Consider the following 49,692-nt stretch of genomic DNA (forward strand, 5'->3'; position numbering starts at 1 on the left):
GCCTGCCTTTCGACTTCCCGGACGACGTCAAGAAGGAAGCCGCCAAGATCGACACGACGGTCACCTTGGAAGAAGGGCGCCGCGATTACCGCGACCGCCAGCTCATCACCATCGACAGTGAAGATGCCAAGGACCTGGACGATGCCATCGACGTCGTCCGCCTGCCCAACGGCCATTTCCGACTGGGCGTCTACATCGCCGACGTCAGCTACTACGTCCGCCCGGGATCGGCCATCGACCAGGAAGCATATAACCGCGGCACCAGCGTCTACCTTGTCGACCGGGTCATCCCCATGCTGCCGACGGTCCTGTCCAACGGCATCTGCAGCCTCAACGCCAATGAAGACCGTTACTCCATGACCTGCGTCATGGAAATCGACGAAGAAGGCAAGGTCCTCAAGGCCGACATCGGCCCGGCCGTCATCCGCGTCAAACGGCGCTGCAACTACGTCGAAATCCGCAAGGCCCTCCTGGAAGGCATCGTGCCTGACGACTTGCAGCCCTTCATGCCCATGCTCCACGAACTGCGGGCCTTGTCGACGATCCTCAAGAACATGCGCCTCCGCCGCGGGGCCATCGACTTCGATTTCCCTGAATACAAAGTCATCCTTGATCCGGACGGCGTACCGCTGCGTCTGGAAAAACGGGAACGGACCATTGCCGAACAGATCGTCGAAGAAAGCATGCTCATTGCCAATGAAACCGTAGCCTGCTATCTCCGGGACAGCGAAAACCCGTCGGTCTACCGTATCCACGAACTGCCCGAACCGGAACGGCTGGATATGATGCGCACCGTCCTGTCGAGTTTCAACCTGCCCATGCCCGATACGGAATCGGTCAAGCCGGCAGACTTCCAGAAGCTCCTGGAAATGACCAAGGGCACCGATGAAGCCGCCGTCGTCCAGACCATCGCTCTGCGCTCTATGCAGCAGGCCCGCTATTCGACGACTAATGCCGGCCACTTCGGCCTGGCTTCGGAATGTTATACTCATTTCACGTCGCCTATCCGCCGCTACCCGGACCTCATGGTCCACCGTCTGATCCGCCAGTACCAGCGCCGGGGCAAGCTGACCGAGGAAGAATCGCAGCAGTCCCTGTCGTACCATACCATCGCCGCCGACCAGGCCAGCTCGCGCGAACGCATTGCCGTCGAAGCCGAACGGGAAACAGACGACCTCAAGAAGTGCCAGTACATGCTGCCCTTCATCGGTCAGCCTTTTGAAGCGCACATTACGGGCATTACGTCTTTCGGCCTCTTCGTGGGCCTGGAAAACGGCATCGAAGGCCTGGTCCACATTTCCCTGCTCACTGACGACGACTACGAATTCGACGAAGCGTCGTACACCCTGCGCGGCCAGCACGGCGGCAAGGTCTACCGCTTAGGCGATGCCATGGAAGTCACCCTGGCTCAGGTCAATGTGGAAAAATGCGAAATCGACTTCGTCCCGGGCCGCTACGAATCGCTGGAAGACGTGCAGCAGCTCATGGCGGCCAGTGCCGAACGGCGCCATAAACGGAAACACAGCGATAAGAAGGACACCGACACCAAGCACAACTGGTTCGCCGGAGCCATCGGCAAGAAGGGCAAGAAAGACAAGAAGGATAAGAAAGGCTGCAAGGACAAGAAATCCGGCCGCAAAGCCGCGTGCAAGGGCAAGGGCAGCAAGAGCCGCCGCGGCAAAAAGAAGAAGAAATAGGAGGAATTCGTTTTGGCAACGTCACCGACAAAGGGTGTGAAATATATTTCGGACAACCGCAAGGCCCGTCACGATTATTTTATCCATGAAACGTATGAAGCCGGCATTGCCCTGACGGGGACGGAAGTCAAGTCCCTGCGCCAGGGCAAGGTCAATCTGAAGGACAGCTTCTGCCGCATCGAGAACGGCGAAGTCTTCCTCCTGGGCATGCACATCAGTCCCTATGATCAGGGCAACCGCTTCAACCACGATCCCCTGCGGACGCGCAAGCTCTTGCTCCATAAATATGAAATCATCAAGCTCCTGGGCAAGATCCAGGAAAAAGGCTATACCCTCATCCCGCTCAACCTCTATTTCAAGAAGGGGAAGGTCAAAGTGACCGTCGCCCTGGTAACAGGGAAGAAGCTCTACGACAAGCGGCAGGCCCTGGCCGAAAAAGAAGCCAAGCGCGACATCGAACGCCGCATGAAGAGCCGTAACTACTAATCAGGAGGAGAAGTATCTATGAATTCAGAAGACCCAAAAATCCTTTCGGATCACGAACGGGATAGTTTCCGCGGCCAGACCATCGATGAAGATGGGACGGTCCAAGACCAGAAGTCCCTCTATGAAGAACGGCTGCGTCAGCAACAGGAAGCGCATCATGGCATCCACATCGTCACGTCCGGCCTTTCGTGGCGTGTCAAACTGGCCCTGGGCTTCATCGTCTTCTGCATCGTCGCCGTCATCATCGGCGCCCTGGGCTTTATCATCATGGCCATGCCCTATCTCTTGGGCATCTTCGTCATCTACTGTATCTACAGCATCGTCAGCTCCCTGTTGCATCGGTGAGTGGGCGTAGGGAGGTTCTATGAAAGAAAATATCGTCATCATCGACGGCAGCAGTCTGCTCTATCGGGCATTTTATGCCATCCCGCATCTCACCGATGCCCAGGGGCACCCGACGAATGCCGTCTATGGTTTTTTGAATATGTTATTGAAATTGTACGGAGAACTGGACCCGCAGTACGTTGCCGTCGCCTTCGACAAGAGCAAGCACACCTTCCGCAACGACTTGTTCGACGGCTACAAGGCTACGCGCAAGCCCACACCGGATGACCTGCGGCCCCAGTTCGCCCTGATCCGCGAAGTCCTGGCCTGCCTGGGCATCTGCGTCCTCGAACAGGAAGGCTACGAAGGGGACGACATCATCGGCACCCTGGCCCGCCGCACGGCAGCCGATGGCTATGCCGTCGCTGTCGTCACCGGTGACCGCGACGCCCTGCAGCTGGTCACGGACGACGTGACGGTCTATCTGACCAAGAAGGGCATCACCAACATGCTGGCCGTTACGCCGGCCGTCATGGAAGCCGAATACGGTTATACGCCGGCCCAGGTCATCGACATGAAGGCCCTCATGGGCGATACGGCCGATAATATCCCCGGCGTCCCCGGCGTCGGCGAAAAGACGGCGCTCAAGCTCATCAGCCAGTTCGGCAGCGTCCACGGCGTCTACGAACACCTGGACGAAGTGAAGGGCAAGAAGCTGCAGGAAAAACTGGCCGACAACAAGGACAAGGCCGTCTTGTCCAAGGACCTGGCCACTATCCGCTGTGACGTGCCCCTCGATTACACCATGGACATGTTCCAGCCCCAGCCGCGCCAGGAAGACGTGGCCCAGCTCTTCCGCAGCCTGGGCTTCCGCAATCTTCTGGAACGCTTTGCCGCCTTCGACCGCTTCTCTCATCTGGCAGACGCCGCGGCACCGGCAGCGGCCGTCCAGGTCATGGACGCACCGGGCGCGGCCAGCCTGAAAGGGAAGACCGTCGCCGTCGCCGCCCGCTATGACGGCAGCCAGCCCATCCCGGCTGTGACGGCCCTGGCCATGGCCGTCGATGATGGCGCCTTCGTCGTTCCCGAAAGCGATTACGACGCCTATCTCGCCGTCCTGACCGAAGCGGCAGCCGTCGTCACCGATGACGGCAAGGACCTGACCAAGGTCGTATCCCGCGTCGCTCCGGGCCGCCTGCCCTTGAAGGACATCATCCTGGCAGCCTATCTCCTCGACCCGACGCGGACGTCCTATGGCCTGACGTATATTTCCGAAACCTTCGACGTCAGCCTGGACGAAGGCACAGAAGACGACGGACAGAAGCTGGCCTGCGATGCCGCTTTTGCCCTCCAGGTCTGGCCCAAAGCGGCAGCTGAATTGGATAAGGCATCCCTGACACAGCTCTACGATACCATCGAAGAACCGCTCATCCATACGCTGGCCGTCATGGAAATGAACGGCTTCACTGTCGATACGGACCGCCTCATGACCATGAAGAGCGAATTGTCCCGCCAGGCTGATGCCCTGGAAGAAGCCATTTACGACGACGCCGGCGAGACCTTCAACATCAATTCGCCGAAACAGCTCGGCGTCATCCTCTTCGAGAAGTTGCAGCTGCCGGTCATCAAGAAGACCAAGACGGGCTATTCGACGGACAGTTCCGTCCTCGACGCCCTGCGCGACAAGCATCCCATGATCGACAAGATTCTGCACTTCCGGGCCTTGAAGAAACTCATTTCCACTTATCTCGATGGCCTGGAACCGCTCATCGTGCCGGAAACGGGGCGCATCTATACCCATTTCAACCAGATGGTCACGTCGACGGGACGTCTGAGCAGTTCCGACCCGAATCTGCAGAATATCCCCATCCGGACCGAACAGGGCCGCAAGATACGCTCCCTCTTCGTGCCCGGCGAAGGCTATGACTACATCGTCTCTGGCGACTATTCGCAGATCGAATTGCGCCTCCTGGCTCACTTGTCCCAGGACCCGACTATGATCGACGGCTTCAAGAAGGGCCAGGACATCCACCGCCGGACGGCGTCGGAAGTCTTCGGCATCCCCCTGGACGAGGTCACGCCGGAAGAACGGTCCCATGCCAAGGCCGTCAACTTCGGCATCATCTATGGCATCAGCGACTTCGGCCTGGCCCGGAATATCTCCATTTCCCGCCAAAAAGCCAAGGAATACATCGATTCGTATTTTGCCCGCTACAACACGGTCCACGACTACATGAACGGCCTCATCGCCTCGGCCAAGGAATCGGGCATGGCCGTCACCATGTTCGGCCGCCGCCGGGCGTTGCCGGAAATCAACAGCAAGAACTTCACGCGCCGGTCCTTTGCCGAACGGACGGCCATGAACACGCCTATCCAGGGCAGCGCCGCCGATATCATCAAGCTGGCCATGAACGCTGTCCAGGACGAATTGGAAAAACGCCATCTGAAGAGCCAGCTTCTGGTCCAGGTCCATGACGAACTGGTCCTGGAAGTCCCGGCCGGGGAAAAGGACGAAGTGGAACAGCTCCTCAAGGATACAATGGAACACATTGTCGATTTATCCGTGCCCCTCGTCGTCGACATCCACAGCGGCGTCAACTGGGAAGAAGCGAAGTAGGTGAGACCATGCCAGAATTACCGGAAGTAGAAACGATACGGGCCTTCCTCGACGAGCGTGTCCGGGGAAAGGCCATTACGGCCGTTGAAATAGGCCTGCCCAGGCTCATCAAGAATACGACGGCAGACCGTTTTGCAGCCGCCTTGACCGGCCAGACCCTGGAAGGCGTGGAACGCCGCGGCAAGTACCTCTTTGTCCGCTGCCGCGGTCCCTGGTCCTTTCTGGTCCATCTGCGCATGACAGGCAGCCTGCTCTATGAAGAAAAGCCCGGCCAGTATGCTGGCCGGGCCATTCATCTTATTTTTACGCTCAGCGAAGGGCGCCTCCTCTACCGCGATATCCGCACCCTGGGCTGCCTGTGGCTCGTGCCGTCAGAGGGGGCGACAGGCGTCAAAGGTTACGACAACCTGGGACCGGACGCCATCAGTCCGGACTTCACGACGGAGCGGCTCTATGACCTCCTCAAGGGCTGCCACCGGCCGGTGAAGATGCTCCTCCTGGACCAGACCAAAGTGGCCGGTTTGGGCAACATCTACGTCGACGAAGCCCTGTTCCGGGCGGGCATCCGGCCCATGCGCCACAGCGATACAGTGACCCAAAAAGAAGCGGCCCGCCTTCATGAAGCCATCGTCGCCGTCCTCCAGGAAGGCCTGGAACACGGCGGCACGACAATCCGCAACTTCATCAGCAGCAACGGCAAAGAAGGGCAGAACCAGGAAAACCTCCGCGTCTACGGCCGCGAAGGCACGCCCTGCACCGTCTGCGGCACGACCATCGAATACACCAAACTGAACGGCCGCGGCACCCACTACTGCCCGAAGTGCCAATCGTAGGGGCCGCCTAAAAGGCGGCCCGCAGGTCGCAGGTCGCCGGCCGCCCGCCAATCATAGGGGCGCCCAAGCCTCCCTTCATAGGGGAGGTGGCCCGCAGGGCCGGAGAGGTTAAGCAGGAGCCGTCCCAAAGGAGGAGTACTATGTACGGATTGAGTGTCAGACAGTGGCGGCAGATCTTTGCTATTTTGTCCCGCTATGGCAACCGGATCGATTGGGTGAAACTCTTCGGGTCGCGGGCTCGTGGCGATTATAAGCCTGTTTCCGATGTGGATTTGGCCATTGCCAGTACGGAAAATCTGGTGACGCCGCTGCAGCTCGATTTCGACCAGAGCCAGCTGCCCTTTACTTTTGATCTCATTGATTACCGGCGTCAGCCGAATCAGAAATTGAAAGATGCCATCGACAGGGAAGGGAAACTGCTCTGGGCTGTCGACGGCAAAGGAGAATGGATGATGACGAAAGAACAATTACGGCTGAAGTGGGAAGACTACCACAAAGCCCTGAACCGCCTGGAAATTGCCCTGACCAAGACTTTGGACGAAGACGACCTCTATCTCGATGCAACCATCCAGCGTTTTGAATTTACCTTTGAACTGGCCTGGAAACTGATGAAGGCCGTCCTGGACTATGAAGGCATCGAAGCGACCAGCCCACGCAGCAGTATCCGCGAAGCCTGGAAACAACATCTCATCGGCGATGCGGAAAAATGGCTGGACATGCAGGTCAAACGCAACCTTTCTTTTCATACCTATAATGAAGAAACGGCACAGGACATCTACCGCCACATCAAAGAAGACTACATCGGCCTGCTGCAGGTGCTGGATCAGGAAGTACGTTCGAGACTTGATATTTGACCTTACTAACAACGTAAAAGGGCTTATTGCACGGAGAATCGTGCATAAGCCCTTTTGCTGTATGCAAAAATATCATAGCTTTATGGTCATATTCTTTAAATTTATGGTAAAAGACGATAATTATGGGGAACTGAGATGTGGAAAATGTCAGACAGGAGATGGGCAGCTTCTTCTTTTCCAGAAATGGGAAGACGCTTTTCTACTTTGCCATTTCGATACACTTTCATTTCATCTTTTACGATAGTCAAATCGGCATCCTGGGTAAACAGGCTGATTTTCATGTATTTATTGAACCGGGAATCGGGATGTTGGTCACAATAGAAAGAGGGCATGATAAAATCGTCATCGATCTGCGGTTCATCGGTAAAACCATAGATCGGTTTCCATGAATGCGGATTGGTTGTCTGGGGGATTCACTATTGACGCCAACATCAGTGAGCCAGGGGATACTGTCTATGGTAACTATCAGGACCCGGTGACGCCGCATCTGGACAATACCGGGCTCGTCCATAAAACGGCCTGCCCGCTGTTCAACGTGATAGCCAAGTGTCGTGAGCAGTAGAAGAAACAGCCCTTGCAGTTCAAAGCAATATCCGCCCCGTCGATGAAGAATCATTTTTTTATAGAGGTCTTCTGAATCCATGGATGTTGAAATGCCATTCATAGGGTCCAGATTTTCATAAGGAATGGATAAAAGATGATGGATTTGGAGTTCCTTCAAGCCGTCTATATCGGTTGCCTTCGGTGGAGATACCAGATGGATCCGTTGGAGATAGTTTGCGAGTTCTTGCGAGGATAATTTGTGATGAGTGACATCCATGACAGGTTCCTCCCTTTTTTGATTCATGGGATATGAATTTTATCCTGGATCTTCAAACATGACTTTTGTCTAAAAAATAGTATACCATACTCTGGGAAATGTGCCAATGCAATAACAATCCATACAATGTCGCCAGGTTGCATTATGGTATTTGTAGCAAGATACAAAAGATATGTAAAAAAAGTTTTGCCGAACTGGATTTTGATGCTGCAAAAAGAGATGTCGCTCCTTTTTTGGCAAACACATAGCTCTTTGAAGTACTGAGTTTTTTCAAGCGATTACAGAAAAGTTAAAGATAGATTCATCTGCTATCAAGCCAGAGTAAATTAAATAAATAACAAAACGACCCCCTAATCGTTAGAGTTTTGGTCTAACAATTGGGGGTCGGTATACTTTTCAGCTGCTTAAAGCAGTTTTGATTTTACCATTGAATCCCGTTGCCATAGTATTCGCTGGGAGCATTGCTGGTCTGGACATTCAGAATGACAGGCATGTTTACCTGACCTTTGATCCAATCATGCAGACGCAGCGCGTCATCGGCACTAAGGGGAGTTCTGACGGTAACTTCGGCCATGAAACGGTCGTAGCCAAATGTACTGTCTTTCGTATCGTTATCTCGATGCAAGGCTGTTAGCGTGCCACCCCGGACAGACTGGATTTCCGGGAATAATAAAGGAGCCTGGCTGTTTAGAATCTGGATGACCTGCTGGTCTGCTGCAGCACGTTCGTAAGCTGGGTAATATTTACTGGTCAGCATCTTGTACGAAGCTTCTTTTTCGGCTTTGCCTTGTTTTTCTATACGTGAATTGATTAATCGCTGCACTTCCTCAGTGTTCAGATTCCTGTTTCCCTGGATAATAGAAAGAGATATGCCTTGAAGACGTGGATAGTTATTTATGTTCGATTTAAGCTGGTCTATTTGTTCTTCCGTCAGGACAGCCCCGACAAGATCAATTGTCAAGGTCTTATCTTTTAGTGTGTAAGAAACGACACTAGTTTTTTCAAAATTCATGTTTGTTTCTATAAAAGATTTGACCTGGACTTCCTGGAGCGCATCTTTTACCGTTAGATGAGCCATATAGATGCTTGGAATCGTAATTAATAGGCCGAGGATAACTAAAATGAGACGCTGTTTGCGAAAATGAGCTTCAGCGACATTGCCGTGAGGCGGGACTTTCAGAATCTTAAATACCAAGAACGAAGACAAGGCAATGAAAAAGGCATTGATGAAGAACAGGTACAAGGCACCCAGGAAAAACGTGTGGTTCCCGGAGGCCAGCCCATAGCCGGCCGTACAGAGGGGCGGCATCAGTGCCGTGGCGATGGCGACGCCGGGGATGACATTGCTCTTTTCTTTCCGCGTGTTCCCGACCGCACCGGCAATCCCGCCGCATAAGGCGACGAGGACATCCCAGATTGTCGGGGTAGTCCGGGCCAGGATTTCATCTGTCGGCGAGGTAAACGGCGAAAGGAGAAAATAAATCGAAGCTGTCAGCACGGCCAGGCCGACCTGGAAGGATAATTTGATGAGGGATTTGCGGATAAAAGGGACGTCATATGCGGCCATTCCGTAGCCCGTCGCTACGATACCGCCCATCAGCGGGGAAATGAGCATGGCGCCGATGATGACGGCGACGCTGTTCAAGTTCAGGCCGATGCAGGCGATCATGATGGCCATGACTAAGACGATCAAGTTCGTGCCTTCGATGGTGGCGTCGGATAAGATGCGCTGATTGATGACTTCCATCGGGGCCGAGTCGCCTTTCAAATCGATTAAGTTATTCCAGCGGTTCATGATTTTCCTCCTTGTCCGGGATGTACTTTATCTGTCAGGTATAAGTCGTGTTTGCCGGCTGCCAGCATCTTGACATATCGTTCATATTGACGGAGGACGTCGGTGATCAATTCATCTTTCTGCATATATTTGATGCTGTATCCGCGTCGGCCGTCGGCAAAATAACAAATGGGTTCATAATTTTCCTCTTCCGTAATGGTCGGGAAGGACAGGGAGCCGACGACAGTATCGGATACGTCATTGGCCCGGTAGCGGATGCCATAAATGAAATTGCGGAGGCTCCCGCTTTCGACAATCAATTCCCGGCAGGCCGTCTGACTATCATCACTGCCCTGGATGTGGACGGAAATTCCATTCCGCAGAAATTCCTGGCGCAGTTCCTGGAAAGCCGGGTCGACGGTCTGTTTGAGGAACTGCTGGAAATCGTCCAAGGTCCCGACGGATACGATTTTTTTCAGCCGGTCCTGCCAATGGGAGCCATCCCAGTAGACGGTACTTTCTGACAATTTTCTGCTGAAATAGGCGTTATCGATCGTCAAGCCCCGGAGCAGGCAGAACACCATCAGGATCATGATGACGGCAAAGGGCAGGGCGATGATGACGGTCATCGTCTGCAGGGCTTGGAGGCCGCCGGAATAGAGCAGGGCGATGGACAGCAGGGCAAGCAGGGTTCCCCATAAGACAGTCTGCCACTTGGGAAACGTATTCTTCCCTTGCGAGGCGATGCTGTTGATGACGAAAATCCCCGAGTCAGCCGAAGTGATAAAGAAAATGACGATGACCAGCAGGGCAATCAGTGAGGTGACCAGGGCCAGGGGGAATTGGTCCAGGAACAGGAATAAGAGCTTTTCCGTTTCCGCGGCGGCCTGGGTCAGGATGCCACCGGTCTGGCCGTCGACCCAGATGGCCCCGTTGCCGAACACGGTCATCCAGAAGATATTGAACAGGGTAGGGACCAGGAGGACGCAGACGACAAATTCGCGTATCGTGCGGCCTTTGGAAATCTTAGCGATGAAGAGACCGACGAAGGGCGCCCAGGAAATCCACCAGGCCCAATAGGTGATGGTCCAGTTCGTGAACCATTCTTCTTTGGTGCTTTCGTAGGCGAAAGTGCGGAAAGACAGTTCGATGATGTGTGTCAGATAGTAGCCTACGTTTTCTGTGAAGGCCGACAAGAGATATACCGTCGGGCCGGCGAAGAGGATGAACAGGAGCAGGGCGATGGCCAGGATCAGATTTCCCTGGCTCATGTAACGGATCCCCTTACTTACGCCGGAAATGGCCGACAAGATGGCCAGGCCGACGGTGATGACAATCAAGAGGACGATGTGGGAAAAAGAGGCTGTCGAAAAAATGCCGACAGCACTCAGGCCGGCGTTGAGCTGCATGGCTCCGAAGCCCAGCGTCGTCGTCAGACCGAAAATCGTCGCACAGAGGGCGACGATATCGATCAGGTTGCCCCAGAAACCGTTCAGTCTATGCTTCAGGAGGGGATAAAAACCGGAACGCAGGGTTACGGGAAGCTGATAGCGGAATCCGAAATAGGCCAGGGCCAGGCCGATGATACCGTAAATCGCCCAGGCATGGATTCCCCAATGGAACAGGGTGTTCAGCATGGCTTCCTTCGTTTGGACCAGTGATGAAGCCGACCCGTGCAAGGGGGCCGATAAGTGGGAAATCGGTTCGGCTACACCAAAGAACATCAGGCCAATGCCCATACCGGCTGAAAACAGCATGCACAGCCAGGAAAAAAAGGAAAATTCTGGTTTTTCATCTTCGTTTCCCAAGCGGATGTCACCGAGTTTTCCCAGGCATAAGATGACCAGGAAGAGGAAAAAGAAGGCGACACAAAGAATGTATACCCAGCTGAATGAACTGAATATATATTCTTTTACAATACTTAAAATTGTATCTGTCCGGTCGGGAAAGAAGATACAGCTTATGATGACGATCCCAATGAATAAGATACTGGGCAGGACAATACTTGCCTGCAAGTTGTTTTTTGGAATTTTCAAAGAAAAACCACCTTTCCAAAATAAAAATGAAAGATATGAACAAATTAATTGTATTATATAAATTGTATCATATCGAAAAGTACGTGACAAATGGAAGGAATCATTGACTTTTTCCATGGCTTATGTCATTCTTAGTAAGTCAGACTATGTATTGATTGGGGGAAAACTATGATTTTGAATGGATTGATGGCGGTCTCCGATGCTTTGTGGGGGACGCCGATGATTGTCGTGCTGGTCAGTATGGGCTTGTATTTGAGTATCCGTTTTCATTTTTACTATAATTTCCGGCACATCGGGTTTCATTTCCGCAATACTTTTGGCAAGATGTTCCAGCACCATGGCAGCGGCCAGGGGTCGGTATCGGGGTTCGCCGCAGCTTGTACGGCCATGGCCAATACGATAGGCGTCGGCAATATCGGCGGCGTGGCGACGGCCATCGTTTCCGGCGGTCCCGGCGCCGTCTTCTGGATGTGGGTCTCGGGCTGTCTCGGCATGTCGACGAAGGCCTGCGAAATCATTTTGGGCCAGCGCTTCCGCGTCAAGTATTCTGAATCCATGGATGAATACATGTGCGACCGGTCCTTTGTCATGCGCAACGCCCTGGGCTGGCGGAAAGGGGCTTTCCTGTTGGCCATTGCCTGTTTTACCCTGGGTCCCTGGACGTGCAGCGTCCAGACGGAATCCGTCGTAGGCGCCCTGCGGGAAGCCTTCGGCATCGACCCGCTCTGGTCAGCCGCTTTTCTGGGCCTCACCTGTTTCGTCACCATCTTCGGCGGCTTGCGGCGCATTTCGGCCGTCATGGAACGGGTCGTGCCCATCATGGCCCTGCTCTACATCCTCGGCGGCCTGGCCATCCTCGTCCAGCATCTGCCGCAGGTACCGGAGACGCTGGAATTGATCGTCCGTCAATGATTTCTGGTTCCGTTTCCTGCCGGCGCAGGAACGAGGGGAAAATCCGCCTGTCGTCGCTTATGGGACGGTGCCTGTGAAAGGGGAAAGAAAATGAAAAGTACATTGAAACAGATTTTGGACCGCGAGGGCATCCTGGTCCTCGACGGCTCCATGGGGACAGCTTTGGAAAATCTCGGGGCCGATTTGAACAACAAACTGTGGACGGCCCGCGTCCTGGCCGCTCTGTCTGGCCAGTGCCGGCCCGTACGGGGCTTATTTGGCCGATGGGTCCGAATATAAGGGCCATTACGGCGTCAGTGCCGATACGCTGCGGGACTTCCATCGCCGCCGGGCGGAACTCCTGTGGCAGGCCGGTGCCGACGTCCTGCTCTTTGAAACAGAACCGTCCCTGATGGAAGCGGAAGTCGAAGCGCAGATCGCCGAAGAACTGGGCGCCCCCTATTGGATCAGCTTTTCCTGCTGCGACGGCCGCCACAACTGCGAAGGCCAGCTCCTGGCCGATTGTGCCCGCCAGCTGGCCCGTAACTATCCGCACCTGCAGGCCATCGGTGTCAACTGCACGAAGCCGGAATACATTGCCAGCCTCATCGGCGAATTGAAAAGGGCATCGGACCTTCCGATCATCGTCTACCCGAACAGTGGCGAAGAATACGACCCGCAGACCAAGACCTGGCACGGCGTCGGGACGGACCGCCGTTTCGGCGATTATGCCCTGGATTACATGAAAGCAGGTGCCGTCGCCGTCGGCGGCTGCTGTACGACCGTAGCCGACCACATCCGCCAAGTCGTCGCCGCCCGCAGGACGTATACGGGAAAATAATCGTTTATCGTACAGTGTTTGTAGTTTTCAGCAGATAGTACATACTCTTTGGAAAGGGATTGTCGCACGAGGGCAGACGCCTTCATGTGGCAGTCCTTCTTTTTGAACCTATCATATTGACAATCATCTATATCACTTGTATAATCTATGACATAGACAAAAATCTATGTGATGGAGGCGGAGGATATGTGGCTTTTTATCCAGAACCAGGTTTTAGGGATGCAGTGGCTGAATGAGGTCGTTGCGGCAATTTTACAATATGCCGGTGTCGATGTACAGAGCCGGGTCGGCGGCAGTTTGCAGTTTTTCTTTTATGATGTCGTGAAGATTACCGTACTGTTATGCGTATTGATCTTTCTTATTTCTTATATCCAGAGTTACTTCCCACCGGAACGGAGCCGGAAAATCATGGGACGGTTCCGCGGTATCTGGGCGAATATCATGGGGGCTTTGCTGGGGACGGTGACGCCGTTCTGCTCTTGTTCGTCCATTCCGCTGTTCATGGGATTTACCAGTGCCGGCCTCCCCCTGGGCGTTACTTTTTCTTTTTTGATTTCGTCACCTATGGTCGATTTAGGCAGCCTGGTATTGCTCATCAGTATCTTTGGCTATCGCATTGCCGTGGCCTATGTGGTTTTTGGCCTGATCATCGCCGTTATCGGCGGTTCCGTCATAGAACGCCTGCACATGGAGGCGGAAATTGAAGATTTCATCCGTCAGGCTCCGGCTGTCAGTGAAGCGGAGATTCCACAATTGACAAGGCGCGACCGTTTGGACTATGCGAAAGAACAGATGACCAGTACGTTCCGCAAGGTCTTTCCCTATATCCTGATTGGCGTTGGAATCGGTGCGTTGATCCATAATTGGATTCCTGAGCAGTGGGTCGAAGACGTTCTGGGGCGCCAGAATCCGCTTGGCGTAATCCTGGCCACCCTGGTAGGGGCACCGATGTATGCCGATATCTTTGGCTCTATCCCCATTGCCGAAGCCTTGCTGGGGAAGGGGGCGCAGTTAGGCGCCGTATTGAGCTTCATGATGGCCGTGACGACGCTGAGTCTGCCTTCGCTTATCTTGCTGCGAAAAGCCATCAAGCCGAAATTGTTAGGCGTCTTTATCCTGACTTGCGTCATCGGAATCATCTTGGTCGGCTACAGTTTCAACGCCCTTCAGGGATTTCTATTGTGAGGTGATTCAATGAATGCCGTAGATGTATCCTTATTATGTAAAGCCTTGGGGGATGCGAACCGCCTGCAGATTGTCCAATTGTTGACGCAGGGGGAAATGTGTGCCTGCAAGCTGCTGGAGTATTTTCAAATCACCCAGCCTACCTTATCTCATCATATGAAGGTGTTGACTGAATGCGGTCTGGTGACTAGCCGGAAAGAATGGAAGAATACCTATTACTCCCTGAATTGCCAGACCTTGACGGCTTTCCGCACCTTTATAGATACTTTAAAGTGTACGCACACTGGCTGCGTACCGGGCAAAGCCTGCCAGCCATCAGCGCAGGCCGACAAAGAATAGGAGTTGATCATATGGTAATCAAAGTATTAGGCAGTGGCTGTAGCAAATGTGAATCCCTCCTGGCTGCTGCGAAAGAAGCCGTACAGCATTTGGGGATTGACGCCGAAGTCCAATATGTCACGGACTTTGCCCAGATCGCCCGCTATGGCATCATGAGTACGCCGGCACTGGTCGTCGATGATAAAGTCGTTTCGACAGGCCGGGCCCTCAAAGCGGACCAGGTCGAAGCATACCTGAAGTAAGGGGATTATACTGCAAAAAAAGGCGCTGTCTTCATGCGACAGCACCTTTTTCTGCACTTCCTAGAACCACGTGCGCACGATGAACCAGGACAGGGCCAGGATGACGAAGGAGCAGGTGATGGCGCTGACCATGGGGCGGACGCCTTCTTTGGCGATGACTGAGAAGTTGACGTTCAGGCCCAGGGCGGCCATGGCCATGCCCAGGATGAGGTAAGCTATCTTGACCAGCATGGGGACGGCCAATCCGATGGCGGGGATATAGGAGCCGATGGCACTGGCTGCGATGAAGCCGCCCATGAACCAGGGGATGGGGACTTTGAATTTCTGATCCCTATCCTGGGACTGACGGCGCTGGCGCCAGGCTTCGACGATGCCCAGGATGATGGCAACCGGAGCCAGGAGCAGGACGCGGGATAATTTGGCGATGATGGCGCTGTCTGTCCCGACCGGGCCGGCACTGCCGCCGGCGGCGACGGCGTGGGCGATTTCATGGAGACTCAGGCCGGCCATGACGCCGAACTGGCTGTCCGTAAAGCCCAGGATGGGCTGGGCGAAGACTTCGATGAGTGTAAAGACCGTGCCCAGGATGGCTACGATGGCGACGGCCAGGACGGACTGGTCGGCCTTGGCCTTGAGGGCGCCGGACACGCCCATGACGGCGGCGGCGCCGCAGATGCTGCAGCCACAGGCCGTGAGCAGGGCCAGGGTGTGATCGACGCGCAGGAAACGGGCGGCGGCGTAATTGAGGGGAATCATGATGGCGACGACAAAGACTGCCGCTTCCAGACTTTGCAGACCGGCGCTGACCAGGACGATGAGATTCAGCTTGAACCCCAGGAAGATGATGCCGGCCCGGAGGAATTTGTTGGCAATGAAGCCCGTACTTTCCCGGGCTGCCAGGGTGACGGGACGGCAGACCTGGATGACCATGCCCAATAGCAGGGCCAGGACGAGATGGCCGATGAGGGAAAAGCCCGGCAGGGCTGCCAGGGATTGGCCGGCCAGGGAACAGGCCAGGGTCAGGACGACACCGAGCAGGGCGTGGCGCCAGTCGATCATAGTGGATAAATGCATGATGAAGTCACTCCTATACTGATATTTGAGATGACTCCAGTATAATCTGTCTCTTTCAATAAGTAAAATACTAGGATATAATATAAATCATAAGTATTTACCTATGAAATGAGGAGGAGAAGTCCATGACCTTGCGCCATTTCCGCATTTTCCTGGCTGTCTGCGAGCGGCTGAGCATGACCGAAGCGGCCCGCCAGCTCCACATCAGCCAGCCGTCAGTCACCCAGGCCATCCATGAAATGGAAAACCATTACGGCATATTGTTATTCGAACGCCTGGGTCGTCATATTTACCTGACCGCTGCCGGCGAGAACTTGAAACAGTATGCCTATCAGATTTTATCGCTCTGCCAGCAGGCTGAAGACAGCCTGACGGCCATGCAGCATCAGCTGCCAATCCGCCTGGGCGTCAGCATCACCATTGGCGACATCTTCCTGGTCGAACTCCTGACGCATTGCCGTCAGATACATCCTGAATGGGACATCCTGTCGGCTATCCACAATACGGAGGAACTGGAACAGCTCCTGATGGAAGATAAACTGGACCTGGCCCTTGTCGAAGGACGAGTCCATTCGCCATACCTCGTATCCCGGCCCATCCTTACGGATTATCTGACCCTCATCGCTTCGCCGAACAGCGAATGGAGCCGTAAGGCCATTACAGCGCCGCAGGACCTGGACGACCTGCCCGTCTTCGTCCGCGAACAGGGAAGCGGCACGCGGGACCTCTTTGAGCGCGTCCTGGAAGACCACCACCTGACCTGCCGCATCATCGGCGTCTACAATAACTCCGAAGCCATCAAGAAAGCCGTCATGGCCAACTTAGGCGTATCCGTCCTGTCCCGCCGCCTGGTTCAAAACGAAATCGAAACGGGCCGCCTCGTCGAACTCCCTTTGCCGGGCCTCGAATTCAAGCGCCATTTCCGCCTAGTACATCACAAAAACAAATACCTGATACAGCCCATGCAGGACCTCATATCCATCTGCTGCCACAGTGATGAATGGCTGTGATGGAACCTAAAAATGACCGCCATCTGTCTGCCGACGGAGCGGTCATTTTTGATTGATTTATTTCTTTTCCCGTGTGCTTTCGCCGACGATGTACGGCGGGCGGCCTTTGCTTTCGTTATAGATGCGGCCGACGTATTCGCCGAGGATGCCCATGAAGGTGAACTGGACGCCGCCGATGAAGAGGATGAGGGAGATGAGGGACGGATAGCCTGGGACGTCTTCGCCGAAGAGTAGGGTGCGCAGGACGATGAAGACGAGATAGATGGCGGCGACGATGGCCAGGAAACAGCCGGTAAAGGCGGCGATGCGCAAAGGCGCCGTCGTGAAGCTGGTAATGCCGTCGATGGCCAGGTTGAAGAGCTTCCAGTAGTTCCACTTGGTCTTGCCCGCAGCCCGGGGCGGCCGGTCAAAGAGGATTTCTTTCTTCTCGAAGCCAATCCAGCTGAACAGGCCCTTGGTATAGCGCTGACATTCGCGCAGGCTGCACAGGGCCTTGACGCAGCGCCTGTCGAGCAGGCGGAAGTCGCCGACGTCTTCCTGGACCGGGACGGGGGACAATTTCTTGAGCAGGCGGTAATAGACATGGCTCGACCACTTCTTGAAAAACGTTTCCCCTTCGCGGCGCCGGCGGCGGGCCGAGACGTCGCGGTAGCCTTTTTCCCACCAGGCGATCATGTCCGGCAGGAGTTCCGGCGGGTCCTGGAGGTCGGCGTCCATGATGACCAGGGCGTCGCCTTCGGCGTAGTCCATGCCGGCCAGCATGGCTGCTTCCTTGCCGAAGTTGCGCGACAGGGATACGTAGGCCACGCGCTTATCTTTTTCGTGGAGCTGGCGCAGGATGGGCAGGGTCTGGTCGCGGCTGCCGTCGTTGACGAAGATGAAGGTAAAGGCGTAGTCTGGCAGGGCGTCGATGACGGCGCACGTCCGCTGATAGAACTGGGGCAGGACGGCTTCTTCGTTATAACAGGGGACGAGGATGTCGATTTGCTTCATCGTTTGTCACCTCCGGCGGCGGCCCGGTTCAGGAGGACCGTATAGTCTTCGACGTCGAGGCGCTGGGCCGGAACCGTTCCCAAAACGCGCAGGGCTTCGTCGCGGTATTTCGGCTGGACGACGACGATAGCCGGCTGGTCGCTGTTCCAGAGGTCATACAAGTCCTGGCTGCCGTAGTACATGTTCGTCTGGTCCGTATGATGGATGCCGAATTCCAGCTCGCCCATGAAGTTGCCGGCGGCGATGGGACGATCCAGATAGTAGACCAGGCCTGGCATGAACGAGCCATACATGATGATCGGCGTGCTGTCCGGGACGTTCAGGGACCGGATGTCCTGGCTGACTGTATAGGCCGTCTGATGGTCGTGAATCTGGCCCTGGATCTGATGGGCGCCGAGGCCGAAGCCATAGGCCATGCAGCTGAGGATGACCAGGACCGAGAGGAAGTCCTTCTTGCGATGCCAGACCCAGGCCGCTGCCAGGGTGCCGACGAAGAGCGAGGCGATGAGCAGGCCGCCGTGGGTCAGGAAGTCGGCGACGGTCAGGAAATCGGTGTGCATGAGGTAGGCGATGCCCGCTGCCGTGAACAGCAGGCAGAGGATGGCATTTATGAGAAAACTGTGGCCGAGCCAGCGCCCTTCCTGACGGCACCGTTCGATGGACGCGGCCAGGAGGACCGACAAGGGCAGCCAGCAGGGCAGGATGTACGTCGGCAGTTTCGAGTCGGAAATACTGTAGAAGACGTAAATCAGGCCGGCCCAGAGGGCGAGCAGCAGCAGGTCCCTCTTATGCCGCAGGGAACCGGGCTTGCGGAAAATCCCGTCTTTGCTGAAGAACGTCGCCACGAAGCCCGTCCAGGGCATGAGGCCGGCGATGAGGACCGGGACGAAGTAGTACCAGGGATGGAAGCGTTCGTGCATCTTGGTGGCGAAGCGCAGAAAGTGTTCGCGGATGAAGAAGAAATAGAAGAAGTCCGGATTCTTCTGGCAGACCAGGTAGTACCAGGGCACGGCGATGACCAGGAAGAGGATGATGCCCGGCAGGTAGAAGAGTTTGAGGAAGAGGCGCGGCCGCTTGCTCAGCAGGGCATACCAGAAGAGGATGCCAAAGGGGAAGACGATGGCGATGAGGCCTTTCGTGAGCATGCCGAAACCCATGGCAGCGTAGAAGACGAGCAGGTATTTCTTGTTTTCCGTCCGTTCAAAGACGTAGAACGAGACCAGGCAGGCATCGATGAAAAAGGTCAGGGCCATGTCCATGACGCCGATAGAGGCGACGATGAGCTGCAGTGCCGACGTAGCCACGATGACGGCAGCCAGGAGCCCTGTGCGCTGGTTGTACATGGTCTTGGCCAGCCAGAAGGCCAGGAAGACGTTACCAAGGCCCGTCAGGGCCGGCAGGATGCGGCCCGTGAATTCACGGATGCCAAAGAGCTCCATGGACAGGGCCGTGACCCAGTATTGGAAAATAGGCTTCTCGAAATAGGGCATGTAATCGAAGTGGGGCGTGATGTAGTCGCCGGACAGGACCATTTCCATGGCGACCCGGTGATAGCGTCCTTCGTCGAGGTCGATGAGATGATACGACCCGATGTGGGCCAGGTACAAAAAGGCCGCAGCGGCGATGAACAGGCCCATCAGAAAGCGCCGGTGGCGGCGAAGTGCGTCAGTCATAAAATACCTCCTATATATGTGCGTTACTATATAGTATACAGGAAGATTATAAATAAATCATAAAAGAAATGACAATTTCCTGTGTTTTCATATTTCTGTGACATATGTCATTTTTACCTTAATGCGTCAGGGACAGGCGCGGCCGTCTGGGTTTGACGATGAGCAGGACGCCGCCCAGGACCAGGAGAATGCCCAGGGCTGTATGCCAGGTGAAGGCTTCGCCCAGGACGAGGATACCGCTGACGACGCCGACGACGGGGACGACCAGTATGGCGACGCCGGCCTTGCCGGCTTCCATGTGGGCGAGGATATAATTCCATAAGAAGAAGCCGACAGCTGCAGCCAGGATACCGTTATAGAGCAGACAGGCGGCAGCTGTTGTTGTCCAGTGGATGGAAGGCTGTGGGACAATCAGGGCGACGATGAAGAGCAGGAGCGAGCCGACGACCATCTGCCAGGCCGAGTACTGCAGGGGCGGACTGTCCTGGAGGTGCCGTTTCAGGATGATGCCCGATGCGGCCCAGGCGGCGGCCCCGGCGAGGACGATGGAGACGGCTGTCATATTGCCCAGGTCATGGATGTCCATGAGGACGAAGAGGCCGGCGATGCAGATGGCTATGCCGGCTATTTTCCGGAGCGTCAGCCTTTCTTTGAGGAAGAGCTGGGCCAGAATGGCCATCCACACGGGCATGGTGTAGTTCAACACGGAGACGACGCCGGCTGTCAGCGAATACATGCCGATCTGCATGCAGACATTGTTGACGGCAATCTGCAAGATGCCCGTAGCGGCGATCCACTTCCAGTACTTCCGTTCCGGGACGGGAATACGGCGCCAGGCGCAGACCGAGAGCATGACGGCGGCGCCGATGAGGAAGCGGAAGGCCACGAACAGGACGGGCGGGAAATAAGCATTGGCCGTCTTCATGACGACCCAGTTGAAACCCCAGATGGCATATAATAGAAATAGAGCGCGCATCATAGGAAAACACCTTCTTTTTTAGAAATTGGTTAGCAACCTTATTTTATCGGACGGGAGAGGAGAAATCAAGGCAGCGGCCCGTCCGGCAGGGCATGGACAGACAGGCCGGGAACGGCTATAATGGAAGAAAAGATTTACAGGAGGAGCGATTCTTATGTTACATATTGGCCTGACCGGCGGCATTGCCTCCGGCAAAAGTACTGTCGTCACCATGCTGCGCGAATTGGGGGCAGGTATCGTCGACTGCGACGTCATTGCCCACGACGTCGTCGAACCCGGTTCAGAAGGACTTGCGGCCGTCGCTGCGGCTTTTGGGCCGAAGACGCTCTTAGCCGACGAATCCATGGACCGGGCCTACATCGGCAGCGTCGTCTTTGGCGATAAGGCGAAGAAAGCGCAGCTCGAAGCCATTTTATTCCCCCTCATCCATGCCGGCATCGACGGGGAAATCAAAAAAATCGAAGAAAATAAAAAAAATCCTGTCATTTTCCTTGACATGCCCCTGCTTTATGAGGTAAAATACGATTCGTACGTTGACGAAACGTGGCTGGTGTACGTCGATCCGGTAACGCAGCTTACGCGGCTGATGAAGCGGAACGGCTATCCCGAAAGTGAAGCACTGGCACGGATTCATGCACAGCTTCCTATCGACGACAAACGGTCTTTGGCACAGGTCATCATCGACAATACCGGCTCTCCGGAAGAGACGCAGAAACAGGTACTCGTCGCATGGCAGGCCTTGATGGACCGCATCAAAGGGTAGGGAGAAGACGTTGAGAAAAAGAGCAAGCACCAAAGGGAAAATCATCATAGCGGCATTATTGATATGTCTGTCCGCATCGTACTTTTATTCTTGGAAAGATGATGTCATGCGGAAGTTCGTATACCCTCTCCAGTACGATTACCTGGTTCGGCAGTATGCCTACGAAGACAAAGTCGACCCCGCCCTGGTGGCGTCCGTCATCTTAGTGGAAAGCAAGTTTGACGAACGAGCTGCTTCCCAGCCCGGTGCCCATGGCCTCATGCAGGTCATGCCCGACACGGCACAATGGATTGCCGATGAGATGGGGATGACCGACTACACGCCTGAAAAACTCAATGACGTCCGTACAAACATCAGGTTGGGAACCTGGTATCTGGCCTACTTATTGAAGGAATACGACGGGAATCAAGTACTGGCCTTGGCTGCGTATAATGCCGGCCGGGGACATGTCGACTCGTGGATCCAGAAATATGGCTGGACGAAAAATTTTCAAGAAATTGAAAAAATCCCCTTTTCAGAAACGCGAGAATATGTTAGAATAGTCTTGCTGAACGAAAAGCATTACAAACAGCTTTACGATTTCTGAGTTATGCGGTTGTGGCGGAATGGCAGACGCGCTGTCTTCAGGCGGCAGTGATCTTCGATCGTGCGGGTTCAACTCCCGCCAACCGCACCATTTTTACTATGGATGCTACATTGATTGAAACACTCAAACAATGGAATATCACAACTGTTCTCCCACTTTCAGTGGGAGATTTTCAGTTATTGGAAGAATATCGCATGATCGAGAAAGACGGCAAGCCCGTCGAGTACCGCTTGTTCACCTATGAGAATCACGTCAACGGCTGGACCGTGCGGGCTATCTTGAATCCCGAATCGGAAGAATTCTCTATCCGGACGGATATCGGCATGCTGGAATTCGCCCTCATCGAATTCATCACCGATTCCTTCGACCTCTTCCGGTCCATGGTCGAAGAGCGCCTGGCCCGTATCATCCACGACGATTACGTCGAACGGAGCCGCAATTTCAGCGTCATCCTCAAGAACAAGGGCGTCCCTGACGTCGCATGGGATGAGTTCCTGCCCGACAGCTATCAGGGCTTCCGGCGCCTGGTCAAGCCCAACGATGCCGTGCGCATCATCAACGGGTCCTACATGATCCTGGCTTATTACGACGCAGCCACGCGCAGCGGCCTGTCCCTGATGTACAACGTCCTGCGCGACGATTTCTTTGCTGAACGGCGGGTGCAGAACTTCCCGCACCTGGTCCACGACTTCGATACGTCGTCTTTGAAGGAGCTGGAGAAAGCCTTGCGGAAACGCCTCCTGCCCGTCCTCGACGAAATCGCGGCTGACCGGGACAAATCATTGTCAGAATGAGCAGACAGTGGTATACTAAAAGTAATTTAGATGTTTAGATGCGAAGAGTGGGTGAAAGCCCACTCTTAACTTTTACCTGTAGGAAATTTTGAAGATAAGCTGGTGAATACGATGAGACGTGAACACATTGAAGATTTGATTGCCAAGGAAGTAGAACAGATTATCGAAGGGACTGACCTGGAACTGGTCGACGTCGAATACGTGCGCGAACGGAACTGGTACCTGCGCGTATTCATTGATAAAGAAGGTGGTGTCGACCTGGAAGACTGCCAGGCCGTCAGCGAGAAGCTGAGCAAGGTCCTCGACGAAAAGGACCCGATCAGCGACAACTATCTCCTGGAAGTATCGTCGCCGGGACTGGACCGCATCCTCAAGAAGGACAAGGACTTCGTCCGCTATGCTGGCCGGTCCGTAGACATCCATTTCTTTAAGGCCCGCGACGGCGTCAAGGACCTGACGGCAGATCTCGTCGAAAAGACAGCTGACGGGCATCTCATCGTCCAGGTCGATGGCCGTGAAGATAAGATTGACATGAAAGAAATATCGCAAGTCCGTTTGCATATTGATTTTTAGTGGAGGTTATTAACGTGAATAAAGAATTGCTCAATGCTATTGCTTACTTATCCAAAGAGAAAGGCGTATCTCCGGATGTCATCTGTGACTCCCTGGAAGCCGTCCTGATCACGGCTTACAAGAAGGAACCCGATGCCAATCCGACGGCTGAAGTCGAACTGAACCGCTCGACGGGCGACTATGCCATCAAGGCTGCCAAGACCGTCGTCGACGAAGTCGAAGACCCGCATACGGAAATCTCTCTTGATAAGGCCCGCCTCATTGATGTCAATTACGAAGTCGGCGACGTCGTCAACGTCGATGTCACGCCGGACAATTTCGGCCGCATCGCCGCCCAGGCTGCCAAACAGGTCATGATCCAGCGCCTGCGCGAAGCGGAACGCAACATCGTCTATGATGAATTCTCGGACCGCACGGACGACATCATCACGGGCATCATCCAGCGCATCGAGAACCGCAACGTCTACGTCGACCTGGGCAAGGCTGAAGCCATCCTGCCGGCATCGGAACAGATCCCGTCGGAAACGTACAGCGTCGGCCAGCGCATCAAGTGCTATGTCGTCGAAGTCCGCAAGACGACGAAAGGCGCCCAGATCCTCGTATCCCGGACCCATCCGGGCCTCTTGAAGCGCCTCTTTGAACTGGAAGTACCGGAAATCTACGAAGGCGTCGTCGAACTGAAATCCGTCGCCCGCGAACCGGGCCGCCGTTCTAAGATTGCCGTCTATTCCCGCGATGCCAATGTCGATTCCGTCGGTGCCTGCGTCGGCCCGAAAGGCTCGCGCGTCCAGAACATCGTCTCGGAATTGCAGAACGAAAAGATCGACATCGTCAAATGGGATGAAGACCCGGCGGTCTACATCGCCAACGCCCTCAGCCCGGCTCAGGTCATTTCGGTCACGGTCGATGAAGACGAAAAATCGTCGAGCGTCGTCGTACCGGATTACCAGCTGTCCCTGGCCATCGGCAAGGCCGGCCAGAATGCCCGCCTGGCTGCGAAACTGACCAACTGGAAGATCGACATCAAGAGCGAAAGCCAGGCTGCCGAACTGGCTGCCCAGGCAGAAGCTCCGCAGGACAGTGAACCGGCCGATGACATCGACATCCTCAGCGACCTGGCCATGCCGGCAGCTGACGAAGGTACAGCCGATACGGAAGGAGAATAAGCCATGAAGACCCGAAAGACTCCCATGCGCGTCTGTGCCGGCTGTCAGGAACAGAAGAGCAAGAAGGAAATGATCCGCGTCGTCCGCACGCCGGAAGGCGCTGTCGAGATCGACAAGACCGGCAAGAAGTCCGGCCGCGGCGTCTATCTCTGTCTGAACAGCGAATGCCTGGAAAAAGCCTACAAGGAACATCGCCTGGAACGGTCCCTGAAGACCAAAGTGTCCAGCGAAATCTATGAACAGCTGAGGAAGGAACTGCTGTGAGCGACAAGGTCCTGAATCTCCTCGGCCTTGCCTGCCGGGCTGGCAAGACCGTCTGCGGTGATGGAGCCGCACAGAAAACATTGAAGCGCCGGCGCGTCCCGCTCTTATTCCTGGCCTCCGACGGCGGCAGCGATAACGTCGAGAAATATCGCCGCCTGGCGGAGCGGAAAGGGATCACCGTCGTTGATACATATACGAAAAATGAATTAGGCAGTGCCGTCGGCAAAGCCCAGAGCGTCATCATCCTCATTGATGACAAAGGCTTCGCCGGGGCCATAGAGAAAGTGAAGCGTGATGAATAGAAGGGGGTAACTAGATGACGAAACGAGTATACGAAGCCGCAAAAGAATACGGCGTTCCCGCAAAGACAGTAATCAAGACGCTGGCAGATCATCACATCAAAGCCGGTAATTTCACCGGTATTGACGCCAATATGAAGTCCATCCTCGATGCATCCTTCAAAAAGGGTGCCAAAGGGGAAGCACAGCGTGGACATAAACAGGAAAATAAACAGACAGGGGAAGGAACTAGCCGAAAAGTGAACGAAACGAGCCGACAGAACAAAAACAAAAAACAGGGCAATACGCCGAAACAGAATAACCAAAATCAGGACAAGAAACGCCAGAACCAGGGCAATACGCCGAAACAGAATAACCAGAATCAGGACAAGAAACGCCAGAACCAGGGCAATGGGCAGAACCAGCCGAACCGCGGTGCCAAAGCCGCTCAGGGCCAGAACCAGGGCAGCCGTCCGCAGAACCATAAAGGCGGCAATAACGGCGGCCAGAGCAGCCAGGGCCAGCAGGGCGACAACAAGCGCACCAAGTATTTTGGTCATTCCCAGGGCGGCAATGACAACCGCAGTGGCAACAAGAACAAGCGCGGCGGCCAGAATAACCGCAATAACAACAAGAATAACGGCGGCAACCGTCCCCATACGCTGTTGTCCAATGTCCTGAACAAAGGCAAGCACAACAAGAACAAGCGCAACCAGAAGCATCAGGCACCGGTAGCGCAGGAAGCTCCGAAGAAGAAGAAGAATTATCCGACGGCTATCGAACTGCCGGAAACAATCATCGTCAAGGATTTTGCCGAACGCCTGGGCCGCGATGTCGGCGAAGTCATGAAGAAGCTCCTCATGGGCGGCATCATGGCGACAATCAACCAGGAACTGGATTTCGATACGGCCTCCCTCGTTGCCGATGAATTCGGCGTCACCGTTACCAAGGAAGCACCGCCGGAAGACCCGACGGAAATCGAAGAAATCATCGACCCGCCGGAAACCCTCAAGACCCGTCCGCCTGTCGTCACCATCATGGGCCACGTCGACCACGGCAAGACGAGCCTCCTCGACGCCATCCGTCAGACCAATGTCACCAGCCACGAAGCCGGCGGCATTACTCAGCACATCGGGGCTTATCAGGTCCGCTACCAGGGCAAGAAAATCACCTTCATGGATACGCCGGGCCACGAAGCTTTCACGGCTATGCGTGCCCGCGGTGCCCAGGTCACGGATATCGCCGTCCTCGTCGTCGCAGCTGATGACGGTGTCATGCCGCAGACTGTCGAATCCATCAACCATGCCAAATCGGCTGGCGTCCCCATCATCGTCGCTATCAACAAGATCGATAAGGAAAGCGCCAATCCGGAACACGTCATGCAGCAGCTGACGGAATACGGCCTGGTCAGTGAAGACTGGGGCGGCGACACCATCATGGTCCCCGTTTCGGCACATAAGAAAATCGGCCTCGACGATCTCTTGGAAAATATCCTCGTCCTGGCAGAAGTACAGGATCTCAAGGCCAACCCGAACCGTCCGGCTCAGGGTGTCGTCATCGAAGCCAAGCTGGATAAAGGCCGCGGCCCGGTCGCTTCCGTCCTCATCCAGAAAGGGACCCTCCGCGTCGGCGATACGATCATCGTCGGCACCTGCTTCGGCAAGGTCCGCGCCATGAACAACGAACGGGGCGAACGCGTCAAGAAAGCGGAACCGTCCATCCCAGTCGAAATCCTCGGCCTCAACGACGTACCGGAAGCCGGCGACATCCTCAACGTCACCGACGAAAAGACGGCCCGTTCCGTTGCCGAAAAACGCCTGGAAAAGAAACGTTCGTCCGCACTCCACGTCAATGCCAAAGTCACCCTGGATGACCTGTTCAACCAGATCCAGCAGGGCGAACTGAAGGAACTGCCCCTCATCATCAAAGGCGACGTCCAGGGTTCCGTCGAAGCCGTGAGCCAGTCCCTCATGGGCATCAAGAGCGACGAAGTCCGCATCTCCATCGTCCATGCCGGCGTCGGCGCCATTAACGAATCGGATATCATGCTGGCTTCGGCATCGAACGCCCTGATCATCGGCTTCAACGTCCGCCCCGATGCGGCAGCCCGCAAGATGGCAGAACATGAAAAAGTCGACATGCGCATGTACCGCGTCATTTACGACGCCATCAACGACGTCGAAGCGGCTATCAAAGGGATGCTGGAAAAGAAATACGAAGAAAAGATCGTCGGCCGTGCTGAAGTCCGTAAAGTCATTACGACGCCGAAAGTCATCGTCGGCGGTTCCTATGTCAAGGAAGGCAAGATCACCAGCACGTCCAAGATACGCCTCATCCGCAACGGCATCGTCATCCACGAAGGCGAAATCGACGGCCTGCGCCGTTTCAAAGATGATGTCAAGGAAGTCGCAGCCGGCTACGAATGCGGCATTACCCTGGAAAAATACCGCGACATCAAGGAAGGCGACGAAATCGAAGCCTACGAAATGGTCGAAGTCGAACCCGAATAAAGGGAGGTACGTACTATGGGAGAATTACGAGTACGCAAGATACAGGAATTTATCAAACAGGAAGTATCGAAGATGCTCCTGAATGAACTGAAAGATCCGCGCATCGGTTTCGTCACCGTCACCGATGCCCGCATCACCGGCGACCTGCGCGATGCGACAGTCTACGTCAGCCTTTTCGGCAGCGACGAAGCCAAGCAGGAAATGCTGAAAGCCCTGAAGAGCGCGACCGGCTATATCCGCACGGAAGTCGGCAAGCGCCTGGGTATCCGCTATTCGCCGACCATTGTGTTTAAAGAAGATACATCCCTCGATTACGGGATGAAGATCGATAAGATTCTTCGCGACATTGAAAAGAAGGACTGATACCCATGAATTGTTCGGCTCAGGAAATCTATACCTTACTGCGCCATTACGATAAGATCCTGCTGACAGCCCATGTCAGTCCCGATGGCGACGCCATCGGCAGCCTCCTGGCCTTGTGGCACTGGCTGCAGCTGCAGGGGAAGAAGGCCGTCATGGTCATCGACGACGATATCGACGACCGCTATGACTTCCTCGACGGCCTGCAGTACATCAACAAGCCGGAGCAGGTCGAAACGGATGATTCCTGGCTGACCGTCGTCCTCGATGCGACGGGCCTCGGCCGCATCGGCCAGGCTGAAAAGCTGGTCCGCGGCAAGGTCCTCAACATCGACCACCATATTTCCAACGAGCATTTCGCCCAGTGGGAATACGTCCGGCCCGACTGCGCGGCGACAGGCGAAATCCTGACCTATCTCTTCGACCTCTGGCAGCGGGACTGGAACACGGCCATGGCCGATGCCCTCTATACGGCTATCGCCACGGACTGCGGCTTCTTCAAGTTCAACAACACGACAGGCCATACGCTGCGCATGGCAGCCCTCCTCGTCGACCACGGCGCCCGGCCCGATTTCATTTCGGAACACCTCGACGCCCGGTCCCTGGAAAAACTGAAGGCCCTGTCCAAGGTGCTGGAACACCTGGAGCTCTTTGATGACGGCCGCATTTCCTGCCTGTCCTACACGCCGGAAGTCCTCAAGATCACTGGCGAACACACGGGGATGTACATGGATTACGCCCGCAACGTCAAAGGGTCGGAAGTGGCTTTTACGGTCAAATACGTCAGCGATAAGGAAACGCGGGTCAGCCTGCGCTCGAAGGGCATGGACGTCAACGCCGTAGCCGCTGTCTTCGGTGGCGGCGGCCACGTCCGCGCAGCCGGCTGCACCTTGGATAAGCCTTTGGATGAAGCGAAGAAACTCATCGTAAAGGAAATCGAAAAGCGCCTATGATACACGGAATCATCAATGTACTGAAACCGACGGGCATGTCCAGTCACGACGTCATCGGCTGCCTGCGCCGTATCTATGGCATGAAGAAGATGGGCCACGCCGGCACCCTGGACCCTTTGGCGGCCGGTGTCCTGCCGGTCTATGCCGGTCAGGCGACGCGCCTCATCGAATACGGTGACAGCGACGTCAAATCATACCATGCCGAATTCGCCTTAGGGTTGGCGACGGATACGGAAGACAGTACGGGGACCGTCGTCGAAACGGCGGCCGTACCGGATCTGTCGGCTGACGACATGCGCCGCGCCCTGGCGTCCTTTGTGGGCGACATCGAACAGGCACCGTCCAAATATTCCGCCATCAACGTCAACGGCGTCAAGGCCTATAAACTGGCCCGGCAGGACGTCGATTTCACCCTGCCCGTGCGCCACGTGACCATCCACGACCTGCGCCTGCTGTCCTTTGACGGCCGGCGCGGCACCTTTGCCGTGACCTGTTCCAAAGGGACCTACGTGCGTTCCCTCATCCGCGACCTGGGTCAGGTCCTGGGGACCTGCGCCTGCATGACCTATCTGGTCCGCACCCGGGCCGGGCTGTTCACCATCGACGACGCGGCGACGCTGGAAGAGCTGGAACGGGATCCCATGGCCTATGTCCGGCCGGCCGATATGGCTATCCAGGACCTTAAAAAGGCGAATTGCTCCGCCAAACAGTGTGCCTTCCTGCTCCAGGGCCGTCCCGTGCCCTTCGCCGGGCCGTACCTGGCCGATGGCGACGTCATCCGCGTGTACGGGCCGGACCAGCGGCTCATGGGCATTGCCCACTACGACGGGGAACACCATATCCTGCGGCCTCATAAGATGTTCGCAGAGGGATTGTGAGGTAACTAACGATGGAAATATTCCACTCCTTTCAGGAAATAACCGGCTTTACCGGAGCCGTCGTGGCCCTTGGGACCTTTGACGGCGTCCACCGGGGCCACCAGATGGTCATGAAGACGGCCATCAAACGGGCCGCTGCTGGCGGTGTGAAAACCATGGTCGTCACCTTTACGGCCCATCCGCTGTCCGTGTTGTGTCCGGAAAAAGAACCGCTGCGCCTGGCCACAATCGGCCAGAAAGCGGAATATATCGAAGCCGTCGGCATCGACGGCCTGGTCCTCCTGCCCATGAGCCAGACCCTCTTGCAGGAATCGCCGGAAGAGTTCTGCCAGAACCTCCTGACCTACATCCATCCGTCGGCCATCGTCGTCGGCTCGAACTTTACCTATGGTGCCAAGGCGGCAGGCAATACGGAGACCATGAAATTCTTCATGAGCCAGTACGGCATCCCCGTTGTCGCCCTGACCCTCCTCGAACGGCCGGGCCGGACGACACCGATCAGCAGCACCGTCATCCGCCGTCTCATCCAGATGGGCCACATGGAAACGGCCGAGAATCTCCTGGGCCGTCCCTTTGCCCTGACCGGCACCATCGTGCCCGGCGACCGGCGGGGGAGGACCATCGGTTTCGCTACGGCCAACATGCTCATCCCCATCAACATGGCCATCCCACCAGACGGCGTCTACATCACCGAACTGTGGTGGGACGGCAAGGGCCATCCGGCCATGACCAACATCGGCGACAACCCGACCTTCGAGAACCAGTACCGCCGCATCGAGACTCACGTCCTCGACTGGGACGCTGACCTCTACGGCAAAGAAGTGAGCCTGCGCTTCCGCAAGCGCCTCCGCGGCGAAAAAACCTTCGCCACTGCCGACGACCTCGTCGCCCAGATGAAAAAAGACGAAGCCGCAGCGCGCCAGTTCTTTCAAAGATAATTTGTAGTACGGAGTTTGTGGTCGTATACTGTAGGGGCTCGCACGTGGCGAGCCCGTCAGGATATGTGCGATTTTCTAGCCAGCTTGCCAGGAAATTATCCACAACCGTAAAAAATAAGCCGTCACAGGAAGTGATTTTTGCTTCCTGTGACGGCTTATTTTTTTGCGGTCTAATTATTTGATGAAAGAGAATACAGGTTGCAAAATAAATACACGGCCAGCGGCCCTGTGCGTAGGGGTCGACCTTTAACCTCTCAGACCGCCTTTGGCGGCCAGCTCCCCTATAAAGAGAGCCTTGTGCGGCCCGTTGCGAGATGCGACCACAACCTATCCGAGTATAATGTCAGGCTTTTACGAGCCACGAACCACGAACAACGAGCCACTATTTTTTCGCGAGCCGAGGGTCACTCGAGGCGATGTCGTTATTCTGAGTTTATTGCCGCGTATGTCATTGGGGATGTACACAGGATTCACGCGGGACGCCCGCTACGGCTGTCCGTTCTGGCAACCGTCTTGCGCCTTCCGTTGGTCGGCGCCTTACGGACCAGAAAGGCTTTGGGCGTCCCCTACGGAGGCGGCCGGCGGGCCGTCAGGCCCTAAACTCGATGAACGATGAACGACCTACGACGAACGGCTTTTCTCCGACCGTCAGGCCCTAACATTAAAAGAAAGGCAGGGCTGACTATTGATTTAATTAGTTTGAAATTTTTGGCATTTTCCGTAAAATTTGTAGATTAATAGCCCATATCGTGGTATAATAAGTATCGTTACGACGCACATTTGCCTGCCGTAGCTAAAGCCATAAAAGAAAGAGAATAGATTGGAGTGAAGTTTTATGGTAAAGTTTTCTGAAGAAGCAAAGAGTTTACACGCATCGGATATCCGTGAAATTTTGAAAGTAACAGAAAATCCGGAAATTATTTCCTTCGCCGGTGGCCTTCCTGCACCGGAACTTTTCCCGATTGACGAAATGATGAAGGTCGACGTGGAAATCTTGAAAAAAGAAGGTCGTCAGGCCGTGCAGTACAGCACGACGGAAGGTTATGTGCCCTTGCGTAAACAGATTGCTAAACGCATGAAAACATCTTTCCATACAGACTGCACTTATGAAGATATCATCATCACCGCTGGCTCCCAGCAGGGCCTTTCGCTCCTGGGCCAGCTCTTCCTCAACGAAGGCGACATCGTCCTCGTTGAAAGCCCGACCTACATGGGTGCTACGACGGCTTTTGCCGTTAACTTCCCGAATTTCGTCGAAGTTGAAACGGATGACAAGGGCATGGTTCCGGAAGCCCTGGAAGCAGCTCTCGAAAAATACGGGGACCGCGTCCGCCTGATGTACGTCATCCCGGAATTCCAGAACCCGACGGGCATCACCTGGCCCCTGGAACGCCGCAAAGCCATCATGGACATCATGAACAAACACGACATCCCCATCATTGAAGACGACCCGTATGGCGAACTCCGTTATGAAGGCGAATCGATGCCGACTTTGAAATCCATGGATACTCAGGGCAACGTCATCTTCCTCGGCTCCTTCTCCAAAATCTTTATGCCGGGCCTGCGTATCGGCTGGATGGTCGCCGCTCATGATATCCTGGAAAAGGCTGTCATGCTCAAACAGACCGTCGACTTACAGACGTCGTCCTTCGCACAGCGCCAGGCTTCGTACTACATCGACATGTACGACCTCGACGCCCATGTCAAACAGATCCGCGCCCTCTATGGCAAACGTCGTACCCTCATGTACGATTCCATGAAGAAATACTTCCCTGAAGGCGTTTCCTTCACCTATCCGGAAGGCGGCCTGTTCACGTGGGTTACCTTGCCGGAAGGCCTCGATGCCAAGGCAATGATGCCGGAAGTCATCGAAAAGAAAGTCGCTTACGTACCGGGCGGTGCTTTCTACCCGAACGGCGGCCATGCCAACCACTTCCGCCTGAACTATTCCAACATGCCGGAAGACCGCATCGTCGAAGGCATTAAACGTTTGGCTGAAGTTTTGAAAGAAAAAATCGGTAAATAATTAAATTTTAAGGAAACAAGGCGCTCTCTCGTGAGGGCGTCTTTTCTTTTGCAAATTTTTTTAAAAATTTTTTACAGTCATTCTTTAATTTTTTTTAAGTTGGATATTTACTATTATCAGTAATTCTCGTTATTTACATTTGGTTTATAAAGGTTGTACGAAACGCAACATATTTATAACGCAAACGTTTAATTGCATAAAAGTAATTTTGATGATACTATATACACATAGATAAACGCGTGATGTACATAACCTGAAGGAGTGATTGATATGCATTTTTCCGACTTAGCTATGAATTTGAAAGCCTCTGAAATCCGTGAACTCTTGAAACTGACGACCATGCCGGAAGTCATTTCCTTTGCTGGCGGCCTGCCGGCACCGGAACTCTTCCCGACGGAACAGCTGAAGAAAGTCGACGACGCCGTATTGACCAAAGAAGGCCGCGAAGCCTTGCAGTACGGCACGACCGAAGGGTACAACCCCCTGCGCAAACAGATTGCAGTCCGCATGAAACAGGCTTTCATGGTCGACTGCGATATTGACAATATCGTTATTACGTCTGGGTCCCAGCAGGGCCTGTCCATGCTGGCCCAGATCTTCATTAACCCGGGCGACATCGTCCTCGTCGAAAGCCCGACCTACCTCGGCGCCCTCAATGCCTTTAAGCTCTGCAAACCGGAATTCGTTGAAGTGCCGACGGACGAAAAGGGCATTATCCCGGAAGAATTGAAAAAGATTCTGGAAAAATACGGCGACCGCGTCCGCATGATGTACGTCATCCCGGAATTCCAGAACCCGACGGGCATCACCTGGCCCGTAGAACGGCGCAAGGCTTTCATGGACCTCATCAACCAGTATGACTTCCCGGTCCTCGAAGACGACCCCTATGGCGAACTGCGCTATGACGGCGACAAGGTACCGTCCCTGAAGTCGATGGATACCAAGGGCAATATCATTTTCCTCGGCTCGTTCTCGAAAATCCTCATGCCGGGCTTGCGTATTGCCTGGATGGTAGCCGATCCGGTCATCATCGATAAAGTCGTCAAGCTGAAACAGGCCGTCGACCTCCAGGCGTCGTCCTTCGGCCAGCGCCAGACTTCGTACTACATCGATATGTTCGACCTCGATGAGCACGTCGCCAAGATCAAGGCCCTCTATAAGAAACGCCGCGACCTGATGTGCGAATCGATGAAGAAATACTTCCCTGAAGGCATCACCTTTACATACCCCGAAGGCGGCCTGTTCACGTGGGTAACGCTGCCGGAAGGCATGGACGCGAAAGAACTCATGCCGAAAGTCCTGGCTAAGAACGTTGCCTACGTGCCGGGCGGTCCCTTCTACCCCCACGGCGGCCATGCCAACCACTTCCGCCTGAACTACTCCAACATGCCGGAAGACCGCATCGTCGAAGGTATCAAACGCCTGGCCGACGTCTTGAAAGAAGAATTGGCAAAATAAGGCTAAAGATGATATGATATAAAGGAGCTGTCGCTTACGACAGCTCCTTTTTGAGCATTAAGTTTGTAGTTTGTAGTTTTTAGTGAATGGCTAAAAAATTTAAAACCAACTGCTACAAACTCTATTCTATAAACTCAAATTTATCAGCAGTAAAGCTGAGTTGTTAGTCTTTCGTAGATGGGTTGATTATCTTGATGGAACTCGAATCTCTTTTGAAACAATATTTTGGCTATACGTCGTTCCGGCCGGGCCAGCATGAGGTCATCCAGACCCTTCTCGATGGCCGCGACTGCCTGGCCATCATGCCGACAGGGGCAGGGAAGTCGATATGCTTCCAGCTGCCGGCCCTGATGATGCCCGGCGTGACGTTGGTCATTTCGCCGCTCATTTCCCTCATGAAGGACCAGGTCGACAGCCTGGTCAACCAGGAGATACCGGCGACGTATATCAACAGCCAGTGTACTTTTGAAGAGGCCAAGGCCCGCTTCGCCGCCATCCGCGCCGGCCGGGTCAAACTGGTCTATATTTCGCCGGAACGCCTGGAAAACGAATTCTTTACGTCCTTCATGCAGAGTTTGCCCATTTCCATGTTCATCATCGACGAAGCACACTGCGTATCCCAGTGGGGCCATGATTTCCGGCCCAGCTACTGCGCCATCAAGGACTGGATCGCGGCCCTGCCCGAGCGGCCTGTCGTCGGGGCCTTCACGGCGACGGCGACGGAAAAGGTCAAAGAGGACATGATGAACCTCCTGGGCCTGGAAAAGGAACGCATCTTCATCGGCGGCTTCGACCGGCCGAATCTGTATTTCCGCGTCGTCCGGATGAACCGCAAGCTCGACTTCGCCTTGTCCTACGTCCAGCAGCATAGGGAAGACAGCGGCATCATCTATGCGGCGACGCGCAAGGAAGTGGACCGCGTCTATGAAGAGCTGACGCGGCGGGGCATCCGGGCCGGCCGCTATCATGCCGGCCTCAACGACGACATGCGCCGGACCATGCAGGACGCCTTTACGTATGACCGGCTCCAGGTCATCGTCGCTACCAACGCTTTCGGCATGGGCATCGACAAGAGCAACGTCCGCTACGTCATCCATTACCAGATGCCCAAGAACATTGAAAGCTACTACCAGGAAGCGGGCCGGGCCGGCCGCGATGGTGCGCCGGGGGAATGTATCCTCCTCTTCAGCCGCCAGGACATCATGATCCAGAAGTTCCTCATCGAACAGTCCGTCCACGATCCGCAGCAGCAGGCCGTCGAATTCCGCCTGCTCAACGCCATGGTCCGTTACTGCGAAGGCAATCACTGCCTGCGCCATTATATCCTGACCTATTTCGGCGAACATCCATCGTGGCAGCACTGCGAGAAATGCGGCAACTGCGACCAGGAAACGGTCGAAGAAGACATGACCGAACAGGTCCGCAGCATCTGCCTCTGCGTCGACGAATTGAAAGGGCGCTTCGGCATGACCATGGTCTGCGACATCCTCAAGGGAAGCCAGAACGCCAAGGTCCGCCGCTATGGCTTTGAACATAATTCGGCCTTCGGCATGCTCGGCGATTTCACTTTGTCCGAAGTCCGCGACATGGTCCGCCAGTGCATCGACGACGGCTATCTCGACCAGTCCGATGGGAAATATCCCGTCGTCTCCCTGACGGCCGACGGACGGCAGGCCCTCAGCGGCCATCAGCGCATCGTCCAGCAGAAAGTCGTTTCAGCTGAACCCGTGCCGGAACTGCCCAAGCGCCAGCAGAAGCGCCGCGCCGGGGCCATCGACGAAGACGCCTTGCGGCCCCTGTTCGATACCCTGCGGGCAGTCCGCCTGGAACTGGCCAAGGACGAGCATATTCCGCCGTTCGTCATCTTTTCCGATGCCACGTTGTGGGATATGGCCGCTCTCAAGCCGGACAGTCTGGAAGCCATGAGCGACATCAAGGGCGTAGGCAGCTTCAAGCTCCATAAATATGGCCGCCAGTTCGTCAGCGCCATCCAGTCTTATATTGATAACCATTGATTTTGAGGTGACATACATGAGCATTGCCGATACACAGTATCTGAATATCGTCGAAAATATCCTCGACCACGGCTATTTCGACAACAACCGCACGGGCGTGCGGACCTATAAACTGCCCCACCAGATCATGCAGTTCGATTTGGAAAAAGAATTCCCCATCTTGACGACGAAGTTCGTCGCCTTCAAGACAGCTGTCAAAGAAATCCTCTGGATCTGGCAGCTCCAGAGCAACGACGTGCGGGAACTGCAGAAGATGAACTGCCACGTCTGGGACGAATGGATGCGGCCCGACGGCACCATTGGCAAGGCCTATGGCTATCAGATCCGCAAGTACAAACAGGTCGACAAGCTCCTGGAAACGCTGAAGACGGATCCTCAGAACCGGCGCATGATCGTATCCCTGTGGAACATCGAAGACCTGCCGGACATGGCCCTTCAGCCCTGTGCCTACCAGACCTTGTGGGATGTCACTGACGGCCGCCTGAACTGCATGCTCATCCAGCGCAGCGGCGACATGGGCCTGGGCGTCCCCTTCAACATGACCCAGTATGCCGTCCTCATCCATCTCATCGCCCAGTCCGCCGGCCTGCGTCCGGGCCTGTTCACGCACGTCATCAACAACGCCCACGTCTATGAGAACCACGTCCAGGCCATGAAGACCCAGCTGGCCCGCCGTGACCAGGCCTTTCCGGCACCGAAGCTGGTCCTCAATCCCGATGTCCACGACTTCTATGATTTCACCATCGACGACATCGCCCTGGACAATTACCGGCACTTGGGTAAACTGCCCATGGAGGTGGCCGTCTGATGATCCATCTCATTGCAGCCGTCGACCGGAACGGCGGTATTGGCAAGGACAACGACCTCTTGTGCCATATTTCGGCCGACTTAAAACGTTTTAAATCCCTCACCATGGGCCATACGATGCTCATGGGGCGCAAGACTTTCGAAAGCCTGCCCGGCGTCCTGCCCGGCCGGCCGCACTGGGTCCTGACCCATCAAAAGGATTACAGCGTCAGCCATGACGCCGTCACTATCTTCCACAGTGTCGAAGCCATGCAGCAGGCCATGGAAGCCGGGGAGGACTATTTCGTCATCGGCGGCGCTTCCATGTACGAAGCCTTTCTGCCCCTGGCCGACAGCCTGTACCTGACGGAAATCGACGAAGCCTTCGACGGCGCCGACACTTTCTTCCCGGCCTGGAAAAAGGACGAGTGGGAGGAACAAAACCGGGAATTGCACCGTCCAGACGGACGGGAAAAATATTCTTTTTCTTTCGTCCACTATGTCCGCCGTTTCGATTGACATTGTTAATCCGTTATGTTATACTAACGTAAGAGCTACAAGATAGCTGGATTTGTTTTTTTAGGAGGATTTTGTTATGCACGGTAAAGTAAAATGGTTTAGCGCAGAAAAAGGTTATGGCTTCATCGAAAGAGAAGATGGCGGCGACGTTTTCGTTCACTTCTCCGCTATCCAGGAAGATGGCTTCAAATCCTTGACCGAAGGTCAGGAAGTTGAATTCGACATCGTTGAAGGTGCGCGCGGACCGCAGGCAGCTAACATAGTTAAATGCTAATCGGAAAGTAAAATAGACCTTTTAAGGGGCTCACAGGAAGGCTTCGGCCAGCCTGCGCGGCCCTTTTTTTGCACCTTGTATATGTATAAAAACACGAAAAAGTTTGCATAAATACTTGCAATATTCATACGGCTGTGCTATGATATATCCATCGAACAAGTTCTGGTCTTAACTATTGGAGGATGGATATACATGAAACATGCAAACAGCTTCGCAGATTATACAACCGATGAATTGAAAGGCATTTTATTGCTGGCCGAAAAGATCAAGCAGCATCAAGATGATTACGGCCATATCCTGGATGGCAAGAAATTGTACACGCTCTTTGAAAAGACGTCGAACCGGACGTACCTTTCCTTTTCCATCGGCATGGAAGAATTAGGCGGCAAAGCCTACAACCAGCTGTGGAAGGACAGCAATTTCACTATCGGCGACCTCATGAGTGAAGTCAAATACGTCTGCCGCAACGTCGACTGCATCATGGGCCGGTTCAAGAAAGACGAAACGACGGAAGGCTTCATGAAGAACGCCACGGTCCCGGTCATCAACGGCTGTGACAATACGTTCCACCCGACGCAGGCCCTGGCTGACATGCTGACGCTCTACGAAAAGACCGGCCATTTTGAAGCCAAGGTCCTCTACATCGGCGCCAAGAACAATACGTATAACTCGCTCAGCGAAATCGTCACCAAGATGGGCGGCATGATGTACGGCCTGACGCCGTTCAGTCAGATTACCAATGTGCCGGCCGATTTCTACGACAAACTGACGGCTACGGGCCATTATAAGGAACTGCCGACAGACATTTCCAAAGAAGACCTGAAGAAAGTCGTCGCCGACGTGGACTGCGTCTATACCGACACCTGGGTCGACATGGAATTCTTCACCAATCCGGACTATGCCGAAAAGAAGAACCAAATCATCAACATGATGATGCCTTATCAGATCGACGCCGCCCTCATGGAAGGGACGGATACCATGGTCTTCCACGACATGCCGATTCATCCGGGCTATGAAATCACGCAGGACGTTATGGAAAAACACCTGGAAACCATCCTCGACGAAGCCGAAAACAGACGCCACGCCGAAAAAGGCCTGTTAGTCTACCTCATCACGGGGAAATTGGATGTTTAGGTCATATGAAGGTTTCTGCCATCATGCAGGGATTCTTTCGCTCTATAGTTTGTAGTACGGAGTTTGTAGTTTTCAGCGAAACCTTTAAATTTAAAACCATCTACTAACAACTAACTGCTAGCCACTAATAACTTAAAAGGGATTGTCGCATGTGCGACAATCCCTTTTTTCATCCCAATCCCAGGCAGACCAGGGGCAGGGTGACGATGGAGCAGAGGGTCGTGACCAGGATCATGCCGGCGGCGTAGTTACCGGCTGAGTGCTGGTTCTGGGCCAGCATGACCACGGCGGCCATGCTGGGCAGGGCCGACAGGAGGCTCATGGTGACCGTCACGTCGTGGATGACCCCCAGGGTTTGGCAGAGCATGTAGAAGAGGGGCGGGAAGAGGCACATCTTGATGGCGACGGCGCCGTAGAAATCTTTCTTGCGGATGTAGCGGGGAATGTCGATGTAGCAGAACAGGCCGCCCATGTAAATCATGGCCAGCGGTGTCGTCAAGGCGCCGGCTTTGGTCAGGGCCGTATTGACCGGAGCCGGGAGCTCGATGCCCGTAAAGATGCCGACGATGGCCAGGACGATGGCGATGGTCGCCGGGTTGACCATCTTCTGCAGGCGGCTGGCGATGGACATGGCATTTTCCCGGTCCACCGGTGCCGTCAGGTTGACACCCAGCGTCCAGAGCAGGAGCTGGTCGATGACCGTGAACAGGGCGATGTAGAGCATGCCTTGTTCCGGGAAGACGGCGGCGACGATGGGGATGCCCATGAAGCCGATGTTGCCGAACATGGCACAGGCCCGGTAGACGTGATTTTCATTGCCTTTCAGGCCGAAGAGGCGTGCCAAAAGGCAGCAGAGCAGGTATAATAAGAAGTACATCAGGACCGTTACGGCCAGGACCGGCAGGGCGCTGATGAACTGCTGGCGCGTCGCCCCGTTGAGGGTGTTGGAGAATAAGAGCAGGGGCAGGGAAATCTTGGTGATGAACCGCGAGAAGACGCCCAGGGAACGGCTGCCCAGGACGCGCATGCGCACGGCGGCGATGCCGATGAGGATATAGATGACGAAACCGATGATTTGCGATAAGACAATGGAAAAATAGGCCATTGGCCAGCCTCCTTTCTAAAACGTCCCCATTTTATCATGCTGGTGGCGGCATGACTAATGAAACCTTTGACCATGGCCATGAAAAAAAGTGATGGATAGGAAGACCGATTATGGACCTTGCGAAAATACAATATTTCCTGGAAGCAGCACGGCTGACGAATTTCACCCAGGCCGCCAGGAATTGCCACATCGCCCAGACGACGATGACGAAATACATTACCCAGCTGGAAAAGGAATTGGGCTGCCGCCTCTTCCGCCGGGAGCACCGCGGTGTCTCGCTGACACCGGAAGGACGGCACTTCTATGAAGGCATGGCGAAGATCTGCCAGGAATATCAGGACCTGCGCGACTCATTGCGCCTGAAACGGCGGAAAGGCCTCTACCTGGGCATTGCCATGCAGGAATACATCGAAGCCCTGTGGCTGCGCCGCTTTGAAGAAGCCTTTCCCGATTGTAAGCTCTATTTCAGTTTTCACGACATCGAAGAACTGGAATAGAGCCTGGAGAACGGGACTTTGGATGGCTTCCTCTTTTCCGATGCCCAATCCCTGATGGGCCGTTTCACCTGCCAGCGCCTGTTTGCCATCCGCCAGTCCTTCATCTGTTCCAAGCCCCTCCTCGAACGCTACGGTACGGTAGGCGACATCATCGCTCACAGCCACTTTGTGACCAAGTCCAACAGCCCGGCCTATGCCGCCAAGATACGCCAGCACTGCCGCCACGCCTTCCATCAGGAGTTCCTGTCGGTACACCTGTGCAAGACTCTGTCGGAACAGTTGCTGACGGTCAGCCTGTCCCAGGGCTTTGCCATCCTGCCCATGCCCGAAAGCGATGCCTATCCCGGCCTGAGCGTCATCCCCCTGGGCGACGACTTTACAGAACATGCCGTCCTGGCTTATCGCTAGGACGGCATGACAGACGAGCTGAAAAAGTTTTTATCCCTTTTTGCCGGGATGCCATAATTCGCTGAGGGCGACGCCGCCGAGGATGCAGGCAGCACCGATCCATTGCAGGAAGGTCAGGCTTTCGCCGAGGAGGATGGCCGACAGGGCCAGGGCCGTAAAGGGTTCCATGTAGCCGCAGATAGAGACGCTCTGGGCCGACAGGCGCTGGACGCCGGAAAAATAGAGATAGTAGCCGAGGCCCGTGTTGACGATGCCCAGGCAGACCATGCAGGCGATGTTGGTCATATCCAGGCTGGCCGGTGCCGTCGGCATGGACAAAGTGACGGCGGCGACGACGAGCGACGCCACCAGGAGCTGGCAGGCCGGGGAGAGGATGCCGCCGATGCCGCTGACCTTTTTCATGGCAATGACCAGCAGGGCAAAGCAGACGGCGCTCAGGAAACCGCAGACCAGGCCCCACGACAGGCCGTGCGCCTGAACGTCGGCGCCATTGATGCAGAGGATGCCGACCGTAACGATGACCATGGCGCTTACTTTCGGGACCGTAAAGGGCTCATGGAAGACGAAGTACGACAGGATCATAATCAGGATGGGCCCGCAGTAGCACATGAGGGTTGCCAGGCTGACGCCGATATGCTGGTAGGCTTCGTAGAGGAAGAGCCAGTTCCCGGACAGGAAGAGGCCCGACAGGACCAGCCAGACCAGGGACGTGCGGGACGCGCGGCGCAGGCTGCCCCATTCGCGGCGGGCCGTCGCCAGGATGAGCAGGAAAAAACCGCCCAGGACCGTACGGGTCAGGACGATTTCATAACTCGACAGGGGAATATGGCTGGCGATGATGCCGTTCGTGCCGAAAATGACAGCAGCCAGGATGAATTTGATGTACGCATTTTTCATGAGCGTCCCTCCTTCGCATTGATAAGTTTACTATACCATATCTGACGCCATCTGTCTGTATGGCTGACGCCATGAAAAAAAGTGATTGAAAATGACGCGTCTTTCATTTCACAACGATCTTTATCTATGATACGATTCCGGTAGTGAATGAGAAAACATTCCGTGAACAGGAGGAACTATCATGAAAATATTTCATATCGATGAAGACGTCTTTCGCATGCTTCCCGACTATTATGTCGGAGTCGTCGCCGCTGAAGGCCTGGTGAACCGTCAGGACAATCCGGCCGTTGCCGACCGGCTGGACCAGGCCATTGCTGCCTTTGCCGATGATTTCCAGGGTATCAACCTGAAAGAAGACCCGCATATCGTCCCGTACCGCAATGCCTTCCGCCTCATGGGCATCAACCCCAATAAATATCTTTGCTCTATCGAAGCGCTGGCCAAACGGGTGCAGAAGAAGAAGGCCCTGCCCCATATCAATCCGGCCGTCGACCTGGGCAACGCCATTTCCTTGGAAGAACGCCTGCCCATCGGCGCCCACGATGTTGGGAATTTCTGCGATGGCCGCATGGAAGTCCGCCTGGCTGCCGAAGGTGATACTTTTTTACCGATGGGCGGTGGCGAGCTGGAAAAGCCGGACGAACGGGAACTGGTCTATGTCAGCGGCCATACCGTAAAGACCCGGCGCTGGACCTGGCGCCAGAGCGATGATGGGAAAATCAGCGAAGATACGCAGGCCATCTTGTTCCCTATCGACGGGTTTTACGGAGTCAATGAAAAAGCCGTCGCCGAAGCTGTCCAGAAGTTGTCCGACGCCGTCTACCAGGCCTTTGGCTGTATGACCCATACGGGCATCATCGACCGGGACCATCCGACCTTTTCCTGGTAAGCGCTTTTTTGTTGACAGCCATTTTGTTTTGTGATAAAGTGAAGCTCGTAACCTCAGCGAGGCTGCTGTAAAATTAAATCAGATTACCGCCGGGTACGCTTGTACTATTCCGTTAGGCCTTTGAAGGAATAGTATGGGCGTACTTTTTTTCGGCGGAAATGAAAAGGAGCGATTCGTATGTCTTGGATGTATTTATTGATTGCCGGTGTCTTTGAAATGGGCTGGGCCATTGGCCTCAAGTATACCCAGGGATTTTCACAACTCGTACCGAGTATCGTCACCCTGGCCAGCATGGCAGCAAGCCTGGTTTTCCTGAGCCTGGCCCTGCGCCACCTGCCCATTGGCATTGCCTATGCCGTCTGGACGGGAATCGGCATCGTCGGTACGGCCGTAGCCGGGATTTTCCTCTTCCATGAATCGACGACGCCCTGGCAGGTCCTGTCCCTGGTACTGATCATCGCCGGTATCGCCGGCCTGCGCCTGACCAGCGCGGCCTGAAGGGCTGTTGCATGAAGACTTCTGTCATGATTTGGGAAACCTCTCAGTCAGCTGCGCTGACAGCTCTCCTATCAGGAGAGCCTTTGCGAGCCAATAGCCGCGAGCCACGAGCCACGAGCCGCGAGCCAATAGCCGCGAGCCACGAGCCACGAGCCGCGAGCCACTAGCCACTAGCCACGAAATATATGGTATAATAGGGGAAAACAGAAAAGGGGAACTGCCATGAGTATGCATCATGAAGTAGGCATTACTTGTCCGAAATGCCAGAAGGCCGGCGTCTTCACGGTATGGGACAGCATCAATACGAAACTGGATCCGGACATGAAGGACCGCGTCAAGTCGCTGGAAGCTTTTCGCTACCACTGCGGCCACTGCGGGACAGACGTCCAGGTCGATTACGGCTTCTTGTATCACGACATGGACCATCATTTCATGGTCTTCTACGCGCCGACGGATAAGGACCAGGAAAATGCCGACCGCGATATGGCCGACGGCCAGGATAAATTCAAGGCCATGGTCGAGAAGGCAGGCTATGTCTTCCGCCTGGTCCGCAGCAAAGCCGATTTGTTGGAAAAAATCGCCATCTTTGAAGCCGGTCTCGACGACCGCCTGATGGAATTGACCAAGGCCGCTGCCCTGGCTCAGGTCGGGGAAAAGGATAAGGATTTCACCGTTACCGAGAGCCATTTCGGCACGGCTGACGACGGCTCCCTGCGCCTGAATCTAATCGACGGGACCCATGGCCAGCAGGCCTATGTCGACTTTGCCAACGGTCTGGGCCAGCTCTATGGCCAGTTTGAAAAGAACTTTGCCGCCGACCTGCCGGCAGAAGATGCCGTCCTGGCCCGCATCGACGCGGGATGGACTCAGCAGTTCTTGAATAAATATTTATATAATTAGGGGAGGGATTTCCATGTCGAAACTCGTCGTCGTCATCCAATGCGATATCGTCACCAAACGCTGTAGCGGCTATGCCTGCATGAACACCTTTGTCAACCGTAAAGATACTTTTGCCGATTATCCGCCCGATACGCGCTTCCTCATGATGACCTGCGGCGGCTGCTGCGGGGCAGGGCTCTCGGCGAAACTGGAAAATCTGGGCAGGAAGCTGAAGAAATACGGCGATGCCAAGGAAAATGTGACCATCCACTTCGCGTCGTGCATCGTGTCCGACAGCTATCACCGGCCGCCCTGTCCTTTCCGCAATTATATGGCCCAGATCATCGAACGCAAAGGCTATCCCCTGGTCCACGGGACCTATATTTCCCGCATGACCGAAGAAAAACGGAAGCAAGGGACTTATCATGCCTTATAAAAAGGGGAGGAGCCTGGTCGCAGCCGTCCTGATGGTCAGCCTTCTTGGCGGGGGACCGGTCTTCCTGCCACTGCCCGGCGTGGCTGCTGCAGGAAATGCCGTCGTCGATAAGAAAGCTATGAAACAGGCCGATTGGCAGCTGGCTGAGGCCTACGGCCGGCCCATGCTCGACGTCCCGGCCGGTGCCGATACGATTATGGGTCCGGCGACGATCCCGGCCCGCCAGATGGTCCATTTCATCCGCCAGCGCAATCCTCATCCTAAGCTGAATGCGCCGCTGGAAGAGGTCGTCCAGGCCTATTATGACGAAGCCGGCCGCGAAGGCATCCGGCCCGACGTGGCCCTCTGCCAGGCCTTGAAGGAAACGGGCTACTTTGCCTATGGCGGCGATGTATCGCCAGACCAGAACAATTTCTGCGGCCTCGGCGCGACGGGAAATAAAGTCGCCGGTGCCCGTTTCGCTACGCCTCAGCTCGGCGTGCGCGCCCATATCCAGCATCTCCTGGCTTATGCCAGCACAGAGCGGCCCAAGACGGCCATCGTCGATCCCCGCTATGAACTGCTGGCCGAAAAACATCCCGAACTCTATGGTAAGGTCGATTCCTGGACGGGCCTCAATGGCCGCTGGGCCGTGCCGGGGAAGCATTACGGCCAGGAAATCCTCTGGATGTGGACCGAAGCCCAGACGCCGGACGGTACGAATGACAGCCTGATTACGGGCTTTGAGAGAGTCTTTGCCCATCCCGACGACGCCCAGGCCTATCTCTACCGGGGCATCCTCTTCTTCAACCGCCAGGACTACTGGCTGGCCGAACGGGACTTCCGGCGCGCCCTGGAACTGGACAAGACGTCACCGGCGGCCTGGTACGACCTGGCTTTGACGCAACAAAAAAGAGGGGAGCCCGAAGCTTCCCTCACCAGTTATGACCAGGCCATCGCCTGCCGGCCCGAATATCTGCAGGCCTGGTATAACCGCGGCCTGGCCGCCATGGACCTGCACCGGGACGACGAAGCCCTGCGGTCCTTCCAGGAAATCCTGCGCTTTTCGCCGCAATCGGCCGATGCGGCCAACGCCATGGCCATCGTCTATCTCCGCCAGGGAAAATATGACGACGCCGGCTCGTGGCTGGAAAAGGCCGGCCAGATCAATTCGGCCAATCCCAGGGTCCAGGCCAATCGCCGGCAGTTCCAGGCCTACCGGCGGTAACTGTATTTGAATTTCATCAATTTATCCATCAAATATTCCAAGTGACTCTTTTCTGCCTTCATCGGTCCATCGGTCGTCTGTACCAGGTGGGCCGTTTCTTTTTTCTGATTGAATTCCACGTCATAGCCATGGGTTACCATCAAGGCTTGTTCCAATCCATAGATTAACATAAGCACTGCCCCCTTTTTTAGTCTGGAAACAACAAAAGATGCAACGGCGAAATAAATGCTACGTTGCATCTTTTGTCTTGCTATTCTGCTTGTACTTATATCATATAACTTTATGACGTAAAAATCAATAAAATATTTTGAGAAAATGTTAAAAAGCTTAAATAAAGCGTAACACAAAGGCTCTCCTAATAGGAGAGCTGTCAGCACAGCTGACTGAGAGGTTGCATTTGCCCAAGAGGTTGCGTTTGAAAGTTTGACATATGTAAGCATGAGATGTGGTGAAATATCATAACGGACCGCGAACTGCGACCTGCGACAGGCGACCGGCGGGACGCCTTTTAGGCGTCCCCTACAACTATTTCCTTATCTATGAGGTCGCCCAGGCGGGCGGCGTGGTGGCTGGCGATGATGAGGGTCTTGCCGGCTGCTTTCAGGCTGGGCAGGAAGTCTTCCAGCCAGGCCAGGCCGTCGGCGTCGAGGTAGCTTTCCGGTTCGTCCATGGTCCAGACCTGGGGGTTCATGGTCAGGATGGAGGCGATGGCCGTCCGTTTCTTTTCGCCGCCTGACAGGGTGTAAGGCGGACGGGATGCCAGCCGGGTCAGGCCCAGGAGTTCCAGGGCATCGTCGACGCGCTGGCGGATGTCTGCCGGTTTCAGGCCCATCTGGACCGGGCCGAAGGCCAGTTCTTCGCGGACGCTGCTGCAAAAGAGCTGGGAATCGGGATTCTGCCAGACGTAGCCCACGCGCTGGTGGAACCATTTGGAATAGGCGTGGTCCCGCATCTTGCCGGCCGTGATGATTGTGCCGTCAAAGGAATACGTCCCCTGCTGGGGGAAAATCAGGCCGTTCAGCAGGCGCAGGAGCGTCGACTTCCCGGACCCGTTGGGACCGCTCAGGAGGACAGCCTGGCCCGGTTCGATGGTTTCTGTAAGGTGGCTGAGGATGGGCCTGTCGTCATAGGCGAAACAGACGTCGTCGAGTTGAATCATGAGAACACTCCTTCCAGGCGGATGAAGAGATAGGCATAGGCCAGCAGAACCAGGATGAGCAGGGCCGCAGCCGGCGTGAAACGGCGTTTCTGGCCGTCGTCATAGGCAGCGTATTCGCCGGTGAAACAGCGGCAGCGCATGGCTTCATACATGTCCTGGGACAGGCGCTGGGACTTTTGCAGCATGATGCCGGCGACGCCGCTCATGGCCGCTTGTTTATCGGGATTGTGGCCGACAGAACGCAGCTTGAGGGCCGTCAGCAGTTCCGATGCTTCCTGGCCCAGGATGGCGATGTAGCGCAGCGTCGTGTCCAGGATGAAAATGACCAGCGACGGGATGCGGAAGGTCCGCAGGGCGCCGGTCAGTTCGTGCCAGGCCAGGTTTTCCTGCAAGAGCATCAGCGCCGTCACGGTGAGGAAGGTCTTGCAGGGCAGGAGCAGGGCGTAGCGGCCGTTGCCCAGAAAGAAGGACGGCGCGACGATGACGGCGCAGAACAGAGCGGCTGCCAGGGCGGCGCCGAGGACTTGGCGCAGCTGCCGGCCGCGATGGAAGCAGAGGAGGACCAGTTCGCCTGCCAGAACGGCCCAGAGGAAGGCCGTCGTCCGGGCCAGGACGACGAAGAGGACCATGACCAGGGTTGCCAATAAGGCCGGCGCCGCGCCGATGGGACGGGTTGGCCGCAGGCCCTGGCTGCGCAGGGCCGTCAGGATGGATACGAGGCGGAGCAGGGAGCGGGAAATGAAATAATCCCGGTCGCTGCCGGGATTATATATTTCCTCGCGGGCCGCCCATTCAGGGAGCTTCATGGGCAATCCTCCCTAGTGCTGGGCCGGCGTATCGAAGGTCGGCCGGGATGGCAGGAAGGACGCGATGACTTTGAAGATGATGATGAGCAGGGCTGTGCCGACGATGGCCGAAATGATGTAGCCTGCGGCATCGGGCAGGCCGGCGATGGCGTAGTCCGGCATGAGGGCGTCGAAGGAAAAGCCCTGTTCCATGCCCGATGGCGTATAGCCCAGGGCAGAGCCGAAGAAATCCGTATCGGCCAGTTCTTCGGCATCCCATTCGCCCCAGGCCGTGCCGGCAGCTAACAAGCCGAGGGGCGTGGCGGCGATGAGGGCGGCCAGGAGTCCGAAGAGGGACTTGCTCGACGACGGGGCCTGGACCGCATGGAAGAGGTCTGGCGACGTCTTGCGCAGATAGGTCAGGATGCCTGTCGTGAAGACGACTTCCGCCAGGCCGAACAAGGTCAGGTGGCCGATCATCATGGCTGGAATGGAAATCCATAACGGATAGGGGCAGTACAGGGCCTGGCCGGCTCCGTCCGTAAAGAGCAGGGGCTGGATGCCGAATTCCACAGCCGCACAGAAGGCCGCGGCGTTGATGCCGATATAAGCGCCGATACCGGCGGCTATCGTTTCTGACGGGATGACTTTTTTCAGGCCGTGATAGATGAAATATCCTGTAAAGGGCAGGACGAAGGCCATGTTGAAGCAGTTGGCACCGAAAGCCAGGATGCCGCCGTCGCCGAAGAACAGGGCCTGGATGAGCAGGGCCACGCTGACGGCCAGACAGGCCGCGTACGGCCCGAAGAGGATGGCGATGAGCGTACCGCCCACGGCGTGTCCCGTCGTACCGCCGGGCAGGGGGATGTTGAACATCATGGCCAGGAAGGAAAAGGCCGCAGCAATGCCGAGGAGGGGCAGCTTTTCACGGGGCACCGTTTCCTTGACCTTGCGGATAGAGAGCAGCCAGATGGGAACCATGACGGCGCCGAGGACGCCGCACGTCGAAGGGCTCAGATAATTTTCAGGTATATGCATGGATAGACCTCTTTTCCGTAATATAATAACCATTATCCCTATTTTACTGAAAAATAGCAAAAAATATAAGCCCATAGGGGGGATAGAAAATGCGGAGGCCTCTGTTCGAAAATGCGGAGGCCTCTGTTCCATGATATAATATGATATTGAATCTATAGAAAGTGAGTACAAAGCATGATTGATTTTCACGATATTCTGGACCGCATGAATCAAAACCAGCGGATCAACTTCGATAAAGTTTTCCAGCGCATGGCCCGGCGCTGGCAGCAGGACGGCGTCAAGCCGCGCATCCTGCTCCATTCCTGCTGCGGCCCGTGCAGTACGGCCGTCCTGGACCGGCTGACCGGCGTGGCCGACGTGACGGTCTACTATTTCAACCCCAATATCCATCCGGAAGCGGAATACCGGCGGCGGGAACTCGTCCAGAAACAGTTCATCGCGGCCTATAATGAAAAAACGGGGCACGCCGTCCAGTTCCTGGCCGCTCCGTATGAACCGGATACGTATTTCAAAGCTGTCCAGGGCCTGGAAGACGAACCCGAAGGCGGCGCCCGCTGCCGCGTCTGCTTCATCCAGCGCATGAAAGCGACGGCCGAAAAAATGCAGGAACTGGGCTATGATTACTTTACGACGACCCTGACCGTCAGTCCCCATAAGAATTCCCAGGTCATCAACGAAGTCGGCCGGGACATCGAAGACCAGTACGGCTACGCTTATTTGCCGACGGACTTCAAAAAGAACAACGGCTTCCTCACATCGACGAAAATGACCGAAGCCTACCACCTCTACCGCCAGCCCTACTGTGGCTGCATCTTCGGTGCCCGCGACCAGGGCCTGGACTTAGAAAAAATCCGCCACGATGCCGAAGTTTTTCTGGCGGAACATAAGTAGGGAACGCAGGCCGCAGTTCGCCGTTCGCAGGTCGCCGCGGTCCTGCGGACCGCAAAAAAA

At 55.3% G+C, this 49,692-nt stretch carries 52 protein-coding genes, 1 tRNA gene and 1 pseudogene; 41 read left to right on the forward strand and 13 right to left on the reverse strand.

Features of this window, described 5'->3' with window-relative positions; all coding sequences use genetic code 11:
* The 6 genes from rnr to WMO23_RS02075 form a co-directional block, all read left to right on the forward strand.
* Positions 1-1,697 (forward strand): ribonuclease R (gene rnr, locus WMO23_RS02050; protein ID WP_349173148.1); only part of this gene is annotated, 1,697 nt, incomplete at its 5' end.
* Between the two features lie 12 nt (positions 1,698-1,709).
* Positions 1,710-2,183: an SsrA-binding protein SmpB gene (gene smpB / locus WMO23_RS02055; protein ID WP_014016334.1), complete on the forward strand. Its 474-nt coding sequence runs from the start codon at positions 1,710-1,712 to the stop codon at positions 2,181-2,183.
* 18 nt (positions 2,184-2,201) lie between these two features.
* Entirely contained in the window at positions 2,202-2,528 is a 327-nt protein-coding gene (locus tag WMO23_RS02060; protein ID WP_020310080.1) for a hypothetical protein, read from the forward strand.
* 19 nt (positions 2,529-2,547) lie between these two features.
* The gene (polA, locus tag WMO23_RS02065; RefSeq protein WP_296820204.1) at positions 2,548-5,124 is read left to right on the forward strand and encodes a DNA polymerase I; all 2,577 of its coding nucleotides are present in this window, start codon (positions 2,548-2,550) and stop codon (positions 5,122-5,124) included.
* A gap of 8 nt (positions 5,125-5,132) precedes the next feature.
* Positions 5,133-5,957 (forward strand): bifunctional DNA-formamidopyrimidine glycosylase/DNA-(apurinic or apyrimidinic site) lyase, encoded by an 825-nt coding sequence (gene mutM / locus WMO23_RS02070; protein WP_020310082.1) that lies wholly within the window; start codon positions 5,133-5,135, stop codon positions 5,955-5,957.
* A gap of 140 nt (positions 5,958-6,097) precedes the next feature.
* Complete coding sequence (locus WMO23_RS02075) at positions 6,098-6,811, forward strand: HI0074 family nucleotidyltransferase substrate-binding subunit (protein ID WP_020310083.1); 714 nt, start codon at positions 6,098-6,100, stop codon at positions 6,809-6,811.
* Between the two features lie 101 nt (positions 6,812-6,912).
* Here WMO23_RS02075 and WMO23_RS02080 read toward each other — a convergent pair.
* The 3 genes and pseudogenes from WMO23_RS02080 to WMO23_RS02090 form a co-directional block, all read right to left on the reverse strand.
* A pseudogene (locus tag WMO23_RS02080) lies at positions 6,913-7,658 on the reverse strand (arylamine N-acetyltransferase family protein).
* 394 nt (positions 7,659-8,052) lie between these two features.
* Entirely contained in the window at positions 8,053-9,426 is a 1,374-nt protein-coding gene (locus tag WMO23_RS02085; protein WP_349173150.1) for a DUF389 domain-containing protein, read from the reverse strand.
* Positions 9,423-11,441: a BCCT family transporter gene (locus tag WMO23_RS02090; RefSeq protein WP_020310086.1), complete on the reverse strand. Its 2,019-nt coding sequence runs from the start codon at positions 11,439-11,441 to the stop codon at positions 9,423-9,425. The genes WMO23_RS02085 and WMO23_RS02090 overlap by 4 nt, the downstream gene beginning before the upstream one ends.
* A 168-nt stretch (positions 11,442-11,609) precedes the next feature.
* On the opposite strand from WMO23_RS02090, the gene WMO23_RS02095 reads away from it, so the two are divergent.
* From WMO23_RS02095 to WMO23_RS02120, 6 genes are all read left to right on the forward strand, one after another.
* Positions 11,610-12,353: an alanine:cation symporter family protein gene (locus WMO23_RS02095; protein WP_292108132.1), complete on the forward strand. Its 744-nt coding sequence runs from the start codon at positions 11,610-11,612 to the stop codon at positions 12,351-12,353.
* 90 nt (positions 12,354-12,443) lie between these two features.
* Positions 12,444-12,632 (forward strand): hypothetical protein, encoded by a 189-nt coding sequence (locus WMO23_RS02100; RefSeq protein WP_292108131.1) that lies wholly within the window; start codon positions 12,444-12,446, stop codon positions 12,630-12,632.
* Positions 12,610-13,173 carry a homocysteine S-methyltransferase family protein gene (locus tag WMO23_RS02105; protein WP_301877080.1) on the forward strand — a complete coding sequence of 188 codons (564 nt, stop codon included), beginning with the start codon at positions 12,610-12,612 and terminating at the stop codon, positions 13,171-13,173. Before WMO23_RS02100 ends, WMO23_RS02105 begins: the two co-directional genes overlap by 23 nt.
* Positions 13,174-13,359: 186 nt before the next feature.
* Positions 13,360-14,358, forward strand: coding sequence for a permease (locus WMO23_RS02110; protein WP_020310088.1), 999 nt, complete (start codon positions 13,360-13,362; stop codon positions 14,356-14,358).
* 9 nt (positions 14,359-14,367) lie between these two features.
* Positions 14,368-14,697 (forward strand): ArsR/SmtB family transcription factor, encoded by a 330-nt coding sequence (locus WMO23_RS02115; RefSeq protein WP_020310089.1) that lies wholly within the window; start codon positions 14,368-14,370, stop codon positions 14,695-14,697.
* Positions 14,698-14,708: 11 nt separating this feature from the next.
* On the forward strand, positions 14,709-14,939 hold the full coding sequence (locus tag WMO23_RS02120; protein ID WP_020310090.1) for a thioredoxin family protein: 231 nt from the start codon (positions 14,709-14,711) through the stop codon (positions 14,937-14,939).
* A gap of 60 nt (positions 14,940-14,999) precedes the next feature.
* On the opposite strand, the gene WMO23_RS02125 is transcribed toward WMO23_RS02120, so the two are convergent.
* A complete protein-coding gene (locus WMO23_RS02125) occupies positions 15,000-16,013 on the reverse strand; it encodes a YeiH family protein (protein ID WP_020310091.1) in 1,014 nt (337 codons plus the stop codon).
* A gap of 125 nt (positions 16,014-16,138) precedes the next feature.
* Between WMO23_RS02125 and WMO23_RS02130 the strand changes: the two genes are divergently transcribed.
* Positions 16,139-17,023: a LysR family transcriptional regulator gene (locus WMO23_RS02130; protein WP_020310092.1), complete on the forward strand. Its 885-nt coding sequence runs from the start codon at positions 16,139-16,141 to the stop codon at positions 17,021-17,023.
* Between the two features lie 57 nt (positions 17,024-17,080).
* On the opposite strand, the gene WMO23_RS02135 is transcribed toward WMO23_RS02130, so the two are convergent.
* The 3 genes from WMO23_RS02135 to WMO23_RS02145 form a co-directional block, all read right to left on the reverse strand.
* Complete coding sequence (locus WMO23_RS02135) at positions 17,081-18,016, reverse strand: glycosyltransferase family 2 protein (protein WP_349173155.1); 936 nt, start codon at positions 18,014-18,016, stop codon at positions 17,081-17,083.
* Positions 18,013-19,689 (reverse strand): glycosyltransferase family 39 protein, encoded by a 1,677-nt coding sequence (locus tag WMO23_RS02140; protein WP_296820166.1) that lies wholly within the window; start codon positions 19,687-19,689, stop codon positions 18,013-18,015. The genes WMO23_RS02135 and WMO23_RS02140 overlap by 4 nt, the downstream gene beginning before the upstream one ends.
* A 118-nt stretch (positions 19,690-19,807) precedes the next feature.
* The gene (locus WMO23_RS02145) at positions 19,808-20,668 is read right to left on the reverse strand and encodes a DMT family transporter (RefSeq protein WP_292106260.1); all 861 of its coding nucleotides are present in this window, start codon (positions 20,666-20,668) and stop codon (positions 19,808-19,810) included.
* Positions 20,669-20,822: 154 nt separating this feature from the next.
* Here WMO23_RS02145 and coaE point away from each other — a divergent pair, with 154 nt between their 5' ends.
* The 20 genes from coaE (at position 20,823) to WMO23_RS02245 (ending at position 38,943) form a co-directional block, all read left to right on the forward strand.
* Entirely contained in the window at positions 20,823-21,431 is a 609-nt protein-coding gene (coaE, locus tag WMO23_RS02150; protein ID WP_292282010.1) for a dephospho-CoA kinase, read from the forward strand.
* A 10-nt stretch (positions 21,432-21,441) separates the two neighbouring features.
* Positions 21,442-22,017: a lytic transglycosylase domain-containing protein gene (locus tag WMO23_RS02155; protein WP_020310098.1), complete on the forward strand. Its 576-nt coding sequence runs from the start codon at positions 21,442-21,444 to the stop codon at positions 22,015-22,017.
* A gap of 5 nt (positions 22,018-22,022) precedes the next feature.
* Positions 22,023-22,107, forward strand: a tRNA-Leu gene (locus WMO23_RS02160).
* Between the two features lie 89 nt (positions 22,108-22,196).
* A complete protein-coding gene (locus WMO23_RS02165; RefSeq protein WP_020310099.1) occupies positions 22,197-22,811 on the forward strand; it encodes a hypothetical protein in 615 nt (204 codons plus the stop codon).
* Between the two features lie 111 nt (positions 22,812-22,922).
* A complete protein-coding gene (rimP, locus tag WMO23_RS02170) occupies positions 22,923-23,384 on the forward strand; it encodes a ribosome maturation factor RimP (protein WP_020310100.1) in 462 nt (153 codons plus the stop codon).
* 14 nt (positions 23,385-23,398) lie between these two features.
* A complete protein-coding gene (gene nusA / locus WMO23_RS02175; protein WP_292282012.1) occupies positions 23,399-24,550 on the forward strand; it encodes a transcription termination factor NusA in 1,152 nt (383 codons plus the stop codon).
* A 3-nt stretch (positions 24,551-24,553) separates the two neighbouring features.
* Entirely contained in the window at positions 24,554-24,814 is a 261-nt protein-coding gene (gene rnpM, locus WMO23_RS02180; protein WP_020310102.1) for an RNase P modulator RnpM, read from the forward strand.
* Positions 24,811-25,116, forward strand: coding sequence for a L7Ae/L30e/S12e/Gadd45 family ribosomal protein (locus tag WMO23_RS02185; RefSeq protein ID WP_020310103.1), 306 nt, complete (start codon positions 24,811-24,813; stop codon positions 25,114-25,116). Before rnpM ends, WMO23_RS02185 begins: the two co-directional genes overlap by 4 nt.
* Before the next feature lie 14 nt (positions 25,117-25,130).
* On the forward strand, positions 25,131-27,602 hold the full coding sequence (infB, locus tag WMO23_RS02190) for a translation initiation factor IF-2 (RefSeq protein WP_296820155.1): 2,472 nt from the start codon (positions 25,131-25,133) through the stop codon (positions 27,600-27,602).
* Positions 27,603-27,617: 15 nt separating this feature from the next.
* On the forward strand, positions 27,618-27,965 hold the full coding sequence (gene rbfA / locus WMO23_RS02195) for a 30S ribosome-binding factor RbfA (protein WP_020723953.1): 348 nt from the start codon (positions 27,618-27,620) through the stop codon (positions 27,963-27,965).
* Between the two features lie 5 nt (positions 27,966-27,970).
* The gene (locus WMO23_RS02200) at positions 27,971-28,915 is read left to right on the forward strand and encodes a DHH family phosphoesterase (RefSeq protein WP_292106280.1); all 945 of its coding nucleotides are present in this window, start codon (positions 27,971-27,973) and stop codon (positions 28,913-28,915) included.
* Positions 28,912-29,793 carry a tRNA pseudouridine(55) synthase TruB gene (gene truB, locus WMO23_RS02205; protein WP_349173159.1) on the forward strand — a complete coding sequence of 294 codons (882 nt, stop codon included), beginning with the start codon at positions 28,912-28,914 and terminating at the stop codon, positions 29,791-29,793. Before WMO23_RS02200 ends, truB begins: the two co-directional genes overlap by 4 nt.
* An 11-nt stretch (positions 29,794-29,804) precedes the next feature.
* Entirely contained in the window at positions 29,805-30,731 is a 927-nt protein-coding gene (locus WMO23_RS02210) for a bifunctional riboflavin kinase/FAD synthetase (RefSeq protein WP_292106285.1), read from the forward strand.
* An 835-nt stretch (positions 30,732-31,566) separates the two neighbouring features.
* A complete protein-coding gene (locus tag WMO23_RS02215; RefSeq protein WP_020311875.1) occupies positions 31,567-32,757 on the forward strand; it encodes an aminotransferase-like domain-containing protein in 1,191 nt (396 codons plus the stop codon).
* 270 nt (positions 32,758-33,027) lie between these two features.
* Positions 33,028-34,215 carry an aminotransferase-like domain-containing protein gene (locus tag WMO23_RS02220; RefSeq protein ID WP_349173161.1) on the forward strand — a complete coding sequence of 396 codons (1,188 nt, stop codon included), beginning with the start codon at positions 33,028-33,030 and terminating at the stop codon, positions 34,213-34,215.
* Positions 34,216-34,409: 194 nt separating this feature from the next.
* Positions 34,410-36,230 carry a DNA helicase RecQ gene (gene recQ, locus WMO23_RS02225; RefSeq protein WP_292108417.1) on the forward strand — a complete coding sequence of 607 codons (1,821 nt, stop codon included), beginning with the start codon at positions 34,410-34,412 and terminating at the stop codon, positions 36,228-36,230.
* A 16-nt stretch (positions 36,231-36,246) separates the two neighbouring features.
* Positions 36,247-37,038 carry a thymidylate synthase gene (locus tag WMO23_RS02230; protein WP_292108408.1) on the forward strand — a complete coding sequence of 264 codons (792 nt, stop codon included), beginning with the start codon at positions 36,247-36,249 and terminating at the stop codon, positions 37,036-37,038.
* Positions 37,038-37,535, forward strand: a complete 498-nt coding sequence (locus WMO23_RS02235; RefSeq protein ID WP_020311872.1) for a dihydrofolate reductase — start codon at positions 37,038-37,040, stop codon at positions 37,533-37,535. Before WMO23_RS02230 ends, WMO23_RS02235 begins: the two co-directional genes overlap by 1 nt.
* Before the next feature lie 76 nt (positions 37,536-37,611).
* The gene (locus WMO23_RS02240; protein WP_020311871.1) at positions 37,612-37,809 is read left to right on the forward strand and encodes a cold shock domain-containing protein; all 198 of its coding nucleotides are present in this window, start codon (positions 37,612-37,614) and stop codon (positions 37,807-37,809) included.
* A 192-nt stretch (positions 37,810-38,001) separates the two neighbouring features.
* Complete coding sequence (locus tag WMO23_RS02245; protein ID WP_020311870.1) at positions 38,002-38,943, forward strand: ornithine carbamoyltransferase; 942 nt, start codon at positions 38,002-38,004, stop codon at positions 38,941-38,943.
* Positions 38,944-39,112: 169 nt separating this feature from the next.
* Here the strand turns inward: WMO23_RS02245 and WMO23_RS02250 are convergent, their stop codons facing one another.
* Positions 39,113-40,048, reverse strand: coding sequence for an AEC family transporter (locus WMO23_RS02250; protein ID WP_292108409.1), 936 nt, complete (start codon positions 40,046-40,048; stop codon positions 39,113-39,115).
* A gap of 110 nt (positions 40,049-40,158) precedes the next feature.
* On the opposite strand from WMO23_RS02250, the gene WMO23_RS02255 reads away from it, so the two are divergent.
* The gene (locus WMO23_RS02255; RefSeq protein WP_292108410.1) at positions 40,159-40,545 is read left to right on the forward strand and encodes a LysR family transcriptional regulator; all 387 of its coding nucleotides are present in this window, start codon (positions 40,159-40,161) and stop codon (positions 40,543-40,545) included.
* Between the two features lie 18 nt (positions 40,546-40,563).
* Positions 40,564-40,953 carry a hypothetical protein gene (locus WMO23_RS02260; protein WP_292108411.1) on the forward strand — a complete coding sequence of 130 codons (390 nt, stop codon included), beginning with the start codon at positions 40,564-40,566 and terminating at the stop codon, positions 40,951-40,953.
* A 30-nt stretch (positions 40,954-40,983) separates the two neighbouring features.
* On the opposite strand, the gene WMO23_RS02265 is transcribed toward WMO23_RS02260, so the two are convergent.
* Positions 40,984-41,850, reverse strand: a complete 867-nt coding sequence (locus tag WMO23_RS02265; RefSeq protein WP_020311866.1) for a DMT family transporter — start codon at positions 41,848-41,850, stop codon at positions 40,984-40,986.
* Between the two features lie 181 nt (positions 41,851-42,031).
* Here WMO23_RS02265 and WMO23_RS02270 point away from each other — a divergent pair, with 181 nt between their 5' ends.
* From WMO23_RS02270 to WMO23_RS02290, 5 genes are all read left to right on the forward strand, one after another.
* Positions 42,032-42,739, forward strand: coding sequence for a B3/B4 domain-containing protein (locus tag WMO23_RS02270; RefSeq protein ID WP_292108412.1), 708 nt, complete (start codon positions 42,032-42,034; stop codon positions 42,737-42,739).
* A 177-nt stretch (positions 42,740-42,916) separates the two neighbouring features.
* Complete coding sequence (gene sugE / locus WMO23_RS02275; protein ID WP_020311927.1) at positions 42,917-43,237, forward strand: quaternary ammonium compound efflux SMR transporter SugE; 321 nt, start codon at positions 42,917-42,919, stop codon at positions 43,235-43,237.
* 222 nt (positions 43,238-43,459) lie between these two features.
* Positions 43,460-44,137 carry a CpXC domain-containing protein gene (locus WMO23_RS02280; RefSeq protein WP_020311585.1) on the forward strand — a complete coding sequence of 226 codons (678 nt, stop codon included), beginning with the start codon at positions 43,460-43,462 and terminating at the stop codon, positions 44,135-44,137.
* 13 nt (positions 44,138-44,150) lie between these two features.
* Positions 44,151-44,552 carry a CGGC domain-containing protein gene (locus tag WMO23_RS02285; RefSeq protein WP_020311584.1) on the forward strand — a complete coding sequence of 134 codons (402 nt, stop codon included), beginning with the start codon at positions 44,151-44,153 and terminating at the stop codon, positions 44,550-44,552.
* Positions 44,542-45,759: a tetratricopeptide repeat protein gene (locus WMO23_RS02290; RefSeq protein WP_292108414.1), complete on the forward strand. Its 1,218-nt coding sequence runs from the start codon at positions 44,542-44,544 to the stop codon at positions 45,757-45,759. Before WMO23_RS02285 ends, WMO23_RS02290 begins: the two co-directional genes overlap by 11 nt.
* Here the strand turns inward: WMO23_RS02290 and WMO23_RS02295 are convergent.
* The 4 genes from WMO23_RS02295 to cbiM all read right to left on the reverse strand — a co-directional run bounded on the left by WMO23_RS02295 (position 45,747) and on the right by cbiM (position 48,741).
* Entirely contained in the window at positions 45,747-45,929 is a 183-nt protein-coding gene (locus tag WMO23_RS02295) for a hypothetical protein (RefSeq protein ID WP_020311582.1), read from the reverse strand. The genes WMO23_RS02290 and WMO23_RS02295 overlap by 13 nt on opposite strands.
* A 338-nt stretch (positions 45,930-46,267) precedes the next feature.
* Complete coding sequence (locus WMO23_RS02300) at positions 46,268-46,918, reverse strand: energy-coupling factor ABC transporter ATP-binding protein (RefSeq protein ID WP_292108415.1); 651 nt, start codon at positions 46,916-46,918, stop codon at positions 46,268-46,270.
* Positions 46,915-47,724, reverse strand: coding sequence for an energy-coupling factor transporter transmembrane component T family protein (locus WMO23_RS02305; protein WP_292108416.1), 810 nt, complete (start codon positions 47,722-47,724; stop codon positions 46,915-46,917). Before WMO23_RS02305 ends, WMO23_RS02300 begins: the two co-directional genes overlap by 4 nt.
* A gap of 12 nt (positions 47,725-47,736) precedes the next feature.
* A complete protein-coding gene (gene cbiM, locus WMO23_RS02310; protein WP_020724002.1) occupies positions 47,737-48,741 on the reverse strand; it encodes a cobalt transporter CbiM in 1,005 nt (334 codons plus the stop codon).
* A gap of 174 nt (positions 48,742-48,915) precedes the next feature.
* Between cbiM and WMO23_RS02315 the strand changes: the two genes are divergently transcribed.
* Positions 48,916-49,632 (forward strand): epoxyqueuosine reductase QueH, encoded by a 717-nt coding sequence (locus tag WMO23_RS02315; RefSeq protein ID WP_020311579.1) that lies wholly within the window; start codon positions 48,916-48,918, stop codon positions 49,630-49,632.
* The last annotated feature ends 60 nt before the right edge of the window (positions 49,633-49,692 follow it).

It is taken from the genome of Megasphaera intestinihominis (assembly GCF_040096415.1).
GTDB classification, from domain to species: domain Bacteria; phylum Bacillota; class Negativicutes; order Veillonellales; family Megasphaeraceae; genus Megasphaera; species Megasphaera intestinihominis.

What these genes read in the sequence shown, in the direction of transcription:
- WMO23_RS02060 (WP_020310080.1), top strand. Translation starts at nt 2,202, where the DNA reads ATGAATTCAGAAGACCCAAAAATCCTTTCGGATCACGAACGGGATAGT.
- polA (WP_296820204.1), top strand. Translation starts at nt 2,548, where the DNA reads ATGAAAGAAAATATCGTCATCATCGACGGCAGCAGTCTGCTCTATCGG.
- mutM (WP_020310082.1), top strand. Translation starts at nt 5,133, where the DNA reads ATGCCAGAATTACCGGAAGTAGAAACGATACGGGCCTTCCTCGACGAG.
- WMO23_RS02075 (WP_020310083.1), top strand. Translation starts at nt 6,098, where the DNA reads ATGTACGGATTGAGTGTCAGACAGTGGCGGCAGATCTTTGCTATTTTG.
- WMO23_RS02085 (WP_349173150.1), bottom strand. Translation starts at nt 9,426, where the DNA reads ATGAACCGCTGGAATAACTTAATCGATTTGAAAGGCGACTCGGCCCCG.
- WMO23_RS02095 (WP_292108132.1), top strand. Translation starts at nt 11,610, where the DNA reads ATGATTTTGAATGGATTGATGGCGGTCTCCGATGCTTTGTGGGGGACG.
- WMO23_RS02100 (WP_292108131.1), top strand. Translation starts at nt 12,444, where the DNA reads ATGAAAAGTACATTGAAACAGATTTTGGACCGCGAGGGCATCCTGGTC.
- WMO23_RS02110 (WP_020310088.1), top strand. Translation starts at nt 13,360, where the DNA reads ATGTGGCTTTTTATCCAGAACCAGGTTTTAGGGATGCAGTGGCTGAAT.
- WMO23_RS02115 (WP_020310089.1), top strand. Translation starts at nt 14,368, where the DNA reads ATGAATGCCGTAGATGTATCCTTATTATGTAAAGCCTTGGGGGATGCG.
- WMO23_RS02120 (WP_020310090.1), top strand. Translation starts at nt 14,709, where the DNA reads ATGGTAATCAAAGTATTAGGCAGTGGCTGTAGCAAATGTGAATCCCTC.
- WMO23_RS02125 (WP_020310091.1), bottom strand. Translation starts at nt 16,013, where the DNA reads ATGCATTTATCCACTATGATCGACTGGCGCCACGCCCTGCTCGGTGTC.
- WMO23_RS02130 (WP_020310092.1), top strand. Translation starts at nt 16,139, where the DNA reads ATGACCTTGCGCCATTTCCGCATTTTCCTGGCTGTCTGCGAGCGGCTG.
- WMO23_RS02135 (WP_349173155.1), bottom strand. Translation starts at nt 18,016, where the DNA reads ATGAAGCAAATCGACATCCTCGTCCCCTGTTATAACGAAGAAGCCGTC.
- WMO23_RS02140 (WP_296820166.1), bottom strand. Translation starts at nt 19,689, where the DNA reads ATGACTGACGCACTTCGCCGCCACCGGCGCTTTCTGATGGGCCTGTTC.
- WMO23_RS02145 (WP_292106260.1), bottom strand. Translation starts at nt 20,668, where the DNA reads ATGATGCGCGCTCTATTTCTATTATATGCCATCTGGGGTTTCAACTGG.
- coaE (WP_292282010.1), top strand. Translation starts at nt 20,823, where the DNA reads ATGTTACATATTGGCCTGACCGGCGGCATTGCCTCCGGCAAAAGTACT.
- rimP (WP_020310100.1), top strand. Translation starts at nt 22,923, where the DNA reads ATGAGACGTGAACACATTGAAGATTTGATTGCCAAGGAAGTAGAACAG.
- rnpM (WP_020310102.1), top strand. Translation starts at nt 24,554, where the DNA reads ATGAAGACCCGAAAGACTCCCATGCGCGTCTGTGCCGGCTGTCAGGAA.
- infB (WP_296820155.1), top strand. Translation starts at nt 25,131, where the DNA reads ATGACGAAACGAGTATACGAAGCCGCAAAAGAATACGGCGTTCCCGCA.
- rbfA (WP_020723953.1), top strand. Translation starts at nt 27,618, where the DNA reads ATGGGAGAATTACGAGTACGCAAGATACAGGAATTTATCAAACAGGAA.
- WMO23_RS02200 (WP_292106280.1), top strand. Translation starts at nt 27,971, where the DNA reads ATGAATTGTTCGGCTCAGGAAATCTATACCTTACTGCGCCATTACGAT.
- truB (WP_349173159.1), top strand. Translation starts at nt 28,912, where the DNA reads ATGATACACGGAATCATCAATGTACTGAAACCGACGGGCATGTCCAGT.
- WMO23_RS02210 (WP_292106285.1), top strand. Translation starts at nt 29,805, where the DNA reads ATGGAAATATTCCACTCCTTTCAGGAAATAACCGGCTTTACCGGAGCC.
- WMO23_RS02215 (WP_020311875.1), top strand. Translation starts at nt 31,567, where the DNA reads ATGGTAAAGTTTTCTGAAGAAGCAAAGAGTTTACACGCATCGGATATC.
- WMO23_RS02220 (WP_349173161.1), top strand. Translation starts at nt 33,028, where the DNA reads ATGCATTTTTCCGACTTAGCTATGAATTTGAAAGCCTCTGAAATCCGT.
- recQ (WP_292108417.1), top strand. Translation starts at nt 34,410, where the DNA reads ATGGAACTCGAATCTCTTTTGAAACAATATTTTGGCTATACGTCGTTC.
- WMO23_RS02230 (WP_292108408.1), top strand. Translation starts at nt 36,247, where the DNA reads ATGAGCATTGCCGATACACAGTATCTGAATATCGTCGAAAATATCCTC.
- WMO23_RS02235 (WP_020311872.1), top strand. Translation starts at nt 37,038, where the DNA reads ATGATCCATCTCATTGCAGCCGTCGACCGGAACGGCGGTATTGGCAAG.
- WMO23_RS02240 (WP_020311871.1), top strand. Translation starts at nt 37,612, where the DNA reads ATGCACGGTAAAGTAAAATGGTTTAGCGCAGAAAAAGGTTATGGCTTC.
- WMO23_RS02245 (WP_020311870.1), top strand. Translation starts at nt 38,002, where the DNA reads ATGAAACATGCAAACAGCTTCGCAGATTATACAACCGATGAATTGAAA.
- WMO23_RS02250 (WP_292108409.1), bottom strand. Translation starts at nt 40,048, where the DNA reads ATGGCCTATTTTTCCATTGTCTTATCGCAAATCATCGGTTTCGTCATC.
- WMO23_RS02255 (WP_292108410.1), top strand. Translation starts at nt 40,159, where the DNA reads ATGGACCTTGCGAAAATACAATATTTCCTGGAAGCAGCACGGCTGACG.
- WMO23_RS02265 (WP_020311866.1), bottom strand. Translation starts at nt 41,850, where the DNA reads ATGAAAAATGCGTACATCAAATTCATCCTGGCTGCTGTCATTTTCGGC.
- WMO23_RS02270 (WP_292108412.1), top strand. Translation starts at nt 42,032, where the DNA reads ATGAAAATATTTCATATCGATGAAGACGTCTTTCGCATGCTTCCCGAC.
- sugE (WP_020311927.1), top strand. Translation starts at nt 42,917, where the DNA reads ATGTCTTGGATGTATTTATTGATTGCCGGTGTCTTTGAAATGGGCTGG.
- WMO23_RS02280 (WP_020311585.1), top strand. Translation starts at nt 43,460, where the DNA reads ATGAGTATGCATCATGAAGTAGGCATTACTTGTCCGAAATGCCAGAAG.
- WMO23_RS02285 (WP_020311584.1), top strand. Translation starts at nt 44,151, where the DNA reads ATGTCGAAACTCGTCGTCGTCATCCAATGCGATATCGTCACCAAACGC.
- WMO23_RS02290 (WP_292108414.1), top strand. Translation starts at nt 44,542, where the DNA reads ATGCCTTATAAAAAGGGGAGGAGCCTGGTCGCAGCCGTCCTGATGGTC.
- WMO23_RS02295 (WP_020311582.1), bottom strand. Translation starts at nt 45,929, where the DNA reads ATGTTAATCTATGGATTGGAACAAGCCTTGATGGTAACCCATGGCTAT.
- WMO23_RS02300 (WP_292108415.1), bottom strand. Translation starts at nt 46,918, where the DNA reads ATGATTCAACTCGACGACGTCTGTTTCGCCTATGACGACAGGCCCATC.
- WMO23_RS02305 (WP_292108416.1), bottom strand. Translation starts at nt 47,724, where the DNA reads ATGAAGCTCCCTGAATGGGCGGCCCGCGAGGAAATATATAATCCCGGC.
- cbiM (WP_020724002.1), bottom strand. Translation starts at nt 48,741, where the DNA reads ATGCATATACCTGAAAATTATCTGAGCCCTTCGACGTGCGGCGTCCTC.
- WMO23_RS02315 (WP_020311579.1), top strand. Translation starts at nt 48,916, where the DNA reads ATGATTGATTTTCACGATATTCTGGACCGCATGAATCAAAACCAGCGG.